The 56,296-nt window shown below is 69.4% G+C and carries 56 protein-coding genes and 1 riboswitch (2 of these 57 only partly in view); of the genes, 27 read left to right on the top strand and 29 right to left on the bottom strand.

Features of this window, described 5'->3' with window-relative positions:
- A protein-coding gene (locus tag AC0685_RS24720) for a VOC family protein (protein WP_126729537.1) crosses the window boundary here: on the bottom strand, window positions 1-359 show its 5' portion. The gene continues 55 nt to the left of window position 1, outside the view; the window shows 359 of its 414 coding nt (coding positions 1-359); the start codon lies at window positions 357-359; its stop codon lies beyond the left edge, outside the window.
- An 83-nt stretch (window positions 360-442) separates the two neighbouring features.
- On the opposite strand from AC0685_RS24720, the gene AC0685_RS24715 reads away from it, so the two are divergent.
- The 10 genes from AC0685_RS24715 (at window position 443) to AC0685_RS24670 (ending at window position 8,513) form a co-directional block, all read left to right on the top strand.
- Window positions 443-1,015 (top strand): TetR/AcrR family transcriptional regulator, encoded by a 573-nt coding sequence (locus tag AC0685_RS24715; RefSeq protein ID WP_125676199.1) that lies wholly within the window; start codon window positions 443-445, stop codon window positions 1,013-1,015.
- Window positions 1,016-1,168: 153 nt separating this feature from the next.
- Window positions 1,169-1,255, top strand: a complete 87-nt coding sequence (locus tag AC0685_RS24710) for a putative leader peptide (protein ID WP_360907593.1) — start codon at window positions 1,169-1,171, stop codon at window positions 1,253-1,255.
- A 36-nt stretch (window positions 1,256-1,291) separates the two neighbouring features.
- Complete coding sequence (locus AC0685_RS24705; protein WP_478227692.1) at window positions 1,292-2,986, top strand: nitrite/sulfite reductase; 1,695 nt, start codon at window positions 1,292-1,294, stop codon at window positions 2,984-2,986.
- Window positions 2,983-3,135, top strand: a complete 153-nt coding sequence (locus AC0685_RS24700) for an eL43 family ribosomal protein (RefSeq protein WP_007034818.1) — start codon at window positions 2,983-2,985, stop codon at window positions 3,133-3,135. Before AC0685_RS24705 ends, AC0685_RS24700 begins: the two co-directional genes overlap by 4 nt.
- Window positions 3,132-3,827: a phosphoadenylyl-sulfate reductase gene (locus AC0685_RS24695; RefSeq protein WP_192745816.1), complete on the top strand. Its 696-nt coding sequence runs from the start codon at window positions 3,132-3,134 to the stop codon at window positions 3,825-3,827. Before AC0685_RS24700 ends, AC0685_RS24695 begins: the two co-directional genes overlap by 4 nt.
- Before the next feature lie 11 nt (window positions 3,828-3,838).
- Complete coding sequence (gene cysD / locus AC0685_RS24690; RefSeq protein WP_478227691.1) at window positions 3,839-4,759, top strand: sulfate adenylyltransferase subunit CysD; 921 nt, start codon at window positions 3,839-3,841, stop codon at window positions 4,757-4,759.
- The gene (locus AC0685_RS24685; protein WP_478227690.1) at window positions 4,759-6,021 is read left to right on the top strand and encodes a sulfate adenylyltransferase subunit 1; all 1,263 of its coding nucleotides are present in this window, start codon (window positions 4,759-4,761) and stop codon (window positions 6,019-6,021) included. The genes cysD and AC0685_RS24685 overlap by 1 nt, the downstream gene beginning before the upstream one ends.
- A gap of 83 nt (window positions 6,022-6,104) precedes the next feature.
- Entirely contained in the window at window positions 6,105-6,842 is a 738-nt protein-coding gene (locus tag AC0685_RS24680) for a sirohydrochlorin chelatase (protein WP_478227689.1), read from the top strand.
- Between the two features lie 194 nt (window positions 6,843-7,036).
- On the top strand, window positions 7,037-7,660 hold the full coding sequence (locus tag AC0685_RS24675) for a cyclase (RefSeq protein ID WP_478227688.1): 624 nt from the start codon (window positions 7,037-7,039) through the stop codon (window positions 7,658-7,660).
- Window positions 7,661-7,739: 79 nt separating this feature from the next.
- Complete coding sequence (locus tag AC0685_RS24670) at window positions 7,740-8,513, top strand: enoyl-CoA hydratase-related protein (RefSeq protein WP_478227687.1); 774 nt, start codon at window positions 7,740-7,742, stop codon at window positions 8,511-8,513.
- On the opposite strand, the gene AC0685_RS24665 is transcribed toward AC0685_RS24670, so the two are convergent.
- The 3 genes from AC0685_RS24665 to AC0685_RS24655 are packed head-to-tail and all read right to left on the bottom strand — an operon-like array spanning window position 8,510 to window position 9,557.
- Entirely contained in the window at window positions 8,510-8,866 is a 357-nt protein-coding gene (locus AC0685_RS24665) for a barstar family protein (protein WP_478227686.1), read from the bottom strand. The two genes, AC0685_RS24670 and AC0685_RS24665, sit on opposite strands and share 4 nt — an antisense overlap.
- A complete protein-coding gene (locus AC0685_RS24660) occupies window positions 8,863-9,342 on the bottom strand; it encodes a guanyl-specific ribonuclease (protein ID WP_478227685.1) in 480 nt (159 codons plus the stop codon). Before AC0685_RS24660 ends, AC0685_RS24665 begins: the two co-directional genes overlap by 4 nt.
- Before the next feature lie 11 nt (window positions 9,343-9,353).
- Window positions 9,354-9,557, bottom strand: coding sequence for a hypothetical protein (locus AC0685_RS24655; RefSeq protein WP_340685474.1), 204 nt, complete (start codon window positions 9,555-9,557; stop codon window positions 9,354-9,356).
- A gap of 59 nt (window positions 9,558-9,616) precedes the next feature.
- Here AC0685_RS24655 and AC0685_RS24650 point away from each other — a divergent pair, with 59 nt between their 5' ends.
- The 3 genes from AC0685_RS24650 (at window position 9,617) to AC0685_RS24640 (ending at window position 13,364) form a co-directional block, all read left to right on the top strand.
- On the top strand, window positions 9,617-10,594 hold the full coding sequence (locus AC0685_RS24650) for a zinc-binding dehydrogenase (protein ID WP_478227684.1): 978 nt from the start codon (window positions 9,617-9,619) through the stop codon (window positions 10,592-10,594).
- Window positions 10,595-10,765: 171 nt separating this feature from the next.
- The gene (locus AC0685_RS24645; RefSeq protein ID WP_478227683.1) at window positions 10,766-11,809 is read left to right on the top strand and encodes an alpha/beta hydrolase; all 1,044 of its coding nucleotides are present in this window, start codon (window positions 10,766-10,768) and stop codon (window positions 11,807-11,809) included.
- 79 nt (window positions 11,810-11,888) lie between these two features.
- A complete protein-coding gene (locus tag AC0685_RS24640; RefSeq protein ID WP_478227682.1) occupies window positions 11,889-13,364 on the top strand; it encodes an amino acid permease in 1,476 nt (491 codons plus the stop codon).
- Here the strand turns inward: AC0685_RS24640 and AC0685_RS24635 are convergent.
- Window positions 13,339-14,388 (bottom strand): NAD(P)H-dependent flavin oxidoreductase, encoded by a 1,050-nt coding sequence (locus tag AC0685_RS24635; RefSeq protein ID WP_478227681.1) that lies wholly within the window; start codon window positions 14,386-14,388, stop codon window positions 13,339-13,341. The two genes, AC0685_RS24640 and AC0685_RS24635, sit on opposite strands and share 26 nt — an antisense overlap.
- Window positions 14,389-14,542: 154 nt before the next feature.
- Between AC0685_RS24635 and AC0685_RS24630 the strand changes: the two genes are divergently transcribed.
- The gene (locus AC0685_RS24630) at window positions 14,543-16,306 is read left to right on the top strand and encodes a family 20 glycosylhydrolase (RefSeq protein WP_478227680.1); all 1,764 of its coding nucleotides are present in this window, start codon (window positions 14,543-14,545) and stop codon (window positions 16,304-16,306) included.
- A 57-nt stretch (window positions 16,307-16,363) separates the two neighbouring features.
- Window positions 16,364-16,810 (top strand): pyridoxamine 5'-phosphate oxidase family protein, encoded by a 447-nt coding sequence (locus AC0685_RS24625; RefSeq protein ID WP_478227679.1) that lies wholly within the window; start codon window positions 16,364-16,366, stop codon window positions 16,808-16,810.
- A 49-nt stretch (window positions 16,811-16,859) separates the two neighbouring features.
- Here the strand turns inward: AC0685_RS24625 and lepA are convergent, their stop codons facing one another.
- Window positions 16,860-18,701 carry a translation elongation factor 4 gene (lepA, locus tag AC0685_RS24620; RefSeq protein WP_034316306.1) on the bottom strand — a complete coding sequence of 614 codons (1,842 nt, stop codon included), beginning with the start codon at window positions 18,699-18,701 and terminating at the stop codon, window positions 16,860-16,862.
- A gap of 113 nt (window positions 18,702-18,814) precedes the next feature.
- Between lepA and AC0685_RS24615 the strand changes: the two genes are divergently transcribed.
- Window positions 18,815-19,402: a class I SAM-dependent methyltransferase gene (locus AC0685_RS24615; RefSeq protein ID WP_478227678.1), complete on the top strand. Its 588-nt coding sequence runs from the start codon at window positions 18,815-18,817 to the stop codon at window positions 19,400-19,402.
- Here AC0685_RS24615 and AC0685_RS24610 read toward each other — a convergent pair.
- Window positions 19,399-19,773, bottom strand: a complete 375-nt coding sequence (locus AC0685_RS24610) for a VOC family protein (protein WP_007034800.1) — start codon at window positions 19,771-19,773, stop codon at window positions 19,399-19,401. The two genes, AC0685_RS24615 and AC0685_RS24610, sit on opposite strands and share 4 nt — an antisense overlap.
- A 23-nt stretch (window positions 19,774-19,796) precedes the next feature.
- A complete protein-coding gene (locus AC0685_RS24605) occupies window positions 19,797-20,675 on the bottom strand; it encodes an EamA family transporter (RefSeq protein ID WP_478227677.1) in 879 nt (292 codons plus the stop codon).
- 359 nt (window positions 20,676-21,034) lie between these two features.
- Between AC0685_RS24605 and rpsT the strand changes: the two genes are divergently transcribed.
- A complete protein-coding gene (gene rpsT, locus AC0685_RS24600; protein WP_007034798.1) occupies window positions 21,035-21,295 on the top strand; it encodes a 30S ribosomal protein S20 in 261 nt (86 codons plus the stop codon).
- Between the two features lie 52 nt (window positions 21,296-21,347).
- Here rpsT and holA read toward each other — a convergent pair whose 3' ends face one another.
- The gene (holA, locus tag AC0685_RS24595) at window positions 21,348-22,331 is read right to left on the bottom strand and encodes a DNA polymerase III subunit delta (protein ID WP_478227676.1); all 984 of its coding nucleotides are present in this window, start codon (window positions 22,329-22,331) and stop codon (window positions 21,348-21,350) included.
- Window positions 22,332-22,466: 135 nt separating this feature from the next.
- A riboswitch (SAM riboswitch) is annotated at window positions 22,467-22,600 on the top strand.
- Between the two features lie 13 nt (window positions 22,601-22,613).
- On the opposite strand from holA, the gene thrC reads away from it, so the two are divergent.
- On the top strand, window positions 22,614-23,879 hold the full coding sequence (gene thrC / locus AC0685_RS24590; protein ID WP_005158594.1) for a threonine synthase: 1,266 nt from the start codon (window positions 22,614-22,616) through the stop codon (window positions 23,877-23,879).
- 17 nt (window positions 23,880-23,896) lie between these two features.
- Here the strand turns inward: thrC and AC0685_RS24585 are convergent, their stop codons facing one another.
- The 7 genes from AC0685_RS24585 to nadD all read right to left on the bottom strand — a co-directional run bounded on the left by AC0685_RS24585 (window position 23,897) and on the right by nadD (window position 30,427).
- Window positions 23,897-26,302: a ComEC/Rec2 family competence protein gene (locus AC0685_RS24585; RefSeq protein WP_478227675.1), complete on the bottom strand. Its 2,406-nt coding sequence runs from the start codon at window positions 26,300-26,302 to the stop codon at window positions 23,897-23,899.
- Window positions 26,299-27,021, bottom strand: a complete 723-nt coding sequence (locus AC0685_RS24580; RefSeq protein ID WP_478227674.1) for a ComEA family DNA-binding protein — start codon at window positions 27,019-27,021, stop codon at window positions 26,299-26,301. Before AC0685_RS24580 ends, AC0685_RS24585 begins: the two co-directional genes overlap by 4 nt.
- Window positions 27,022-27,167: 146 nt before the next feature.
- Complete coding sequence (locus AC0685_RS24575; protein ID WP_478227673.1) at window positions 27,168-28,013, bottom strand: DegV family protein; 846 nt, start codon at window positions 28,011-28,013, stop codon at window positions 27,168-27,170.
- 10 nt (window positions 28,014-28,023) lie between these two features.
- Window positions 28,024-28,752 carry a diglucosylglycerate octanoyltransferase gene (octT, locus tag AC0685_RS24570; protein WP_478227672.1) on the bottom strand — a complete coding sequence of 243 codons (729 nt, stop codon included), beginning with the start codon at window positions 28,750-28,752 and terminating at the stop codon, window positions 28,024-28,026.
- Window positions 28,753-28,756: 4 nt separating this feature from the next.
- Window positions 28,757-29,371: a histidine phosphatase family protein gene (locus AC0685_RS24565; protein WP_340685488.1), complete on the bottom strand. Its 615-nt coding sequence runs from the start codon at window positions 29,369-29,371 to the stop codon at window positions 28,757-28,759.
- The gene (gene rsfS, locus AC0685_RS24560) at window positions 29,368-29,772 is read right to left on the bottom strand and encodes a ribosome silencing factor (protein ID WP_016332398.1); all 405 of its coding nucleotides are present in this window, start codon (window positions 29,770-29,772) and stop codon (window positions 29,368-29,370) included. The genes AC0685_RS24565 and rsfS overlap by 4 nt, the downstream gene beginning before the upstream one ends.
- Before the next feature lie 22 nt (window positions 29,773-29,794).
- Window positions 29,795-30,427 (bottom strand): nicotinate-nucleotide adenylyltransferase, encoded by a 633-nt coding sequence (nadD, locus tag AC0685_RS24555; RefSeq protein ID WP_478227671.1) that lies wholly within the window; start codon window positions 30,425-30,427, stop codon window positions 29,795-29,797.
- A gap of 216 nt (window positions 30,428-30,643) precedes the next feature.
- Between nadD and AC0685_RS24550 the strand changes: the two genes are divergently transcribed.
- The 3 genes from AC0685_RS24550 to argS all read left to right on the top strand — a co-directional run bounded on the left by AC0685_RS24550 (window position 30,644) and on the right by argS (window position 35,925).
- Window positions 30,644-32,749 carry a RecQ family ATP-dependent DNA helicase gene (locus tag AC0685_RS24550; protein WP_478227670.1) on the top strand — a complete coding sequence of 702 codons (2,106 nt, stop codon included), beginning with the start codon at window positions 30,644-30,646 and terminating at the stop codon, window positions 32,747-32,749.
- Window positions 32,750-32,841: 92 nt separating this feature from the next.
- Window positions 32,842-34,128: an MFS transporter gene (locus tag AC0685_RS24545; protein ID WP_478227669.1), complete on the top strand. Its 1,287-nt coding sequence runs from the start codon at window positions 32,842-32,844 to the stop codon at window positions 34,126-34,128.
- A gap of 72 nt (window positions 34,129-34,200) precedes the next feature.
- Window positions 34,201-35,925: an arginine--tRNA ligase gene (gene argS, locus AC0685_RS24540; RefSeq protein ID WP_478227668.1), complete on the top strand. Its 1,725-nt coding sequence runs from the start codon at window positions 34,201-34,203 to the stop codon at window positions 35,923-35,925.
- On the opposite strand, the gene AC0685_RS24535 is transcribed toward argS, so the two are convergent.
- Complete coding sequence (locus tag AC0685_RS24535) at window positions 35,920-36,444, bottom strand: FAD-dependent oxidoreductase (protein WP_478227667.1); 525 nt, start codon at window positions 36,442-36,444, stop codon at window positions 35,920-35,922. The two genes, argS and AC0685_RS24535, sit on opposite strands and share 6 nt — an antisense overlap.
- A gap of 81 nt (window positions 36,445-36,525) precedes the next feature.
- Here AC0685_RS24535 and AC0685_RS24530 point away from each other — a divergent pair, with 81 nt between their 5' ends.
- From AC0685_RS24530 to AC0685_RS24520, 3 genes are all read left to right on the top strand, one after another.
- On the top strand, window positions 36,526-37,053 hold the full coding sequence (locus AC0685_RS24530; protein WP_478227666.1) for a TetR/AcrR family transcriptional regulator: 528 nt from the start codon (window positions 36,526-36,528) through the stop codon (window positions 37,051-37,053).
- 77 nt (window positions 37,054-37,130) lie between these two features.
- Window positions 37,131-37,622: a SigE family RNA polymerase sigma factor gene (locus AC0685_RS24525; protein WP_478227665.1), complete on the top strand. Its 492-nt coding sequence runs from the start codon at window positions 37,131-37,133 to the stop codon at window positions 37,620-37,622.
- A 2-nt stretch (window positions 37,623-37,624) separates the two neighbouring features.
- Window positions 37,625-38,311 (top strand): hypothetical protein, encoded by a 687-nt coding sequence (locus tag AC0685_RS24520; RefSeq protein WP_478227664.1) that lies wholly within the window; start codon window positions 37,625-37,627, stop codon window positions 38,309-38,311.
- On the opposite strand, the gene proB is transcribed toward AC0685_RS24520, so the two are convergent.
- The 5 genes from proB to AC0685_RS24495 form a co-directional block, all read right to left on the bottom strand.
- Complete coding sequence (gene proB, locus AC0685_RS24515; protein ID WP_478227663.1) at window positions 38,308-39,417, bottom strand: glutamate 5-kinase; 1,110 nt, start codon at window positions 39,415-39,417, stop codon at window positions 38,308-38,310. The two genes, AC0685_RS24520 and proB, sit on opposite strands and share 4 nt — an antisense overlap.
- Complete coding sequence (gene obgE, locus AC0685_RS24510) at window positions 39,414-40,877, bottom strand: GTPase ObgE (RefSeq protein ID WP_340685497.1); 1,464 nt, start codon at window positions 40,875-40,877, stop codon at window positions 39,414-39,416. The genes proB and obgE overlap by 4 nt, the downstream gene beginning before the upstream one ends.
- A 111-nt stretch (window positions 40,878-40,988) precedes the next feature.
- Entirely contained in the window at window positions 40,989-41,246 is a 258-nt protein-coding gene (rpmA, locus tag AC0685_RS24505; protein ID WP_007034782.1) for a 50S ribosomal protein L27, read from the bottom strand.
- 38 nt (window positions 41,247-41,284) lie between these two features.
- Entirely contained in the window at window positions 41,285-41,599 is a 315-nt protein-coding gene (rplU, locus tag AC0685_RS24500) for a 50S ribosomal protein L21 (protein WP_005158538.1), read from the bottom strand.
- 170 nt (window positions 41,600-41,769) lie between these two features.
- A complete protein-coding gene (locus AC0685_RS24495) occupies window positions 41,770-44,850 on the bottom strand; it encodes a translation initiation factor IF-2 N-terminal domain-containing protein (RefSeq protein ID WP_478227662.1) in 3,081 nt (1,026 codons plus the stop codon).
- A 535-nt stretch (window positions 44,851-45,385) separates the two neighbouring features.
- Between AC0685_RS24495 and AC0685_RS24490 the strand changes: the two genes are divergently transcribed.
- Window positions 45,386-46,816 carry a S8 family peptidase gene (locus AC0685_RS24490; RefSeq protein WP_478227661.1) on the top strand — a complete coding sequence of 477 codons (1,431 nt, stop codon included), beginning with the start codon at window positions 45,386-45,388 and terminating at the stop codon, window positions 46,814-46,816.
- Window positions 46,817-46,820: 4 nt separating this feature from the next.
- Here the strand turns inward: AC0685_RS24490 and AC0685_RS24485 are convergent, their stop codons facing one another.
- The 3 genes from AC0685_RS24485 to AC0685_RS24475 are packed head-to-tail and all read right to left on the bottom strand — an operon-like array spanning window position 46,821 to window position 49,392.
- A complete protein-coding gene (locus AC0685_RS24485) occupies window positions 46,821-47,663 on the bottom strand; it encodes an ABC transporter permease (RefSeq protein WP_478227660.1) in 843 nt (280 codons plus the stop codon).
- Complete coding sequence (locus AC0685_RS24480) at window positions 47,663-48,478, bottom strand: ABC transporter permease (protein ID WP_478227659.1); 816 nt, start codon at window positions 48,476-48,478, stop codon at window positions 47,663-47,665. The genes AC0685_RS24485 and AC0685_RS24480 overlap by 1 nt, the downstream gene beginning before the upstream one ends.
- On the bottom strand, window positions 48,478-49,392 hold the full coding sequence (locus AC0685_RS24475) for an ABC transporter ATP-binding protein (RefSeq protein ID WP_046199923.1): 915 nt from the start codon (window positions 49,390-49,392) through the stop codon (window positions 48,478-48,480). The genes AC0685_RS24480 and AC0685_RS24475 overlap by 1 nt, the downstream gene beginning before the upstream one ends.
- A 117-nt stretch (window positions 49,393-49,509) precedes the next feature.
- On the opposite strand from AC0685_RS24475, the gene AC0685_RS24470 reads away from it, so the two are divergent.
- Window positions 49,510-50,517 carry a M14 family zinc carboxypeptidase gene (locus AC0685_RS24470; protein WP_478227658.1) on the top strand — a complete coding sequence of 336 codons (1,008 nt, stop codon included), beginning with the start codon at window positions 49,510-49,512 and terminating at the stop codon, window positions 50,515-50,517.
- A gap of 59 nt (window positions 50,518-50,576) precedes the next feature.
- On the opposite strand, the gene AC0685_RS24465 is transcribed toward AC0685_RS24470, so the two are convergent.
- The 4 genes from AC0685_RS24465 to AC0685_RS24450 all read right to left on the bottom strand — a co-directional run bounded on the left by AC0685_RS24465 (window position 50,577) and on the right by AC0685_RS24450 (window position 55,671).
- Window positions 50,577-53,921: a phosphodiester glycosidase family protein gene (locus AC0685_RS24465; protein WP_478227657.1), complete on the bottom strand. Its 3,345-nt coding sequence runs from the start codon at window positions 53,919-53,921 to the stop codon at window positions 50,577-50,579.
- Window positions 53,922-54,048: 127 nt separating this feature from the next.
- A complete protein-coding gene (locus tag AC0685_RS24460) occupies window positions 54,049-54,792 on the bottom strand; it encodes a maleylpyruvate isomerase family mycothiol-dependent enzyme (RefSeq protein WP_478227656.1) in 744 nt (247 codons plus the stop codon).
- A 56-nt stretch (window positions 54,793-54,848) separates the two neighbouring features.
- Window positions 54,849-55,259: a nucleoside-diphosphate kinase gene (gene ndk / locus AC0685_RS24455; RefSeq protein ID WP_005158515.1), complete on the bottom strand. Its 411-nt coding sequence runs from the start codon at window positions 55,257-55,259 to the stop codon at window positions 54,849-54,851.
- 64 nt (window positions 55,260-55,323) lie between these two features.
- Window positions 55,324-55,671 carry a winged helix-turn-helix transcriptional regulator gene (locus tag AC0685_RS24450; protein ID WP_340685504.1) on the bottom strand — a complete coding sequence of 116 codons (348 nt, stop codon included), beginning with the start codon at window positions 55,669-55,671 and terminating at the stop codon, window positions 55,324-55,326.
- 112 nt (window positions 55,672-55,783) lie between these two features.
- Here AC0685_RS24450 and AC0685_RS24445 point away from each other — a divergent pair, with 112 nt between their 5' ends.
- Window positions 55,784-56,296: the 5' portion of an NAD(P)-dependent oxidoreductase gene (locus AC0685_RS24445; protein ID WP_478227655.1), read on the top strand. The gene runs 381 nt beyond the window's last position; 513 of the gene's 894 nt are visible here — the first part of the coding sequence; the start codon lies at window positions 55,784-55,786; the stop codon falls past the right edge of the window.

Here is a 56,296-nt window from a genome sequence, read left to right as displayed (position 1 = left end):
ATGTCGATCAGGAAGCCATTGAGGTCCTCGATGTAGAAGTGCCGCTGGCCGAACTCCTCATCCACGAGCTCGGTGACGATCTTGACTCCCTCCTCGCGCAGCCGCTCGTACTCGGCCGCCGCGTCGTCGACCATGAAACCGACCATGGAGCCGGCCGCTTCCTGCGCTCGCCACGGCTCCGGCGTGGCCTTGTGACCACGCTTGGCGAAGCTCATTTCGTAGCCGGGGACGCCGACGTTGAGGCTGGAGAACCAGTCGAGCTCGATCGTCACCGTCAACTGCATGTGCCGCTTCCACCAGGCGGTGGTCTCGGCGATGTCGTCGACGAGCACACAGGCACCGAAACCGCTGAGTTGCATCTGGTGTTTCCTCCCAGTTCTAAACCACTTGATGCGTAGTACTATAGACATAGTGGTTTGACTGAGGCAAGGAGAATGTCCCGATGCGACAGAACCCGGAGCGCAGGACCGCGCTGACCGACGCCGCCATCACCGTCCTCGCCCGCGAGGGCGCGCGCGGGCTCACCTACCGCGCCGTGGACGTCGAAGCGGACGTCCCGCCAGGAACGACGTCGAACTACTTCCGGAACCGGGATCAACTGCTCGGCGAGGTCGGCGTCCGCGTGCACGAGCGACTGTCGGCACCGGCGGACGTGATGGCGAACCCGCAGGCCGAGTCGCCGTCCCACGACCGGGTCGGCGTCCTGCTCGGCGAGCTCATGGGACGGCTGACCGCCCACCGCGAGCCCTACCTCGCCCTCCTCGAACTCCGGCTCGAAGCCACCCGGCGCCCGGATCTCTCGGCAGAGCTGACCAAGACCATCCGCGAGGGCATCGACATGAGCGTCGACTGGCATATCGCGGCGGGGATGCCGGGCGGGCGCCCCGAGGTCCTGCTGATGTACCTCGCGTTGACCGGGCTCACCGTCGAACGACTGACCCTGCCGGAGGTACTCGCGGACGTCACCGACGAGGAGGTCATCCGGATCATCGTGGACCGCGTTCTCCCGTCGTGAGGAGCGCGCGTTCTGCGTCACAATGCCCGGCCGCGAACCCGGGACTTGACCTTCAAGCAGACCTTTGACCAGCAGAAACAGCTGAATCCGGGCGGTGTTCCCAGCATTCGGACCGGCCTGGACCACATAGTGGGCGCGTGGCACGCTGAATCAATGACCCGCGCCGGAATCACCCTCGTGGCACGCCGCCACGTGGACCTCCGTCGCGTGGCGAGCGCGCTCTGTGCGACGAACCGCTGACTCCCCGCCACCACCACGATCTGCCGGAGGACTCCCATGTCGTCGCCCACGCGCGAGACCCCTGCCCGCACGCCCCGGGTGAAACAGAAACGGGGCGAGGGACAGTGGGCACTGGGGTATCGCGAACCCCTGAACCCCAACGAGCGGTCCAAAAAGGACGACAACCCGCTCAACGTCCGTGCGCGGATCGAGAACATCTACGCCCGCGGCGGCTTCGATTCGATCGACCCGGGTGACCTCCGCGGCCGGTTTCGCTGGTTCGGTCTCTACACCCAGCGCAAGCCGGGGATCGACGGCGGCCGCACCGCGACGCTGGAACCCGAAGAGCTCGACGACCGCTACTTCATGCTGCGGGTGCGGCTCGACGGCGGCGCGCTGACCACCGACCAGCTCGCCGTGCTCGCCGAGATCTCGCAGACCCACGCGCGCGACACCGCCGACATCACCGACCGGCAGAACATCCAGTACCACTGGATCCAGATCGAAGACGTCCCGACGATCTGGGCGAAGCTCGAAAAGGCCGGGATGACCACGCTGGAGGCGTGCGGCGACAGCCCGCGCGTCATCCTCGGCTCCCCCGTCGCGGGCATCGCCGCCGACGAGATCATCGACGGCACCCCCGCGATCGACGAGATCAAACGCCGCTACATCGGCGACCCGCGCTACTCGAACCTGCCGCGCAAGTTCAAGACCGCGGTCTCCGGGCAGCAGGACGTCGCGCACGAGATCAACGACGTCGCCTTCGTCGGCGTGAACCATCCCGAGCACGGCCCCGGCTTCGACGTCTGGGTCGGTGGCGGGCTGTCCACCAACCCGATGATCGGGCAGCGGCTGGGCGCCTGGGTCTCCCTCGACGAGGTCCCCGACGTGTGGGAAGGCGTGATCAGCGTCTTCCGCGACTACGGCTACCGGCGGCTCCGCGCCCGCGCCCGGATCAAGTTCCTGGTGAAGGACTGGGGCGCCGCGAAGTTCCGCCAGGTTCTGGAAGACGAGTACCTCAAGCGCAAGCTGACCGACGGCCCGGCACCCGAGGTGCCCGCCGCCCAGATCGACCACGTCGGCGTGCACCCGCAGATCGACGGGAAGTTCTACGTGGGCGCCGCGCCGGTCGCGGGCCGCGTCTCCGGCGCCACCCTGCTGGCCGTCGCGAAGGCCGCCGAGCGGGCCGGGTCGAACCGCGTCCGCCTGACCCCGCACCAGAAGCTCGTGGTCCTCGACGTCCCCGAGGCCGAGGTGAACGGGCTGAAGAGCGAGCTGGCCGATCTCGGCTTGGAGACCGAGCCTTCGCCGTGGCGCCGCGGGATCATGGCCTGCACCGGCCTGGAATTCTGCAAACTCGCGATCGTCGAGACCAAGGCCCGCGCGATCGAACTGGTCACCGAACTGGAAAAGCGTCTCGCCGACATCCAAGCAGAGATCGAGAACCCGGTGACCGTGCACCTCAACGGCTGCCCCAACTCGTGCGCCCGCGTCCAGACCGCCGACATCGGGCTCAAGGGCCAGATCGTCACCGACGAGGACGGCAAGCAGGTCGAAGGCTTCCAGGTGCACCTCGGCGGTGGGCTCGGCCTCGACGCCGGATTCGGCCGGAAACTGCGCGGGCACAAAGTGACCGCGTCGGAGCTGACCGCGTACGTCGAACGGGTCGTGCGGGCGTACATCGCCGGCCGCGAACCCGGCGAGCGGTTCGCCCAGTGGGTCCTGCGGGCCGACGAGAGCGTCTTGCAATGACCGAGCGCGCGACCCCGTACCACTGCCCTTTCTGTGGCGATGAAGACCTGCGGCCCGAAGAGGGCGGCTCGTGGCTGTGCTCGGGCTGCCGCCGGGTCTTCACCGTGAAGTTCCTCGGACTGTCCTTTCCGGAGGTGTCGCAAGGATGACCGCCACGGCCGACTACAAGACGCTCGCCGAACGGGCTTCGAAGGAGCTCGCGGAGGCGACCGCGACCGAAGCTCTCCGCTGGACCGCGGAGACCTTCGGTGACGACTTCATCGTCGCCTCCAACATGCAGGACGCCGTCCTCATCGATCTGGCCACCCAGGTCAAACCCGACGTCGACGTGCTGTTCCTGCAGACCGGCTACCACTTCCCGGAGACCATCGGCACCCGTGACGCGGTGCAGGCGGTGTACCCGGGCGTGCGGATAGTCAACGCCGAGGCCGAACAGAGCGTCGCCGAACAGGACGCCGAGTACGGCCCGAAGCTGCACGAGCGCGACCCGAACCAGTGCTGTCACCTGCGCAAGGTCGTGCCGCTGCGGAATACGCTCGCGAAGTACTCGGCGTGGGTGACCGGCGTCCGCCGCGTCGACGCGCCGACCCGCGCGAACACCCCCATCGTCACCTGGGACGACCGCAACGGGCTGGTGAAGATCAACCCGATCGCGCCGTGGTCCGACGACGAGTTCAGGGACTACATCGACGAGCACGGGATTCTCGAGAACCCGTTGGTGTCCATCGGTTATCTGTCGATCGGCTGCGCGCCGTGCACCGCCAAGGTCGCCCCGGGCCAGGACCCGCGCAGCGGCCGCTGGGCCGGGCAGGGCAAGACCGAATGCGGCCTCCACGGGTGAGAAGGGACGAAATGACCACGCTCGTACCGGCCACAGATGCGGCGCAGGACAACCTCGCCGCACTGGAATCCGAGGCCATCCACATCTTCCGCGAGGTGGCGGGTGAGTTCGACCGGCCGGTGATCCTGTTCTCCGGCGGCAAGGACTCGACGCTCCTGCTGCACCTGGCGATCAAGGCGTTCTGGCCCGCTCCGGTGCCGTTCCCGTTGCTGCACGTGGACACCGGGCACAACTTCGACGAGGTCATCGACTTCCGCGACCGCGTCGTCGAGCGGCACGGGCTGCGGCTGGTGGTGGCGAAGGTCCAGGACTGGATCGACGACGGCAGGCTCGAAGAGCGCGCCGACGGGATGCGCAACCCGCTGCAGACCACGCCGCTGCTCGACACGATCGCCGAGAACAAGTTCGACGCGGTCTTCGGCGGCGGGCGCCGCGACGAGGAGCGCGCTCGCGCCAAGGAGCGGATCTTCAGTCTGCGCAACGCTTTCGGCCAGTGGGAGCCGCGACGGCAGCGCCCCGAACTGTGGAACCTCTACAACGGCCGTCACCGTCCCGGCGAGCAGGTCCGCGTCTTCCCGCTGTCCAACTGGACCGAGGCGGACGTCTGGAACTACATCGCGCGGGAGAAGGTCGAGCTGCCGTCGATCTACTACGCGCACCGGCGCGAGGTCTATCAGCGCGACGGCATGTGGCTGACCGAAGGCCCATGGGGCGGGCCGCGGCCGGACGAGGTCGTCAAGGAACTGACCGTGCGCTACCGGACCGTCGGCGACGGTTCGTGCACGGGCGCCATCGAATCGACCGCCGCCACGGTGGACGAGGTCATCGCCGAGGTTTCGGCCTCCCGGCTCACCGAGCGCGGCGCCACCCGCGCCGACGACCGGATGTCGGAGGCGGCGATGGAAGACCGCAAGCGGGAAGGGTACTTCTGATGTCCAGCCTCCTCAGGCTCGCGACCGCGGGCAGCGTGGACGACGGGAAGTCGACCCTGGTCGGGCGGCTCCTGTACGACACCAAATCCGTCCTCGCCGACCAGCTGGATGCGGTCACCCGCGCCAGTGTCGACAAAGGACTGTCCACTCCGGACCTCTCCCTGCTCGTGGACGGCCTGCGCTCGGAACGCGAGCAGGGCATCACGATCGACGTGGCGTACCGGTACTTCGCGACGCCCAGGCGCAGTTTCGTGCTCGCGGACACGCCCGGCCACGTGCAGTACACGCGGAACACGGTGACCGGGGCATCGACCGCGCAGCTGGCCGTGCTGCTGGTCGACGCGCGCAAGGGCGTCATCGAGCAGACCCGCCGTCACGCCGCCGTACTCGCCCTGCTCGGCGTCCCGAACCTGGTGCTGGCGGTCAACAAGATCGACCTCGTCGGCTACGACGAAGCGACGTTCACCGTGATCGCCGAGGAGTTCGCCGAGCACGCCGCGTCCCTGGGCTACGAACGGGGCTCCGTGCTCGCGGTGCCGGTTTCGGCGCTGGTGGGCGACAACGTGGCGGAGAAGTCGGACAAGACCCCGTGGTACTCCGGCCCGACCCTGCTGGAGCACCTGGAAACCGTGCCGGTGGCGCCGGATCCGCACGATTCGGCGTTCCGCTTCCCGGTGCAGTACGTGATCCGGCCGCGCACTGCCGACCACCCCGACTACCGCGGGTACGCGGGGCAGATCGCGGCGGGCACAGTCCGGCCCGGTGACGAGATCGTCGTGCTCCCGCAGGGAATCCGCAGCCGGGTGGAGGGCATCGACACCGCCGACGGGCCGCTCGCCGAAGCCGGCGCCGGTACCTCGGTGACCCTGTTGCTCACCGACGATGTCGACATCTCGCGAGGCGACCTGATCGCCGCCGCCGACCGGCAGCCGACGGTGACCGACGAGATCACCGCGACGTTGTGCTGGCTCTCGGCCAAGGCGCTGAAACCGGGCGCGCGGGTGCTGGTGAAGCACGGGACGCGGACGGTGCAGGCCCTCGTCGGCGAGCTCCACGCACGGTTCGACGAGCAGACCTTGTCCAGTGTGGACGACCCGGGCACGTTGGAACTCAACGACATCGGCCGGGTCACGCTCCGGCTGGCGGAGGAGATCGGCGTCGACGACTACGGCGTCAGCCCGCGGACGGGCGCTTTCCTGGTCATCGACCCGAAGGACGGCGATACACTGGCGGCCGGACTCGTCGGCGAAAGGTTCGCATGACCCCACCCCTCCTCGCCGTCGCCCACGGCAGCCGCGACCCGCGGTCCGCCGCGACCATCCGCACTCGTCGGCGAAAGGTTCGCATGACCCCACCCCTCCTCGCCGTCGCCCACGGCAGCCGCGACCCGCGGTCCGCCGCGACCATCCGCGCCCTGCTCGGCGTCTCCCGTGGGCTGGCGCCGGGCCTCGATATCCGCGAGTCCTTTTTGGATCTCTCGGAGCCGTTGCTCACCGACGCCCTGCGCGGCCTCTACGCCGAGGGACACCGCGAGGTCGTCGTGGTGCCCCTGCTGCTCGGCGTCGCGTACCACGCCCGGGTCGACCTGCCCGCGCTCGTCGCCGAGGTGACCGCGGACTGCCCGGGCCTCGACGTGCGGGTTTCCGGGGTGCTGGGGATCGATCCGCTCATCGAGACGGTCGCGCTGGACCGGCTCACCGAGGCGGGCGCCGAGCTCGACGACCCCGGGCTGGGTGTCCTGCTGGCGGGCGTCGGCTCGTCGAACGTCGCGGCGAACGACGCGGTCGCCGGGATCACCACCCGCTGGCACCTGCGCCGCGGATTGCTCGCGACGCCCGCCTTCGCCAGCGCCGCGCAGCCGGACGTGCCGGCCGCCATCGCACGGCTGCGCCTCAACGGCGCACAGCGGCTCGCGGTCGCGGGCTGGTTCCTCGCGCCAGGGCTGCTGCCGGACCGGATCGCGCGGCTGGCCCGCGAAGCCGACCCGTCGGTGATCGTCGCCGGGCCGCTGGGGCCGGATCCGCGGATCGCCAGGCTCGTCCTGGACCGCTACGACGTCGCCGCCTCCCGGCTCGCCGCCTGATCATTCATCGGCGCAGTAGAGCGGCGCGTCCCGTTCGGATGCTTGATACCGATTTTCGGTGGGTTCCGTTCCCAGTTCCGTGACACCCCGCGTATGGGAACGGAGATTTCTTGACGAGTTACTTAACTTGCCGGTAACTCTCTAAACGCTGCGCAGCTCCCTCTCTCCCCATCGAACCCCCAGGTAGGTGGAACATGAAGGCTGCCATCCGTGCCCTGGTCTGCGCCTCGGCCGCGCTCGTCCCGCTCGTCGGGCTCGCCGCACCGGCTTCCGCGGCGACCACCGTCGTCTTCGACTGCGAGGCGAAGCCGCCGCTCGTCGGCAACAAGTACCTCAAGCTGAACCAGGACGCCGACGTCACCGCTCCGGCCACGGTCGCCCCCGGCGCCGCGCTCGACGTCGTCATCGATCCGGCGCCGAACACGGTCCCGGCCGAAGTCAGCGGCTACCAGGTCAAGAACATCAAGGACTTCTCACTGAAGATCCCGATCCCGGCGAACTCGACCTGGGTGGGCGCCGACCTCGCCGGCGGCTCCGGCATCGGCTCGACCCCGCCGAAGATCACCGTCTCCGGCAGCGTCGCGACGCTGAGCTTCCCCGGCCCGATCGCGGGCGGCTCGACGTTCGAACTGCCGACCGTGACCGCGCACCTCACCGCGGGCTCGTCCGGCACCATCGAGACGAAACTGGGCGGGACCAGCTACAGCGACCCGGGCCTGACGTTCACCGCCGTGGTCAGCGCCGGTTTCGACGTCTCCGCCCCGACCGCCTGTTTCCCGAATCCGAGCCCGACCTTCACCACGACGACGATCGGCTGACCAGTGCCTGCGCCACCGTCGGTGGAGATGGTGGCGCAGGCCACTGCCCTGCCTGTCTTCGCCCATGCGAAGGTGAGGCATGGCTGACGAACTGGTGCACTACGACGTGGTGGGCGGCACCGCCACGATCACCTTGGACTCCCCGCACAACCGCAACGCGCTCTCCGCCCAGCTGCGGCGTGAACTGAGCGAATCGCTGGACAAGGCACGGGCGGACGACGCGGTGCGGGTCATCGTGCTCACCCACACCGGTCCGGTGTTCTGCGCGGGAATGGATCTCAAAGAGGCCCGCGGCGCCGGTGCGGGCGCCCAGGGCGTCAACGAGTTCCCGAAGATCCTCGAGCAGCTGTGGACCAGCCCCAAACCTGTCGTGGCCAAGCTGGCGGGCCCCGCGCGGGCGGGCGGTATCGGCATGGTGGCCGCGACCGACATCGCCGTGGCCGTCCACGAAGCGACCTTCGCCTTTTCCGAGGTGCGGATCGGCGTCGTGCCCGCCGTCATCTCGCTCACCGTGCTGCCGCGGCTCAACGCCCGCGCCGCGCACGAGCTCTTCTTGACCGGTGACACCTTCGACGCGAATCGCGCCGTCGAGATCGGCCTGTTGAACTCCGCCGTCCCCGCCGACGAACTCGACGGCGAGGTCGCCCGCTACGTCAAGGCACTCGCCCTCGGCGGGCCGAAGGCGCTCGCGGCCACGAAGGAACTGCTCAGCAAGCCTCGCCCGGCGACACCGTCCGAAGGCTTCGAGGCCATGAACAAGCTGTCCGCCGGGTTCTTCGCGAGCGAAGAAGGCCAGGAGGGCATCACGGCCTTCGCGCAGAAGCGCAAGCCGAACTGGGTCCCGGAGGCCTAATCCGGCAAGACGACAGTGAGGCGCCGGGAGTCCTTCCGGGCACCGGAGGGCCCCAGCGCCCGCTGCGCGTCGGAAAGCACGCTGCGGACGGCCAGGTACGCCTTGGGATCGCGCTCCCTGAGGCCCGAGGAACCGGACCAGATCAGCACGTGCTCGCCGACCGGGAGCCACGACAGGTCGGTGAGGCAGTCGTAGAGCGCGTCGAGATTCTTCCCGAAGTAATCAGGGAACGACAGCGCCTCCGCGATCGCGTCGAGCGTCGTGTCCTTGTCGACCGTCCGCGCGCCGTCGATCAGATGCGGATACGCGCCGCGGGCGAACGCCTTGTCCGCCGCTTCCTTGCCCGCGCTCATCGGCTGGGATCCACTACGACGAAGGACTTGTAGTGGTCGTCGGTGTAGTACAGCTCCTTGCCGCTACCGGTCACCAGCCGCCTGGCCCCGCGATCGGGGCTGCCCGGCGTCTTGACCGTGTACTCCCGGTAGTAGCCGGACCCCTTGGCGGGCAGGACCTTCTCCCGGTTCTGGAAGGTGACGTCGTCGTTGCGCGGATACGGGTACGGCCCACCCGCCTGGATGAGCTTCCAGGTGTCGGACGCCTGCGGGGGAAGTCCGGTGAGCGGTTTGACCGGGAGACCCGACTCCGCGCCCGCGACCTCGCCCTTCGCCTGGCTCGCCGCGGCGTCGCCCGAAGGCGCGGCCGAAGCGGACGAGCTCGCCGGAGCGCTCTTCGTGTCGTCACCACTGATGCCGTCCTTGACGAACCAGCCTGCGAGCACCAGCACGATCAGGCCGATCAGGGCGGCGGTGATCCGCCTACGGTTGAACATGGTGTGCCAGCTTAGGACGGCCGGTCGGGGTCGTTCGCATCGCGGGCCGTGCCGAAGAGCCGGGCGACCTTTCCGAACACCGAGTCGAGCACCCAGGCCGCGACCAGGCACAGCGGCACGACGACCGCCATGACCAGTACGAACTGCACGGGAAACGGGGCCTGCGCGAGCCACAGCTCGACGCCGTCCCACCAGTCTGCGAGCCCGTTGAACACGATGTGAGCCTACGCTCGCACCCACTGCCACCGCCGGTCAGGCCATGTAGGTTGCTGACATGTTCGCCGTCTACGCATCCGAACCCAACGCCGAAAAGCCGCTGGACTCGCTGGTGATCGGCGAGCGACCCGAGCCCGACGTGCCCGAAGGCTGGGTGCGGGTCAACGTCAAGGCAGCCAGCCTCAACATGCACGACCTGTGGACGTTGCGCGGCGTCGGCATCAAACCAGAGCAGTTCCCGATGATCCTGGGTTGCGACGGCGCGGGCACCCTCGACGACGGCACCGAGGTCGTCGTCCACTCGGTGATCAACGCCCCGGGCTGGCAGGGCGACGACACTCTCGACCCGAAGCGCACCCTGCTCACCGAGAAGTACCAAGGCACTTTCGCCGAGCAGGTCGTGGTTCCGGCCCGCAACGTCGTGCCGAAGCCGTCGAGCCTGACCTTCGCGGAAGCCGCGACCATGGGCACGGCGTGGCTGACCGCGTATCGGATGCTGTTCGTGAAGTCCGGGCTGCGACCGGGGCAGACGATGCTCGTGCAAGGCGCCTCCGGCGGCGTCTCGACCGCCCTCGTCCAACTCGGGCGCGCGGCCGGGTTCCGGGTCTGGGTGACCGGGCGTAGCGAGGAAAAGCGTGCGCTGGCCGAGAATCTGGGCGCACATCAGACCTTTGAGTCCGGCGCGCGACTGCCGGAGCGGGTCGACGCCGTCTTCGAAACCGTCGGGAAGGCGACCTGGTCGCATTCGGTGAAGTCGCTCAAACCGGGCGGGATCATCGTCGTTTCCGGCTCGACCAGCGGACCGGATGCTCACGCGGAGTTGCAACGCGTGTTCTTTCTGCAACTGCGTATCGCGGGTTCGACCATGGGGACCAGGGACGAACTGAACGATCTTCTCGCTTACCTGGAACTCACGGGGGTGCGTCCGCGGATCGGCGCCGAACTGCCGTTCGCGGAGGCCGAAACCGGGTTTAAGAACATGCTCGACGGGGAAACCTCCGGCAAGGTGGTCTTCACGCATTCATCGGAGGGGTGAGCCCTCCTCCGCGCCACGATGGAACGCGCACACAGGCGCACGTCCGCGTGTTCCGCGCAGGTCAAACAGTCATTTCGCAGTCTTGTCAAGTGTCAAGAACGTTATGACTCGGGGAGCTTTTCACGACCAAAGTTCGACCAAAATCCGACCTCTCGCGGTTAGCCTTGAAGGATGACCGCATCGCAGCGGCCCGAACCGGCGGACCCGGGGGGCCGGACCACCACCGACACCGACCCGATCCGCGTCTCGTTCCGGCGCTACGCCGGTGTCCGCACCAGAGTGCTCGAAGTCGGGCCGCAGCCGGTGGAGTCCACCGACCGCGCCCCACGGCGGGTGCTCGGTAAGCGGGCCACCGCGCGCGGACAGGTCAAGCCGACGGCGCCGAGGCTGGTGCTGCTGCACGGCTATTGCGACAGCGCCGACACCTGGCGCCCGGTTCTGGAGCTGCTCGCGGCCGCCGGTGTTCCGGCGGTCGCGGTCGATCTGCCCGGATTCGGTGACGCTCAGCCACTGCGGCCGGGCCCGATGCTCCCGCAGCTGGACGCGTTCACCGCGGCCGTGGTCAAGGAGCAGGCGGTACTCGGCACGGTGGCGCTCGCCGGCAACTCGCTCGGCGGCACGATGAGCCTCCGGGCCGCCGAGAACCATCGCCTGCCGGTCGCGGGCGTGGTCTCGATCGCCGCACCCGGTTTCGTGGACAGCTGGCTCATCCGCACCGTGGCCCGATACCCGCTGCCGCTCCGGATGTACTCGGCCCTGCCGCTGCCGATTCCCGGTTTCCTCGTGCGCGCCGTCGCCGAGCAGGTCGTCCCCCGGCTGCTGTACGCCGACTCCTCCGTCGCGGACGCCGCTCAGGTCCGCCGGTTCACCTCGCTGTTCCCGGACTACCGGTCCACCACCACCCGGCTCGAACAGGCGAGGCAACTCGTCGAAGAGCTGGCGAACGCGTACCGGCTCGAGGAAATCCGGGTCCCGCTCCTGGTGGTCGTCTGCGGCAAGGACAAGCTGGTCAGCGCAGCCTCCGGGCGCCAGCTGCATGCGCTGGTCCCGCACAGCAGGCTGATGGTGCGCGGGGACTGGGGCCACTGCCCCCAGCTGGACGACCCCGTCGAGATCTCCGAGCTGCTGACCTACTTCTCCGCCGGCGCGTCCAGGCCGTCGAAGATCGCCGCTCGCGTGGCCGCCGAAGTGAGCGAGGACACCGTCGCCGGATAGGTGCGATGTCCCGACTCCCGCTACGGTGCCCTTCGGACTGTGACCCAGTCCGAAGGGCACAACCTGTTGGGAGACGACGATGTCCGCACCGCGCAGCCTGGGCTCGGGATCCGGGATTTTCCGCCGTAAACCGATCGATCAGATCCAAGAACTCAGCGGGGGCGGAGGGCTCCAGCGCACGCTCGGCCTGCGACAGCTCACCGCGATCGGCGTCGGCGGCATCATCGGTGCGGGGATCTTCTCCCTGGCCGGCGCGGTCGCGAACAAGACGGCCGGACCCGCCGTGCTCATCTCGTTCCTCATCGCGGGTATCGCCAGCGCCGCGGCCGCGTTCTCCTACGCCGAGTTCGCCGGGCTGATCCCCCGCGCCGGGTCGGCCTACACCTACGGCTACACCGTGCTGGGCGAGATCGTCGGCTGGTTCATCGGCTGGGATCTGCTGCTGGAGTACACCGCGATCGTGGCGGTGGTCGCGATCGGCATCTCCGGCTACTTCAACGAACTGCTGGGCTACCTCAACATCGAGCTCCCGACGTGGATGCTGGGCGCTCCGGGCACCGAAACGGGCGATGTCGCACCGGGGTCCTACAAGATCAACCTGTTCGCCGTGCTGCTGTGCCTGCTGATCGCCTTCATCCTCAACCAGGGCATGAAGAACGCGGCCCGGTTCGAAACGCTGCTGGTCTACCTGAAGGTCGGCCTGGTCCTGCTGGTCATCGTCGTCGGCGTCTTCCACATCAACACCGAGAACTACTCGAACTTCTTCCCGTTCGGCCTCAGTGGCGCGTTCACCGGCGCGGCGACCGTGTTCTTCGCGGTCTTCGGTTACGACGCCATGTCCACCGCGGCCGAGGAGTCGACCGACTCCCAGAAGCACATGCCGAAGGCGATCATCTACTCGCTCGCCATCTCGATGGTGCTCTATGTGCTCGCCTGCCTGGTCCTGACCGGGATGGTCAACTACAAGGACATCGACAGCGAGGCCGCCTTCTCCAGCGCCTTCGCCGGCCTCGGCATGAAGTGGCTCGGCCTGATCATCGCCGTCGGCGCGATCATCGGTATCACCACGGTGCTGTTCACCTTCCTCATGGGCGCGAGCCGGGTCGGCTACTCGATGAGCCGCGACGGCCTGCTGCCCAAGTGGTTCAGCAAGACCCACCCGGTCCGCAAGGTGCCGAGCCGGATGACCTGGGTGCTCGGCATCGCGTCGGCGATCATCGCCGGGCTGCTGCCCATCGGCGAGGCCGCGGAACTGACGAACATCGGCATCCTGCTCGCCTTCGTCGTCGTCTGCATCGCGGTGATCGTCCTGCGCTACAAACAGCCCGACCTGCCCCGCACGTTCAAGACGCCGGGCATGCCGATCGTGCCGATCATCGGCGTCGTCTTCTCGATCTGGCTGATCACGTTCCTGAACCCGGAGACCTGGCTGCGGTTCGCCGCCTGGTTCGGCATCGGCCTGATCATCTACTTCGCCTACAGCCGCCGCCACTCCGCGATGAACGCGGACAACGGCGACGCGAAGCATGTCAGCGGAGACGACTCAAACGCGTAGCGGCTTCGCGGGCTTCGGTCTGGAGGCGTTCGACGATCGACGCCACCGGGCCGGAGCCCGCGAGTTCGTAGGTCTGCCCCGCGTAGAGGGACATGATCTCGGGGTCGCCCGCCTTGCCCGCCGCCGCGCGAATCGGTTTGGTCAGGTTGTTGACCTCCGGATACGCCGACGGCGCCGTGGCCGAGAAGTCCGCGACCACGCGGTTGACCAGTGACCGGGCGGGACGCCCGCTGAACGCCCTGGTGAACGCCGTCGGCCTTCCTCCGTCCGCGAGCGCCTGCCGGTGCGCGGGCTGCGTCCCGGCCTCGTCCGCCCGCAGGAAAGCGGTGCCCAGCTGTGCCGCGACGGCCCCCGCCACCAGCACCGCCGCGATATCGCCGCCGTGCACCAGCCCGCCCGTCGCGATGAGCGGCAAATCCGTTCGTGCCGAGACGAGGCGGAGCAGGCTGAGGACGCCGTACTGCGCGCCCCCGCCTTCGGCACCGGGCTCGTCAGCGAAAAGCCCTCGATGCGCTCCGGCCTCGAATCCCTGGACCACGAGGGCGTCCGCGCCGACAGCCACGGCCTGATCGGCCTCCGCCGGACTGGTGACAGTGACAGCCACCCTGCTCCCGTTGGCGTGCAAGCGTTCGACATCCTCGGGCGAAGGTGCGCCGAAGGTGAACGAGACGACCGGCACCTTCCGCTCAAGGACGACCTCGAGCTTCGCGGCGTAGGCATCGTCGTCCCAGCGCGGCTCGCCGGGTTCGACACCGTGACGTTCGGCCTCCGCGCGCCAGCGCTCGACATGCGCGCCGAGATCCGCCTCAGCGGCGCCACCTGAGACGAAGAGGTTCACGCCGAACGGCTCGCCGGTCAGCGCGGCCGTCTTCGCGATCCGGTCCGAGAGGGCGTCGGCGCTCAGATAGCCCCCGGCCAGGAAGCCGAATCCTCCCGCCGCGGTCACCGCGGCCACGAGCTCGGGAGTGGTCGGCCCGCCCGCCATCGGGGCCGCGATCACGGGAAAACGCAGATCTTCGAACACGTTTCCGACGATAGACCCCTCGTGGCGACACGGAATGTGACGTTCGAGTCACTCCGAGATTCCCTCTTGGTGGTCTAGACCTTTGACGCCGAGAATGCGACGATCGAGCCAGCGCGTGACGTGCGTCACGCCCCCTGTCCCCTGGAGGCACCCGGTGAAGACCTTGAAAGCGCGGCTGGGCCGCGCCTTCGTCGGGGTGGCGCTGCTCGCCGGCGCCACCACCGCAGCCGCCCCCGTCGCCGACGCGGCCACTCCGCCACTGCAGGCGATTGTCCCGGTCCCGGTCTCGGTCCGTGCGGTCACCAGCTCCGACCACACCTTGACCACGAACACCAAGATCTACACCCAGGCCGGTTCGGCACAGGCCAAGGCCGTCGGCGACTACCTCGCCGGGATCCTCCGCACGTCCACCGGCTTCCCCCTGCCTGTCTCCGACGCGCCGTCGGGCACACCAGCCGACGGCATCTCGCTACTCCTGTCCGGCGCCGACTCTCGTGTCGGCGACCAGGGCTACCAGCTCAACTCGACGTCCGCTTCGGTCGTCCTGCGCGCTACGACACCGCAAGGTCTCTTCGGTGGCATACAGACACTGCGGCAGCTGCTGCCGGGCAAAATCGAAAGCTCCACGGTCCAGCAGGGGCCCTGGACGGTCCCGGGTGCCGACATCCTGGACTACCCGCGATTCGGCTACCGAGGCGCGATGCTCGACGTCGCCCGGCACTTCCATCCGGTCGCCACGGTCAAGCGGTACATCGACCAGCTGGCGCAGTACAAGATCAACAACCTGCACCTGCACCTCGCCGACGACCAGGGCTGGCGCATCCAGATCGACAGCTGGCCGCGGCTGACCACCTACGGCGGCAGCACCCAGGTCGGTGGTGGCGCCGGCGGCTACTACACCAAGGCGCAGTACACGGAGATCGTGAACTACGCGGCCTCGCGGTTCATCACGGTCATCCCGGAGATCGACATGCCCGGGCACACCAACGCCGCCCTGGCCTCGTACGCCGAGTTGAACTGCAACAACACCGCTCCCCCGCTGCGCACCGACACCGCCGTCGGCTACAGCTCGCTCTGCATCTCGAAAGAGATCACCTACACCTTCGTCAACGACGTCATCCGCGAGGTCGCCGCGCTGACGCCCGGGCCGTACTTCCACCTCGGCGGCGACGAGGCCCAGGCCACCAGCGACGCGGACTACCGCACGTTCATGAACCGGGTGCTGCCGATGGTGGCCGCCGCGGGCAAGCAGGTCGTCGGCTGGCACGAGATCGGCAAGGCCACCCTGCCCGCCACGGCGACTCCGCAGTTCTGGGGCACGACGACGTCCAGCACGGAGGTCACGAACGCCGTCGCCCGCGGCAGCAAGGTGATCCTGTCGCCGGCGAACAAGGCCTACCTGGACATGAAGTACAACTCCAGTACCCCGATCGGGCTCTCGTGGGTCGGCTACATCGAGGTCCAGGACGCCTACAGCTGGAATCCGGGCGCCTACCTCTCCGGCGTGCCCGAATCCGCCGTTCGCGGCGTCGAATCGCCGCTGTGGACCGAAACCGTGGTCACTCCGGCGAACATCGACTACCTCGCCTTCCCCCGGCTCCCCGCGCACGCCGAGCTCGGCTGGTCACCGTGGTCGACCCACGATTGGAACACCTTCCGGGTACGCCTCGGCGCTCAAGCCCCGCGGTGGCAGGCCCAGGGCCTCGACTACTACAAGTCGAGCCAGGTGCCCTGGGAAACCGGATCCGGAAACCCGGGCAACTGCTCACTCCCCGCCTGGGACCGTACTTCGGTCTACACCGGCGGAGCGACCGTCTCCCACAACGGGCACAAGTGGACGGCGCAGTGGTGGACGCAAGGCGAGGAACCCGGCGCAGGCGGCCAATGGGGTGTCTGGCGCGACAACGGCACCTGCTGATCCTTCCGTTGGTCCGCTCGGCCCTCTTCCCCTGGCCGGGCGGGCTACGGTGGCCCCATGGCCGCAGACCTCGAACTCGTCCGCACCCTTTCCTTGCGCGAAAACGGACTCGCGACCGTCTCGACGGTCCGCGCGGACGGCACCGTCCACTCCTCGGTGGTCAACGCCGGCGTCTTCGAAGACCCGGTCACCAAGACACCGGGAGTCGCCTTCGTGGCGATGGGCGGGGTGAAGAAACTCGACCTGTTCCGCCGGGCCGGCCACGCCACGGTCACCTTCCGGCGCGGCTGGGAGTGGGCGGCGGTCCAGGGAAGCACGCACCTGATCGGACCGGACGACCCGGACCCGGACTTCGACCCGGCAGGCCTCCCCCGGTTGCTGCGCGAGGTCTTCATCGCGGCGACGGGGACCCACGACGACTGGGACGAGTACGACCGCGTGATGGCCGCCGAACGCCGGGTCGCCGTCTTCGTCACGGCGAACCGCATCAGCGGGAATCGCTGACGCGCAAAAGGCCGCCCGGATCATGATCCGGGCGGCCTTTTGCCTGCCGTTACTGCTTCTTCTTGCCTGAGTCCTCTGTGGACAGCGCGGCGACGAAGGCTTCCTGCGGGACCTCGACCCGGCCGACGGTCTTCATCCGCTTCTTGCCTTCCTTCTGCTTTTCCAGCAGCTTGCGCTTACGCGAGATGTCACCGCCGTAGCACTTCGCGAGCACGTCCTTGCGAATCGCGCGAATGGTCTCGCGGGCGATGATGCGGGCGCCGATGGCGGCCTGGATCGGCACCTCGAAGTTCTGCCGCGGGATCAGCTCGCGAAGCCGGTTCACCATGCGGTTGCCGTAGTTGTAGGCGTCGTCCTTGTGCACGATCGCGGAGAACGCGTCGACGCCCTCGCCCTGAAGCAGGATGTCCACCTTGACCAGGTCCGCCGCCTGCGCGCCAGCCTCTTCATAGTCCAGCGACGCGTAACCGCGCGTCCGTGACTTCAGCGTGTCGAAGAAGTCGAAGATGATCTCGCCCAGCGGCAGGTTGTACCGCAGTTCGACCCGGTCCTCGGACAGGTAGTCCATGCCGAGCAGCGTGCCGCGCTTGTTCTGGCACAGCTCCATGATCGTGCCGATGAACTCCGACGGCGCCAGGATGCTCACCTTACTGACCGGTTCGAGCACCTTGTCGATCTTGTTACCGGTCGGCCAGTCCGACGGGTTGGTGACGTGGATCTCCTTGCCGTCGTCCAGCACCACGTCGTAGACGACGTTCGGCGCCGTGGAGATCAGATCGAGGCCGAACTCGCGCTCCAGCCGGTCGCGGGTGATCTCCAGGTGCAGCAGGCCCAGGAAGCCGCAGCGGAAGCCGAAGCCGAGCGCCACCGACGTCTCGGGCTCGTAGTCCAGCGCGGCGTCGTTGAGCTGGAGCTTGTCCAGGGCCTCGCGCAGGTCCGGGTAGTCCGAACCGTCCACCGGGTACAGGCCGGAGTAGACCATCGGCTTCGGCTCGCGGTAACCGGCGAGCGGCTCCTTCGCGCCCTGGCGTTCGGAGGTGACGGTGTCACCGACCTTCGACTGCCGGACGTCCTTCACCCCGGTGATGAGGTAACCCACCTCACCGACGCCCAGCCCTTTGCTCGCCTTGGGCTCCGGCGAGATGATCCCGACCTCGAGGAGTTCGTGGGTGGCGCCGGTGGACATCATCTTGATCCGCTCGCGCGGCGTGATCTTGCCGTCGACGACCCTGATGTAGGTCACGACGCCCCGGTAGGTGTCGTACACCGAGTCGAAGATCATCGCCCGTGCCGGGGCGTCGGCGTCACCCTGCGGCGCGGGCACCTGCTTCACCACCGCGTCGAGCAGGTCACCGACACCGACACCGGTCTTGGCGGACACGCGCAGCACGTCCGAGGGCTCGCAGCCGATGATGTGCGCGATCTCGGCGGCGTACTTGTCCGGATCCGCCGACGGCAGGTCGATCTTGTTGAGCACCGGGATGATCTGGAGGTTGTTCTCCAGCGCGAGGTACAGGTTGGCGAGCGTCTGCGCCTCGATCCCCTGCGCGGCGTCGACCAGCAGGACGGCGCCTTCACACGCCTCGAGCGCGCGAGAGACCTCGTAGGTGAAGTCGACGTGGCCCGGGGTGTCGATCATGTGCAGGACGTGGTCCTGCCCGTCGACCTTCCAGGGCAAGCGCACGTTCTGCGCCTTGATGGTGATGCCGCGTTCCCGCTCGATGTCCATTCGATCGAGGTACTGAGCCCGCATGGCCCGTTCCTCGACCACGCCGGTGAGCTGCAGCATCCGGTCGGCCAGGGTCGACTTGCCGTGGTCGATGTGCGCGATGATGCAGAAGTTCCGGATGAGCTCCGGGGGCGTGAAGGTCGTGTCGGCGAACGTCGTCAACGGGTTTCCTCGCGAAGGTCGGGGTGTGCCACCTCTATGGTCCCATGCCGCTCCGGGTGCGAGTGGGGGTCATCCCCGATGCGGCCCGTGATGAGCTGTGGTGCCCTCGAAGTATGAGTACTTCACTCTCCCAGATACTCGACCGGACGTTCGGCCATCCCCGGGGACTGCTCGGCCGGTTCGGCGGCCGAGCGATGGAGCACGGCAACGCCGCCACCGAACTTCGCGTCGTCGAGCTGGCGTCGATCGAGTCGGGCGAAACCGCCCTGGTCGTGGGCCCTGGCCCGGGCGTCGGGCTTGAGGCCACGGCCGAACGCGCGGGCCGCGCCATCGGCGTCGACCCCTCTCCGGAGATGCTCGCCCGCTCGCGCCGCCGCTGCGGCGACGAGGTGGAGCTACGGCACGGCACCGCGGACTCCACAGGCCAGCCGGACGAGAGCGTCGACGTGGTCCTGAGCGTCAACAACGTGCAGTTGTGGAGGGACCGGGCGGCCGGGTTCGCCGAACTGTTCCGCGTCTTGCGGCCCGGCGGGCGGCTGCTGCTGTCGGCGCACGAGAAGTGGCTGCCGGTGTCCCGGCACGAGCTGGCCGACGAAGTGACCGCCGCCGGCTTCACCGACCTGCAGACCTGGACCTGGGAACCGCCGGGCTTCGGTGCCTCGCTCGCCGCTCAGCTGCGCGCGATCAAGCCGCCGGCCTAGCGCGGATCAGTGCGCAACGGGTGCTCACGCGGCACCTCGACCAGCACGATCCTGGTGCCGTCCGGATCGGCGATCCACGCTTCGTCCAGACCCCAGGGTTCACGCCGCGCCCCGCGGACAGGCTCCAAACCCTTCTCCGCGAGTTCCTCGAGCGCCGCGGGCAGATCCCGCACTTGGAGCCACAACGCGACGTCCGGGGTCGGGCCGGTTTTCCCGGTACCGACGATCTCGATCGACCCGTTCCCGGCGAAGAACACCGTCCCGCCGGGGAACTCCTTGTCGATGGCCAGGCCCAGGGTGTCCCGATAGAACGCCGTCGACACGTCGAGGTCCTTCGGGTGGATCAGCACCCTGCTGCTCAGCACGTCCATGGCTCAATCCCTACCGGATGGGTTCAGGCCATCGCAATCGCGGTGATCCCCGCCAGCACCACCACCGACCCGGCCAGTCTGCGGACGGCGTTCGCCTCCCCCAGGACCAGCCAGGCGGCGAGGCCGCCCAGGACGATGCTCAGCTCCCTCGCCGGTGCGACGAGGCTCACCGGAGCGATCTGGAGGGCGTAGAGCACCAGCAGGTAGGCGGCCGGCGAGAGCACACCGACGACGAACACCTCACGCTTGTGTTCGCGCCAGAGCCACGAGATCTCTTCGCGGTCCTTCAGCGCGTACGGCGTCATGAGGAGGCTCTGCACGATCGCGCCGGTTCCGAAGTAGACGATCGGCGGGACCGCGAGGCCCGTGACCGAATGGGCGTCCCAAAGTGTGTAGGCGGCGATCGTGAGCCCGGTCAGCATTCCGTAGACCAGGCCTTTGCGGCGAGCGACACGATCGGCGGCGTCGGCATGCGCCGACGCCCGGCCGGTCCCGATCACCAGCACTCCGGCGACCACGAGGAACGCGCCCACCAGGCCGAGCACCCCCGGCCGCTCGCCGAGCAGTACGACGGCCGCGAGCACCGAGATCAGCGGCCCGGTACCGCGGGCGACGGGATAGACGACGGAAAGGTCGCCGACGGCGTAGCCCCGCTGGAGGACGATCCCGTAGGTGACGTGGAACACCGCCGTGACCACCGCGGCGAGCAGCCAGGTCCACTGTGGACGTTGCGGCTCCACGGCCAGCGAGACGGCCATGACGGGGACGAGCAGGATCGCGGAGAGGCTGTAGTAAGCCCAGACGAACCGGGCTCCGCCACGACGGATCCGCTTGGCCGCGAGGTTCCAGCCCGCGTGGATGACGGCGGCGATGACGACGAAAAACAGGGCGGTGGCGTTCACGACGGACCTTTCACGTTTTCCGCGCACGCGGAAAACACCGGTCCTCCAGGCTTTTGTCCCGTCAGATGAACGGCGGCGCTTCCGGCCCCGCCGATGGTGCCGCTCGGACCTGTCCCATCTGCCCTGATTGTGTGTTTCGCTGAACGGGCAGGCGGCGGAACCCTAGGCACTACGCTCCGCACCGTACCTCAAGCACCCGTCCCGAGGTGGCCGCGAGCCACCCCTGGACGGCTGTTAAGCTTGCCTTTCACCGTCGTGTGGCATTCCGTCATGGAGGAAACCCGCGCGCTCCCACGAGCACGCAGGGCCGGTCACAGCGCGGCGGTGAAACCACCGAGAGATTCAAGAGGAGCGCCCCCGTGGCCAACATCAAGTCGCAGATCAAGCGCATCACCACCAACGAGAAGGCGCGTCAGCGCAACCAGGCGATCCGGTCCTCGGTGAAGACCGCGATCCGCAAGTTCCGCGAGGCCGCCGACGCCGGCGACAAGGCCAAGGCCCTGGAGCTGCAGAAGGACGCGGCCAAGAAGCTGGACAAGGCCGTGACCAAGGGCGTTCTCCACGCCAACCAGGCCGCCAACAAGAAGTCCGCGCTGGCGAAGCGCGCGAACTCTCTCTGATCGGCTTTCGAAGGGCCCCGGCGACGCGCGTCGCCGGGGCCCTTCGCCGTGTTCAGCGGCTTGCGCCGTGGGCGGCGACGACCTCCAGGACGGCGCGCTCCAGCGCGTACTCCGGGTTGGCCGCGACCCCTTTGACCTCGGCGTTGAGCCGGGCGACCACCCGCATCGCGGTGGCGAGCCCGTCCTGGCCCCAGCCGCGGGCCTGCCCCTGGGCCTTGCGCACCTTCCACGGCGGCATCCCCAGCTCACCCGCCATCTGGTTCGGGTTCCCGCGACCGGCACCGGACACCCGCGCGATCGTCCGGACGGCGTCGGCGAGGGCGTCCGCGACCAGCACGTGCGGTACGCCCAGCTGCATCGCCCAGCGCAGCGACTCCAGCGCCGCCGCCTTGTCCCCGGCGACGGCCTTCTCCGCGACGGCGAACCCGTTCACGTCCGCACGGCCCCGGTGGTAGCGCCGGACCGCCTGCTCGTCGACCGTTCCGCCGGCGTCCGCGACCAGCTGGGTCGCCGCCGACGACAGTTCACGCAGATCCGAACCGACCGCGTCGATCAGCGCGAGCACGGCCGCACCGTCGATCTTCCCGCCGACCCGGCGGACCTCGTTGCGGACAAAGGATTCCCGCTCCGCGGGCTTGGTCAGTTTCGGGCACTCGACAACCTCCGCACCGGCCTTCTTCAAGGCAGCGGGAAGCCCCTTCGCGGCCTTGCTCCGGCCGCCTCCGCTGTGCACGACGACGAGCACGATGCCGTCGGCGGGGGCCTTGACGTAGGCCATCACCCCGTCGGCTAGCTCCTGCGAGATGTCGTGCGCGGACTCGAGGACGATCACCCGGCCTTCGGCGAACAGGGAGGGGCTGACCATCTCCGCGAGGGCTGGGACTGTGAGGTCCGACACCCGGATCCGGGTGAGATCCGCCGTCGGGTCGGCCGCCTTGGCCGCGTCCGAGGCGCTGCGGACCGCGCGTTCGATCAGCAGCTCTTCCTCACCGAGAACCAGGACCAGCGGCGATGGGGCGGAAGCTTGCGTCGTCACGGTGACGATCCTGCCACTCCTCCTCTCGTGTGCTTTGTCCGGTGATGTGTTGCGGGCACTGTGGCCCCACCTGAGCCTCATGTCGTACGGTGTTGGCGAGGCGACGCGATCATGCGCGTGCCGACAATCGAATACCGCTCATCCAGAGGGGCAGAGGGAACGGCCCGATGAAGCCCCGGCAACCGGCGTCAGCCTGTCATCCCGCGATCGCGGGGTAGCTGACGAACACGGTGCCAATTCCGGCCCGCCCACGGCGGGGCAGATGAGGAAAGGAACCTCGCGATGACCGCAACCCTCGGCACGACCTCCACCACCAAGACCCCGGATCTCGGACCGGCCGTCGAACTGGTGTCGAAGGAAGAGGGACACCGGCAGCCGCTCGCTCCCGAATTCGTTTCCGCCGAGGATTTCTCGCCGCTCGAAGTCGCCTACGACTTCGGCCGCGTGCGCCGCGAGGACATCGAAGCCGGACCGAAGAACATCTGGCGCTACAAGAAACTCCTTCCCGTTCCCTCGAATGTCGAAGAGATCCCCAACACCGAACCCGGCGCCACCCGGCTCATCCAGGCCGACAGGCTCGCGAAAGCCTTGGGTGTCAAGAAGGTCTGGGTCAAGGACGACACCGGCAACCCCACCCACTCCTTCAAGGACCGCGTGGTCGCCGTCGCTTTGGCGGCCGCGCGCGAGTTCGGGTTCGATGTGCTCGCCTGTCCCTCGACCGGCAACCTGGCCAACGCCGTCGCCGCCGCGGCGGCCCGTGCCGGCTGGCGGTCGGTCGTGCTGATCCCGAAGACCCTGGAACGCGCCAAGATCCTCACCACCGCCGTGTACGACGGTGACCTGATCGCGGTCGACGGCAACTACGACGACGTGAACCGGCTCGCCACCCAGCTCGCCGCCGAGCAGGAGAGCTGGGCGTTCGTCAACGTGAACGTCCGGCCCTACTACTCGGAAGGCTCCAAGACGCTGGCCTTCGAGGTCGCCGAACAGCTCGGCTGGCGACTTCCCTCCCAGATCGTGGTGCCGATCGCCTCCGGTTCCCAGCTCACCAAGGTGGACAAGGGTTTCCGCGAGTTCGGGCAGCTCGGCCTCGTCGACGAGACGCCGTACAAGGTGTTCGGCGCGCAGGCCACCGGCTGCTCCCCCGTCTCGGCGGCCTTCCGCGCGGGGCACGACGTCGTCCAACCGGTCAAGCCGGACACGATCGCCCGGTCGCTGGCGATCGGGAATCCGGCCGACGGCCCCTACGTCCTCGATGTGGTCAACCGCACCGGTGGCGCGATCGAAGACGTCACCGACGAAGAGGTCGTCGAGGGCATCCGGCTGCTCGCCCGCACCGAAGGCATCTTCACCGAGACCGCCGGCGGCGTCACCGTGGCGACGGCCAAGAAGCTCATCGAGACCGGCAAGCTCAACCCGGACGAGGAGATCGTCCTGCTGATCACCGGTGACGGCCTCAAGACCCTCGACGCCGTCGAGGACAAGATCGGCCCCAAGGCCACCGTCAGCGCCTCGGCCGACGCGGTGCGCGAGGCTCTGGGCATCTGAGTTCCCGTCGGCCCGCCTCAAGTACGAGGCGGGCCGCGGGGCTCACCCCGGCGTACCAGGGCGAGGCCTCGCGCGTCGGCGAGGACCGCGGTGTCGCCGTCCGTGTCCGTCCTGGCGACCGACGCGCCGACGGCGGCCAGATTGTCCAAAGTGGACTTGTTCGGATGCCCGTACGTGTTTCCGGCGCCGACGCTCACCAACGCCGCCCGCGGCGCGACGGCGTTGAGGAAATCCGGTGCCGTGTAACGGCTTCCGTGGTGCGGGACCTTCAGGATATCGGCACGCAGTTCTGCCCCCTCGGCCATCAGGTCGGCCTGCGCGGCGAGTTCGATGTCGCCCGTCAGGAGTACCCGGCCCGCCGGGGTCCCGGCGCGCAGGACGACGGAACCGTTGTTGATCACCGTGCCGTCCTGTTCGCGGACCGATCGACCGGTGACATACCGCGGCCCCAGTACATCCAGTGACAACCCCGGCCAGTCCAGCCGTTGCCCGATCTCCAGCTCCAGCAAGGGAATCCCGCGGCGCGCGGTCTCGTCCGCGACCTGCTGCCACGCCCAGGCGGGAGCCCGGCCGGGGCCGACGGCGACCGCCCCGACCGACCTGCCCTCGAAGACGGATTCGAGGCCGCCGATGTGGTCGGCGTGCAGATGACTCAGCACGATCAGCGGAACCCGGTCGACGCCGAGCCTGCTCAGGCATTCGTCGACCGGCCCCGGTTCCGGCCCGGTGTCGACCAGGACCGCCCGCCCTTGCTCGCCGGTGGCGAGGACGACGGCATCGCCCTGCCCGACGTCGCAGGCGACGGCACTCCACGATGCCGGCGGCCACGCCGGAGCCAGCACTCGCACCGGTACGAAGACGAGCAACCCGGCGGCCAGCGCGACCGCCAGGAGGATCCTGGCGTGCCGCAGCCGGATGGCGACGAGCAGGACGACAAGCAGTCCGGCCGCCAGAAGCCCGCCCCACCAGCCGTCCGGCCAGTCCAGGACCGCTCCCGGTGCGCGGGCGCCGTGGCGGGCCACGGTGATGAGCCAGCTCGCCTCGGGTTCGGTCAGGCGGACCAACAGCCTTCCCGCCGACGGCCACCACGGGCCGACGACGGTGGCGAGCACGCCGAACACGGTGGCCGGGGCGACCACCGGCGCGGCGAGCACGTTGGTCACCACCGAGACGAGACTGACCGATCCCACCATGCCCGCGATGACCGGCGTCGTCACCACGAACGCGGCCAGCGGGATGGTCAGCCCCTCGGCGTAGCCTGCCGGGACACCGCGTCCGACCAGCCATTCCGCCCACCTCGGCGCCAGCAGCACCAGGCCGGCCGTGGCCAGCACCGAAAGCGCGAACCCGAAGTCGGCGGCCATCGCGGGGTCGGCCACTACGAGCCCGGCCACCGCGAACGCCAGCGCGGGCAACGCCGAACCCCGGCGCCCCAGTGCCAGCGCCAGCAGCCCGACCGCCCCCATCACCCCGGCGCGGAGCACGCTGGGCGCGGGCCCGGCGAGGACCACGAACCCGGCGAGCCCCGCGGCGGCCGCGGCGGCGGAGGTCCGCGGCCCGACCCGGAGCACCCTCAGCAGGAGAAGGATCGAGCCGCAGACGATCGCCACGTTCCCACCGCTCACGGCCATCAGGTGGGACATGCCGGAGTCCGTGAACTCGCGTTCGACCCTCGGGGACAGTGTGCTCGTGTCCCCCACGACCAGCCCGGGCACGAGACCGGCCTGCTCCTCCGGGAGGACGGCGCACAGCTCCCGGAGCCCGGCGCGCAGCGATTCCGCGGCTCGCTGCCACCAAGGCGCCGGCCCGAGGGCCGACGGCGGGCCTCGCACCGAAAGGACCGCGACCGTCAGTTCAGCCCCCTTCGACGGCGCGAGCCGCCCTGAGGCGGTGACCTGCTGCCCGGGCAACAGGGCCGTCCACCCCTCGGCGGGAGCGAGCAGGAGGATCCGGCCGGCCGAATCCACCACGCGCTCACCCGTCACCGCGGTGTCCACCGTCGCGGCGATGACCACCAGGCGGGTGCCTGCCCGGCGATCGGCGTATCCGGCACCGCGGACCGGACGTGGCCGCTCGGTGACCACCACCCTCGTGGTGACGTCACTCCCCCGTGCGGCGGCGGCACGGAGGTCGTCGTGCTCGGCGGCCCGGATCCGCAGCGCCACCGGGCCGGCGGTGAGCACGCCGAGGACCGCCAGGGCACCCAGGCCCGCCACCCACCGGGACGCCGTCCGGCGGGCACGGACACCGGCGGCGATCGCGAGCACCACGGCGGCCGCACCGCAGAGCATCGTGATCCACCAGCCGCCCAACAGCCCGGAAAGAGTGCCGAGCCAGGCAGTCATCGCGGCCGGTATCAACCGCAAGTCCTGTCCTCGCCACGACGCGGTGTCCACTTCGGACGGATCGGCGGACGGGTTCATCCGACGGACACCACTTCCCGGAGCTTTCGATATTTGGATTCGCCGATCCCTTCTACGTCACGGAGTTGCTCGACGCTGGTGAACCCGCCGTGCCCGGACCGCCAGTCGACGATGCGTTTCGCCATCACCTCGCCGACCCCGGGCAGGGTGTCGAGTTGCTCGGCCGTGGCCGAGTTCAGGTCGAGCTTCCCCGGCGGTGCCGCCGTTCCGGCCGCGGCCGGAACGGGGACGCCGACGCCCACCTGCTCGCCGTCGGTCAGCCGCCGGGCCAGATTCACTCCGGTCAGATCCGTTCCGGGCTGTGCCCCACCGGCCGCCGTGAGGGCATCGGCGACCCGTGCGCCCGGAGGGACCGTGACCAGGCCGGGTTTGAGGACCCGGCCGACGACGCTGACCACCAGAGGCGCCTTCCCCGCCGCGGCGGGGACGTCTCCGGCGGCCTTCGCCGACGGCAGGGGAGGAGGGGTCTCCGCCCCCGGCCGGTGTCCGAACAAGGCGATCGCGCCGGTCACGATCACGGCCACCGCGATCAGCACGGCCACCACGACGAACCACCGCCGGCTCACCGGGATCCCGTCCGCCGTGAACCGGGTGGGCACCCAGCGGCGTACGAGCCTGCCCGCGGGCGGGCCCTGGGTGGGCGACGACAGCTGCGCTGCCAGCCACGCCAGCCTGGCGTTGACGGAGGGTCCCGATGGACGGGCGGTTTGGTCGAACACGTGACCGACGCTACGGAGCGGGAGCGGCGGGCGGCAGTGGTGAATCCCGAGGCTGTGGACAAGTGGGGTGTTGTGGACAACCAGGGCACGGCCGAGACCGGATCACCGGTTTCCGTCGGGGTCGTATGCGACGCTAGACGGTTTCCTCAGCCCGCTCGCTGGATCACGACGCCGAGCACGCCGGGGCCGGTGTGGGCCCCGATGACGGCGCCGATCTCCGAGACCACGCACCCGTCCGGGCAGTTGATGGATTCCTCGAGCCGGTTGGCCAGTTCGACGGCGCGCTCGGGCGAAGCGAGATGGTGGACGGCGATGTCGGCGAGCCCGCCTTCGGCCGCTTTCACGGCGAGTTCGACCAGCCGCGCCACCGCGCGATTCATCGTCCGCACCTTCTCCAACGGCTGGATCCGGCCGTCGGACATGTGGAGCACCGGTTTCACCGCGAGCGCCGTGCCGAGCAGGGCGGCCGCCGGACCGATCCGCCCGCCGCGACGCAGGTATTCGAGGGTTTCGACGGCGAACAGGGTCTCCGAGCGGCCCACCGCGTCGACCGCGGCGGCCTCCACCTCGGCGGGGTCGGCCCCGTCCGCGGCGGCACTCGCCGCGCACAGGGCGGCGAAGCCGAGTCCCATCGCGGTGCTGCGCGAATCGACCACGCGCACCTTGTCCGGCCCGACCTCCTGGGCCGCGAGCACCGCGGCCTCCCAGGTCCCGGACAACTCCCTGGACAGATGCACCGACACGACGGCGTCCGCACCCTCGGCCAGCGCCGCCCGGAACTCCTTGACGAATTCGGTGGGCGTCGGCCGGGACGTCGTCACCAGGCTGCGTTTGCCGAGTGCCTCGGCCAGAGCGGCGGGGCCCATTTCGACGCCGTCGAGGAAAACGACACCGTCCACGAGGACGTGCAGCGGGACCACCCGGATCCCGTTCCGTTCGGCGAAGCCTTCCGGCAGGTGGGCGGTGGAATCCGTGACTACGGCGACCGACACGGCAGTCAGCCTACGTTGCCGCGGAGCGGAGCACCGGGGCCATCAGGCGGGCCATTTCCGCGCCGACGGCGGCATGTCCCTCCCACCCCCAGTGCATCCCGTCCGGATTGCCCCGCCCGCTCAGCACGTGGTCGCCGACGACGGCTCCGAGATCCAGCAGCGGGACGTCCGCGCGCCGGCCCCAGTCGGCGATGGCCGCGGCGGCACCGGCGCGGGCGGTGTGGACGCGGCCGTACGAGTCGGATCGATGCACGGAGGGCAGCATGCCGAAGACCGGCAGCTCCGGTCGCAGCGTGCGCAAAGCTCCGACAGCGGTGTCGAGATACTGGACGGTGAGCTTCGACGGCAGGACCACCGGACGTCCTCGGAGGGCGATCGCGAGCCGCGGCTGAGCGGCCAGATACGCCTTGCGTACCACGCGCCGCAGCGGGTCGGGCCGAAGGTAGCGGAGGCCGGTGCGAAGGTAGGTGGGAAGCGGCGAGGGCAGGGTGTCCATGCTCCCGACGGCCAGTACGACGGCGTCGGCGTGATGGAGATCGGCCCAGACACGCGGATCACCGATCAACGACCACCAGGCGTCACGGGCGGTCCAGCCGAACCCGGCGACGAGGTCCACGCCACCGCCCCCGAGCGCGTCGGCGGCGATATTCGGCCACAGGCGCGCGTCGTCGGCGGCGAGCGGGCCGTCGGGGCCGTGGAAACTGAGGGAATCGCCGAACACCAGCAGGCGCGGGGCCATGGGATCAGCCGGTGATGCCCGCGTTGTAGGCGGCCAGCCGCCAGTTGCCGTCGCGTCTGGTCAGCTCGACCCAGTGACAGTTCGCGATCCCGCCCAGCGACGGCCAGGAGGCGACCGGCAGGCCGAGCAGTTTCGCGGTCAGCGCGATGATCAGACCGCCGTGCGTGGCCAGCAGTACCGCGTCGCCCGCGCCGGAATTGGGCTGGTCCAGGTCCGCGACGACCTCCAACGCCCGTTCGGCGACGTCGACCCGCGACTCACCACCGGGCGGCGCCCAGGTCGCGTCGACGCGCCAGCGTGCGCGTTCCCCGGGGTACGTCTCGTCGACCTGCTGGCCGGTGAAGCCCTGCCATTCACCCAGATGGGTTTCCCGGAGACGCTTGTCGATCCGCAGCGGGACGCCGATGGCCTCCGTGAGCACGGTGGCCGTGTCGGTGGCGCGGCGCAGATCCGAGGCGATCACCAGATCCGGAGAGAACCGGGCGAGCGCGGGCACGGCGAACCTGGCCTGGTTCCAGCCGACCGGGGTCAACGCGGAGTCCAGATGCCCCTGCATCCGGCCCGCCGCGTTGTAGTCGGTCTCGCCGTGGCGCCAGAGCACCAGCCGCCGCGGGCTCACGAGGCGCCTTGCGCGTCGGCGGGGTCCTCCTCGGCGGGTGTCTCCAGACCGGCGACCTCGATCCGCGGGCAGTCCTTCCAGAGCCGCTCGAGACCGTAGAAGGAGCGTTCCTCCTGGTGCTGGACGTGGATGACGACGTCGACGTAGTCCAGCAGGACCCAGCGGCCCTCACGGGCGCCCTCACGGCGGACGGGCTTGTGCCCGCCGAGCCGGAGCTGCTCCTCGACGTTGTCGACGATGGCGCCGACCTGGCGCTCGTTGGGCGCGGAGGCGATGACGAAGGCGTCGGTGATCACCAGCTGGTCGGACACGTCCAGCACGACCACGTCGCTCGCCTTCTTGTCCGCCGCCGCATGGGCGGCCGCTACGGCCAGCTCTCGTGCCTCGGACGTGGCTGTCACAGTTCTCCTCAAACAGATGGTTTTACTCGCGGGTGCGCCCGACGAGGGTACCCGGTGGGGAACCCCGGTCTTTGCGATAGAGGTCCTTTTTGGCGATGTAGCGCACCACACCGTCGGGGACGAGGTACCAGACGGGCTCCCCGCCTTCGACGCGCTCGCGGCACGCGGTGGACGAGATCGCCATCGCGGTCACCTCGACCAGGCTCACCTTCCCGCTCGGCAGATGCTGCGAATTGAGGCGGTAGCCGGGCCTGGTGACGCCGATGAAATGCGCCAGGTCGAACAGCTCGTCGGCGTTGCGCCAGGTGAGGATCTGTTCGAGCGCGTCCGCGCCGGTGATGAAGAACAGCTGGTCGTCCGGGTATTCGGCACGCAGGTCGCGCAGGGTGTCGACGGTGTAGGTCTGCCCGACGCGGTCGATGTCGACGCGGCTGACCGAGAACACGGGGTTGGACGCCGTCGCGATCACCGTCATCAGATAGCGGTCCTCGGCGCGGGTGACCACCCTGTCGGACTTCTGCCACGGCTGGCCGGTGGGCACGAAGATGACTTCGTCGAGCGCGAACCGCGCCTGGACCTCACTGGCCGCGACGAGGTGCCCGTGGTGAATGGGGTCGAACGTGCCGCCCATGACCCCGATCCTGCGTGGTGACATGGGTCGTGAGCCTATACAGCGCTCGAGGCTCCACGCTCGGGTCGCCGGACCCACCGACCGGCGGTGATCTGGATCACATTACAGTCCGTTCCATGGATGAACGGTCCGTTTCGAAGCCAAGTTGGGCGCGAAGCGCCTCCGTTGAGGGTGGCGGCGGGGGCATGGATGGACATGCCGATCGCGACTTCGTCGGTGGCATGGGGTAGAGGTGGGGACGTGGACACATCGACTCTCCGGGATCGCGCCGAGACCCTCCTCCAGTCGTTGGCGGGCGAGGGCGCCCGCCTGCGTGACGACCAGTGGACGGCCATCGAGGCGCTGGTCGCGCACCGCCGTCGCGCGCTCGTCGTGCAGCGCACCGGCTGGGGGAAGTCCGCGGTGTACTTCCTGGCCACCGCGTTGCTGCGGGAGCGCGGCAACGGCCCGACGGTGATCATCTCGCCGTTGCTCGCGCTGATGCGCAACCAGATCTCCGCGGCGGCGAGGGCGGGTATCCACGCGGCGACGATGAACTCCGCGAACCCGCAGGAGTGGGATCAGGTCCAGGCGGCGATCGCGGCAGGCGAGGTCGACGTCCTCCTGGTCAGCCCGGAGCGGCTCAACAACCCAGACTTCCGCGACACCGTCCTGCCGAAGCTGACCGCGACCGCCGGCCTGCTCGTGGTCGACGAGGCGCACTGCATCTCGGATTGGGGCCACGACTTCCGTCCGGACTACCGGCGGCTGCGGACACTGCTGAAGGACCTGCCCGAAGGTGTCCCGGTGCTCGCCACCACCGCGACCGCGAACGACCGCGTGGCGACCGACGTCGCCGAGCAGCTCGGCATCGGCAACGGGGGCGACACCCTCGTCCTGCGCGGCAGCTTGGACCGCGAAAGCCTGCATCTGTCGGTGGCCAAGCTGCCGACGTCGCAGGCCCGGCTCGCCTGGCTGGCCGAGCACCTGGCGGAGTTGCCGGGCTCCGGCATCATCTACACGCTCACCGTCGCCGCCGCGCACGACGTCGCGGGATTGCTGACCGAGCGCGGCTACCCGGTCGCCGCCTACACCGGGAAGACCGATCCGGCGGACCGGCAGGCAGCCGAAGACGATCTGCTGAACAACAACGTCAAGGCCTTGGTGGCCACTTCGGCACTGGGCATGGGGTTCGACAAGCCGGACCTGGGCTTCGTGGTCCATCTCGGCGCCCCGTCCTCGCCGATCGCGTACTACCAGCAGGTCGGCCGTGCCGGGCGTGGCGTCGACCGCGCCGAAGTGATCCTGCTGCCTGGCCACGAGGACAAGGACATCTGGGCGTACTTCGGTTCGCTGGCGTTTCCGGACGAACTCCGGGTGACCCAGGTGCTGAACGCGCTGGCGTACGCGGACCGTCCACTGTCGACACCGGCACTCGAACCGTTCGTGGAGCTCTCCCGTTCCCGGCTGGAGATGGTCCTGAAGGTGCTGGACGTCGACGGCGCCGTCCGCCGGGTGAAAGGCGGCTGGGAAGGCACCGGCGAAGACTGGCGCTACGACAAGGAACGCTACGCGCGAGTAAGCGCGGCGCGGACCAACGAGCAGAACGCCATGCTGGCGTACCTGGAGACCACCGGCTGCCGGATGGAGTTCCTCCGGAAGCAGCTCGACGATCCCGAAGCGACACCCTGCGGGCGCTGTGACAACTGCACCGGAAAGCATTGGGACACCACGATTTCCGACGACGTCGTCGACGCCACCCGGCAACGGCTGCGCCGTCCCGGGGTCGAGGTCGCGCCGCGGAAGATGTGGCCGACCGGGATGGCCGGGCTGGACGTTCCGCTTTCCGGGCGGCTGCCGGCGGGCGAGCAGGCCGAAACCGGCCAGGTCGTCGGCCGGGTGACCGACGTAGGCTGGGGCACGCGGCTGCGCGAACTCGTCGGCCCGGCCGCGGTGGACACCGAACTCCCCGACCCGGTCTTCCAAGCCTGTATCGAAGTGCTCAAGGGCTGGCAGTGGCCGGAGCGCCCGGTGGCAGTGGTGGAAGTGCCTTCCGCCACGCGACCTGAGCTGGTCCACAGCCTGGCGACGAAGCTGGCCTCGATCGGACGCCTGGAGTACCTGGGCGCCGTCGCCTCGGCGGGGCCGCCCCCGCGTCAGGCGAACAGCGCGCAACGGCTGGCCGATCTGTGGAAACGCCTCAGCCTCCCCGAGGACCTGTCGGTGCGAGTGGCCGCGACCGACGGCCCGATCCTGCTGGTCGACGACCTCATCGACACCGGATGGACGATGACGCTGTCCGCGCGCCTGCTCCGCCAGGCCGGAGCCCGTGCGGTGCTGCCGTTCGCTCTCGCCAGCACCTCGTAACCGAAGAGCCCCGATCCCGACATTCGACAAGTTCTTTCCCGCGCGGGGACTTTCTGGCAAGGTTCCGTCCACGCGCGAGTACGGAGGTGCCGATGGCGGACTCAACGACGGAGCGGCTGGGGCATCGGCTCCCGGTGAAGAAGTTGTTCGCCGCCAGTGTCGGCAACGCGCTGGAATGGTTCGACTGGACCATCTACGCGACCTTCAGCATCTACTTCGCCAGTGAGTTCTTCCCGAAGGGCAACGAAGCCCTGGCGTTGATCAACACCTTCGCCACCTACGCGTTGGCGTTCTTCTTCCGCCCGCTCGGCGGGATGTTGCTCGGCCGGTTCGCCGACGTCAGGGGCCGGAAGCCGGCGATGATCCTGACCATCGTGCTGATGGCGGGCGGCTCGGTGGCCATCGGTCTCCTGCCGACGTTCGACCAGGTCGGCTGGCTGGCCCCGATCCTGTTGCTGCTGGCCAGGGTGGCGCAAGGACTGTCGCTCGGCGGTGAGGTCTCCAACGCTTCGGCCTACCTCGGTGAGATCGCGCCGCCCGCCCGCCGCGGCCGGTACTCCGCCTTCTTCTACATCTCGACCGGTTCCGCCGTCCTGCTCGCCTCGATCCTCGGATTCGTGCTCGCGCGGACGATGTCCAAGGCGGACCTGACCGCGTACGGCTGGCGGATCCCGTTCCTGCTCGGCGGTGTTCTCGGCATCATCGGCCTGTGGCTCCGGCGCAGCCTCGCCGAGACCGAGATCTTCGAGGAGAAGAAGTCGACCGCGCGCCGGGTCGAGCGTCCGCTGCGCACCACCCTCCGCGAGCACCCGCGGGCCGTCGTGCAGCTCGTGGGCTTCTCGATGCTGTCGACCCTTTGCTACTACACGTTCTTCAGCGCCCTGACTTCCTTCGCGGTCAAGACCCGCAAGGCCGACGACGTCGACGTGTTCCTCGCGTTGTCGATCGCGACGGCTTTGTTCGTCGCGCTTCAATACCCGATGGGCGCCTTGTCGGATCGCTTCGGCCGCAAGCCACAGCTACTCGTCTGGGCGGCGGCGACCGCGATCCTCATCGTCCCGCTGTCCACTTTGGTCAGGCCGGGGCTGCCGGGCCTGCTGGTCGTGTTCTGCGTCGGGCTCTGCCTGTACTCGGCGATGACGTCGATCGCGCCCGCGATCATGAGCGAGCTGTTCCCCACCGAACTGCGCGGTCTTGGCATCGGCGCCTGGTACAACCTGACCGTCGCGTTGTTCGGCGGGACTGCTCCCCTGGTGCTCACCGCGCTGTCCGACGCGGGGTTGTCCACGCTGTTCTTCTGGTACGTGGCCGCCGGAGCGGTGATCGCGTTCTTCGTCATTCGCACCTTGCCGGAGACCAAGGGCAGCGACCTGCGCTGAAAACTCCGTCGCCGATGACGTGACGAGGTGGCTACCCTCGCGCTCCTACGACGAGCGCGAAGGAGGGACACCGTGTTGTTCGGCGATGTAAGCGAGGAATTGGCGCGACGCGTGGTGGATGCCCTTCGTCACGTCACCGACATCGAACCTCCGTCCGCACTGGTGCGGGTCTCCGCGCGGGACGGGATCGACTATCAGTGCGATCTCGCGATGAGCTTGGGCAAGCGACTCGGCAAGCCACCGAGGGAGATCGCCGCCGACATCGTGTCGCGGCTCGACGTCGCCGACCTCGCCGAACCACCCGAGGTCGCGGGGCCGGGCTTCCTGAACTTCACGCTGCGCTCGTCCTGGCTGGCGGAGCGGACGACCGCGCTCAACGGTGACCCACGGCTGGGCGTCGCGGTGACGCCGCGTCCACGGCGGATCGCCATCGACTACAGCAGTCCGAACGTGGCGAAGGAAATGCACGCCGGACACCTCCGGTCGACCGTCATCGGTGACGCGATCACGCGGCTGGCGCGGTTCGCCGGGCATGAGGTCATCCCGCACAACCACCTCGGCGACTGGGGTACGCCGTTCGGCATGCTGATCGAGCATCTGCTCGACGAGCGCCCGTCTGGTCCTTACACGATCGGCGATCTCAACGGCTTTTACCGGGCCGCCCGGACGAAGTTCGAAAGCGGCGACGACTTCGCGGCCCGGTCTCGGAATCGTGTGGTGCTCCTGCAAAGCGGTGACGATGAGACTTTGTCGCTGTGGCGGCGTCTGGTCGACGAGTCGACACGGCATTTCACTCAGGTCTACGAACTCCTCGGCATCGACCTGACCGATGAGGACATCTACGGCGAGAGCTTCTACAACCCGTTTCTCGCCGCCGTCGTGGACGACCTGACCGCCGCCGGGCTGACCGAGATCAGCGATGGCGCGGTCTGCGTCTTTCCCGACGGTTTCCGTAACCGGGAAGGCGATCCGCTGCCGCTCATCGTGCGGAAGCGGGACGGTGGATACGGCTACGCGGCCACCGATCTCGCGACCTTGCGGTACTGGACGGAACAACGTGGGGTGACCGACCTGCTCTACGTCGTCGGAGCGCCGCAAGCGCAGCACTTCGCGATGGTGTTCGCCGTGTGCCGGGCCGCCGGCTGGCTCCGTGACGACCATCGGGCCGAGCACATCGGGTTCGGTTCGGTGCTCGGTGAAGACGGGCGTGCCATGAAGACCCGGGCGGGCGAGTCGGTCCGTCTTTCCGACCTGCTCACCGAGGCGGTCTCCCACGCCGCCGAAGTGATCGATGGCCGGGGCGACCTCTCCCCCGGCGTGCGGGAAGAGGTCGCCGAGGCGATCGGGATCGGCGCGCTCAAGTACGCCGATCTTTCCGGCGATCGCGAGCGTGACTACGTCTTCTCCTGGGACCGGATGCTCTCCCATGACGGAAACACGTCGGTCTACCTGCAGTACGCCAACGCACGGATCCGTTCCGTGCTGGCGAAGGCGGGCCAGGACCTCACCGGCGCGCGGATCCTGCTCGGCCATCCCGCGGAACGAGCGCTGGCACTCGCGCTGGCCCGCTTTCCCGAGGCGGTCGGCGCGGCGACCGCCGGGCATCTCCCCCACAAGCTGTGCACCTACCTGTACGAAACCGCGGTCGTTTTCTCGCGGTTCTACGTACAGTGCCCGGTACTGGACGCGGAAGGTCCCGGCGTCCGCGACTCGCGTCTACTGCTGGCCGAGCTCACTTCGAAGACGCTGACACTGGGTTTGTCCCTGCTCGGCATCTCGACCCCTGCCCGGCTATGAGTCGCCGTGGTCGCTGAAGACCTTGCGCTTCAACGGAGGGACCGCCTGGAAGAAGCGGAACATTCCTCGCGCCATAGTGCGGCCCGCCCGGTTCTCCGACACGAACTGGCGGGCGCTGCGTTCCGAGTCGCGCACCGCCGCGAAACCGTAGTCCCGCATCCGCTGCTCGTAGTCGGCGACCGCGGAGCGCACCGCGCCGGTCTTCCGTGCTTCGACGAGATTGCGGCACAACAGCTGCGCGTCCCGGAGGGCGGTGTTCGCCCCGATGCCGCGGAACGGGGTCATGCTGTGGATCGCGTCGCCGATCAGGGTGACGTTGCTCGTCGGCCACGGATCGACGGGTTTCGAAGTGAAGATCGGCAGCCGGGACACCGACCCCTCGGGCGAGCCGGCGACCAGCTCCTTGAACGCGGGGGCCCAGTCGTCGATCAGGTCCAGCACCAGGGACCGCAGAGCGGACCCGGACAATGACGACAGGCCGTCCGGATAGCGTCGGCGGTCCGCGGCGAACGCCCACATGACGTAACTCGAGGTGTTGTCGAACAGGACGGGGTCGTACTCGGCAGTCTCGTCGTCGACAGACAGGGCGCCGCTCAGCTCGTGCGGCGCGCTGAACAGCCCCGCGTCAGCGAGATCGCCGTGAAAGCGGGCGTGAACAAGCAGCTGATCTCGTACTACTTCGGCGGCAAGGAAGGGCTGTACAACGCGCTGACCGCGACGATGTACGACGACTACGTCGCGGCCGCCGACCACGAGAAACCGTTCGCGGAGGTCGTCCGGTTCTTCGCCCAGTCGGGAGTCCGGGATCACGACCTCGCCAAGCTGTTCCTCTGGGAGAACCTGACCGACGGCGCCCCCGACGCGGTCGGCGTCGAGGGCCAGCGCGGGTTCCTCCAGCGGCAGGTGGAGTACGTACGGGCCCGGCAGGCCGCGGGCGACTTCCCTGCCGACCTCGACCCCGGCTTCCTGCTGGTGATCTTCATGGCCGCGTCCAGTGCCGCGCTGGCGCTGCCTCGCGTCGTACGCGCGGTCTCCGGGCAGGACCCCGCGTCGGCCGAGTTCGCCGAGGCCTACGGCGAACAGCTGGCGCGCCTCGTCGGCCACCTCGCCGATCAGGGGAAGCGGTAGCAAAGGTCCCCCGCTGTCGCTTGAACCTTTCGGGCCCCCGCCGGACTAGAGAGGGCACGAAGAAGAGGGGGTGGCCGGTGGGACAAGCGAGAGACGCCGACTTCAGCGAGTACTTCGCGGCCCGCGTGCAGCGGTTCCGGCGGCTGGCGTTCGGCATGTGCGGCGACTGGCACGGCGCCGAGGACCTGGTGCAGGCCACGTTCGTCCAGTTGTACCGGCGATGGCGGCGGGTGCGACCGGACACCGTCGACGCCTACGCGCGCCGGATCCTGCTCAACCTCTTCCTCGGCCGGAAGCGAAAACACGGCCGGGAACTGGTGACCTCGACGCCTCCGGACCGGGCCGCCCCCTCGGGCTACGACAGCCACGATCGGATCGATCTCGAGCGGGTGCTCAGCGGCCTGACGCCGCGCCAGCGCGCGATGGTCGTTCTCCGCTTCCTCGAGGACCTCTCGGTCGCCGAAGTGGCTTCGCTGCTCGGTGTCGCCGAAGGCACGGTAAAGAGCCAGACCGCCCGTGGGATCGAAGCACTGCGCGCCGTCCTGCCCTCCCCGACGAGCAAGGAGTAGTCATGGAAGACCAGGACGTCCGCTCCGCGCTGAAGGAGTACGTGACCGAGGCCGAGCCGCCCGTCGGGCTCACCGGCGACGGCGTGCTCGCCGCGGGCCGCCGGTCACGACGGCGCCGTCTGACGACAGTGGTCGCGTCAGTCGCCTTGGCCGCGGCGGGATTTCCGGCTGGAACCGCGATCATCGCGCTTCCCGACCGGAACGAGCCGGCCGCGGCTTCACCCTGCGGCTCGAAGTCGACTGAGGAAACGACCGAAGCGGCGAAGGCCCGGCTTTCCTGCGTGCTCGAAGCGACGGTCCGGGCCCGGGTCACTCTCGGCTCGGACACCCCGTTCGACCTGAAGGCCATCCCGATCGGCAAGGGGAACGGCTACCGCCTGGTGTATCCGGTTCGCGACGGCTCGCTGTCCGTGACCGTGCTGCCCAACAACGGAACGCTGCTCTCCACGGGGGTGGCCTGTCGCAGACTGGATCCAGTCCCGGCCACCTGCTCGGCGAGCCTGATCGACGGCGGGACCCTGATCGAGACGACGACCGGAGAGAAGGACGGTCACCTCTCCTACGGGGCGGCCTATCAAACCGAGACGGCGATCGTGGAGGTCTCCACCGACGGCGGCGACAACGCGCGGCCGCCGCTGAGCGAGGCGCAGGTTCGCGAAATCGCCCTGACCCCGGGCCTGGTGCCCTAACGGCGCAGCGGGACGAGGTCGTCCGCGTGGACGACCTCACGGCGCTGTTCCGCGGGGAGGTCGTGGCTGGAGCGGCCGATGAGGTCGGGCAGTTCGCCCGCGTCGAAGGCCACGACCCCGCGCGCCACGGTCCGCTGTCGAAGATCGACCAGGTCGACGACGTCGCCGGCTTGGAAGTCCCCGTCGACGCCGGTGATCCCGGCGGCCAGCAACGAGCGGCGGCGGCGGACGACGGCCGCGACCGCGCCGTCGTCGAGGTGCAGTTTCCCGGACGCGCCCGCGGCGTAGCCCAGCCAGAACCGGCGGGCCGACAGCCGGGAGTCCGCGGCGGCGAAAGCCGTGCCGACCTCGGCGGTGGTCAGGGCGCGCGCTGCCTCGGAAGCGGCGGCGAGCAGGACTGGGATTCCAGCGCCGGCGGCGGTACGAGCGGCTGCGAGCTTCGAGACCATGCCGCCGGTGCCGAGCCCGGAGCTCGATATGCCGACGGTGATTCCGTCCACATCGGACTCCCCTGCGACCTCGGCGATCTTGCGGGTCGCTCCGTCACGGGGATCCCCGTCGTACAGACCGTCCACATCGGACAGCAGGACGAGCGCGTCGGCGCCGATCAGGTGAGCCACCAGCGCGGCCAGCCGGTCGTTGTCGCCGAAGCGGATCTCTTCGGTGGCCACGGTGTCGTTCTCGTTGACCACGGGAACCGCGCCGAGGGCCAGCAGCCGGGTGAACGTGTTCTGCGCGTTGCGGTAGTGCGCACGGCGAACAACGTCGTCCGAAGTCAGCAGAACCTGGCCCACGGTCAGGGAAAAGCGGCCGAACGACTCGGCGTAGGCGTGCGCCAGCGCGAGCTGCCCGACACTGGCCGCGGCCTGCTGGGTGGCGAGGTCACGCGGCCGTTTGCCGAGCGAGAGCGGCGCGAGTCCCGCGCCGATCGCGCCCGAGGACACCAGCACGATCTGCGTGCCGCGGGAGACCCGGTCGGCGATCGCGTCCACCAGAGCGTCCAGCCTGGTCACGTCGAGACCGTCGCCGGCGGTGGTCAGCGCTGAGGAACCGACCTTGACGACCACCCGCTTCGCGTCGGCGATCGCCACCCGGGTTGAGCTCACTCGTCGTCCATCTCGTCTTCGTCTTCGATGCCGTCCGGACCGTCACGACGGATCCGGCGGGCTTCCTTGCGCTCGGCGGCACCGATCCGGCTGGTGTTCTCCAGCCGCACGTCCGTACCCCGGCCCGACAGGTGCACCGCGACCCCGGCCGGGGTCGACGGCTCCCACTCGAACTGGACGTCGCCGATGGTGACGGGGCTGCCGGGTACGGCGCCCTTGCGTGCCAGCACTTCCTCGACACCCAGCCGGTTGAGCCGGTCCGCGAGGTACCCCACGGCTTCGTCGTTGCCGAAGTTGGTCTGCCGGATCCACCGTTCCGGTCGGGAGCCGCGGATGATGAACGCGCCTTCCTCCTCCGGGTCGAGCTCGACGGTGAAGCCGGCGTCGTCGACGGCCATCGGCCGGAGCACGACCTTCGCCGGCTCGGGGGCGGGCTGGTCGGCGCGGTACTTCTCGACGACGGCGGCGAGCGCGTAGGTCAGTTCCTTCAGGCCCTGCCGCGACGCAGTGGAGATCTCGAACACGCTGAGCCCGCGGGCTTCCAGTTCCGGGCGCACGAACTCGGCGAGTTCGGCGGCGTCCGGGATGTCGATCTTGTTCAGCACCACCACACGCGGCCGGTCGGCGAGGTCGCCGCCGAGGCTCGGGGTATAGCGGGCGAGCTCCTCTTCGAGGGCGTCGATGTCGGACAGCGGGTCGCGCCCAGGCTCGAAGGTCGCACAGTCGACGACGTGCACCAGCACCGCGCAGCGTTCGATGTGGCGCAGGAAGTCGAGGCCGAGGCCCTTGCCCTCGCTCGCGCCGGGGATCAGCCCAGGGACGTCGGCCATGGTGAACACGGTCGAGCCGGCGGTGATCACGCCGAGGTTCGGCACCAGCGTGGTGAACGGGTAGTCGGCGATCTTCGGCTTGGCGGCCGACAGCACCGAGATCAGCGACGACTTGCCCGCGGACGGGAAGCCGAGGAGACCGACGTCGGCGACGGAGCGCAGCTCCAGAACGAGGTCGCGGGACTCTCCCGGCTCGCCCAGCAGCGCGAATCCGGGTGCCCGGCGGGCCTTGGAGGCCAGCGCGGCGTTGCCGAGACCGCCACGGCCGCCCTGCGCGGCGACGAAGGTGGTGCCGGGGCCGACCAGGTCGGCCAGGATCTCGCCGTCCTCGGTCATCACGACGGTGCCGGACGGGACGCGCATCTCCAGCGTCTCCCCCGCCGCACCGGCGCGGTTGCCGCCCTGGCCCAGCTTGCCGTTGCCGGCTCGGGCGTGCGGGCGGAAATGGAAGTCGAGCAGCGTGTGGACGTTCGGGTCGACGACCAGCAGCACGTCGCCGCCGTTGCCGCCGTTGCCGCCGTCCGGGCCGCCGAGGGGCTTGAACTTCTCGCGGTGCACCGAGGCGCAGCCGTTCCCACCGTCGCCGGCGGCCAGATGGATCACCGCTCGGTCCACGAACCGGGACGCCATGACTTGCCTCTATTCACTCTCGAGAAAAAGGGGGATACATAAAACAAACGAGGGGTGGGCCCGGATATTCCGGCCCACCCCTCGTCAGAGGTTCTAACTCGAAGCCGGAACTCAGGCTTCGGTCGGCACGATGTTGACCGTCTTGCGGCCACGCTTCTCGCCGAACTGGACCGCACCGGCGGCCAGCGCGAACAGCGTGTCGTCGCCGCCACGGCCGACGTTCACGCCGGGGTGGAACTTGGTGCCACGCTGGCGGATCAAGATCTCGCCCGCGTTGACTTCCTGACCGCCGTAACGCTTGACGCCCAGTCGCTGCGCGTTCGAATCGCGACCGTTGCGGGAGCTGGACGCACCCTTCTTGTGAGCCATGGCTCAATCCTCTTTCTGACGAAGATCCGGAGAAAGTCCTACTTGGAGATGCCGGTGACCTCGACGCGGGTCAGCTTCTGCCGGTGACCCTGGCGCTTGTGGTAGCCGGTCTTGTTCTTGAACTTGTGGATCCGGATCTTCGGACCCTTGGTCTGCTCGACGACCTTGCCGGTGACCGAGACCTTCGCCAGCGCGTCGGCGTCCGTGGTGACGTCGCCACCGTCCACAAAAAGGACTGCGGGGAAGGTGTGCTCGGTACCCGGCTCGCCTTCGAGCTTCTCGACCTCGACGACGTCGCCGACGGCCACCTTGTACTGCTTGCCGCCAGTCTTGACGATCGCGTACGCCGACACGGAAGTCTCCTGCTTACTCGACAACGGGTGGGGGCTTGCGTGACCCGGCCCAACAAGAAATTCTCGGTGGGCAGATTCTGCGCAAGGTGCCCGCCGCTAAGTGGCGGGCCGCTCTATAGGTTACGTGGGGCTCCCCGGTGCGATCACACCGGGGTGCCCCTAGGTGTTCACTAGCTCTTTTCCGACGCCTTGACCGGCGGACCGGCCGGTCGTGAGGCCGCCCGTCGCGGACGACGGCGGGTCGTGGAGCGCACGGCCGGGGCCGGGACGTCCACCTCGGGCTCGGTCTCCTCCTGGGCCACCGGGGTCTCGGACGCGGAAACCTCTTCCGTCACAACGGTCTCAGCAGTCACCGGAATCTCGGGTGCTTCGGGCTCCGGGCCGGATTCCGCGACGACGGCGATCTCTTCTTCACGCACGGCCGGAGCCTCGTCGTCCGAAGTCGTCACCGGCTCACCGGCGAGTTCGGACGCGGGCGCCTCGGCGACCGGCTCCGGCACCGGCTCGGAAGCCGCCTCGGCCGCCTGTTCGACGGTCGCGTCGGCAACGGGCTCCGAATCCGCCGCCACCGGCTCAGCGGGCCGCTCAGCCACCTGAGGGGCGTGGCCGTTGAGCGCGGCGCCCTCGACGTTCTCGGTGGCCTCGTGCGAGTGCTCGCCCTTGGCCGCCTTGGTGGCGTTGGCCACGGCTTGGACCGCCGAAACCACCGACTCGCGCTGAGCAGGCGCCGTCGGCGCCTCGGTCTTGGCCGCGGCGGGCTCGTTCTGGCCCTGATCCTCGCCCTTGCCCCGGCCGCGGGACCGGCGTGAGCCCTGCTCCTTGCCGCCACCGCCACCACCGCCGCCGTGGTTGTGGCCGTTTCCGCCACCACCGGTGCGCTGCGGCTCGGTCGAGACGACCACGCCGCGGCCCTTGCAGTGCTCACACGGCGTCGAGAACGCTTCGAGCAGCCCGGTGCCGATCTTCTTGCGGGTCATCTGCACCAGGCCGAGCGAGGTGACCTCGGCGACCTGGTGACGCGTGCGGTCGCGGCCGAGGCATTCGGTCAGCCGTCGCAGCACGAGCTCGCGGTTGGATTCGAGCACCATGTCGATGAAGTCGATGACGATGATGCCGCCGATGTCCCGGAGCCGGAGCTGGCGGACGATCTCCTCCGCCGACTCCAGGTTGTTCCTGGTCACCGTCTCTTCGAGGTTGCCACCCGATCCGGTGAACTTGCCGGTGTTGACGTCGATGACCGTCATCGCTTCGGTGCGGTCGATGACGAGGTAACCACCCGAGGGCAGCCAGACCTTGCGGTCCAGCGCCTTGGTGATCTGCTCGTCGATCCGGTGGTCGGCGAAGGCCGAACCGGTGCCCGTGTACCGCTTGACGCGATCCGCCAGGTCCGGCGCCACGTGCTGCACGTAGTTGTAGATGGTGTCCCAGGCCTTGTCGCCCTGGATCTCCAGCTTGGCGAAGTCCTCGGTGAACAGATCGCGCACGACCTTGACCAGCAGGTCCGGCTCTTCGTAGAGCATGACCGGGGCGCTGTTCTTCTTGCCGCCGTTGCCTGCTTCGGCCTTCTCCTTGATGACGTCCCATTGCGCCTTGAGGCGGCGGACGTCGCGGTCCAGCTCCTCCTCGCTGATGCCTTCGGACGCGGTGCGGATGATCACACCGGCGTCCTCGGGGACGATGCGTTTGAGGATGTCCTTCAGGCGACGGCGCTCGTTCTCCGGGAGCTTCCGGGAGATGCCGGTGGCGCCGCCCGCGGGCACGTAGACCAGGAAGCGGCCCGGCAGCGAGATCTGCGTGGTCAGGCGGGCGCCCTTGTGCCCGACCGGGTCCTTGGTGACCTGGACCAGCACGGAGTCGCCGGTGGAGAGCGCCTGCTCGATCTTGCGGGCCTTGCCCTCGAGACCGGCGGCGTCCCAGTCGACCTCACCGGCGTAGAGCACGGCGTTGCGGCCGCGGCCGATGTCGATGAAGGCGGCCTCCATCGACGGCAGCACGTTCTGCACGCGGCCGAGGTACACGTTGCCGACGATCGAGCCGGTGCCCGACGAGGTCACGAAGTGCTCGCACAGGACACCGTCCTCGAGCACGCCGATCTGCGTGGAGTCGCCCTTCTCGGCGACGACCATGGTGCGCTCGACCGACTCGCGGCGGGCGAGGAACTCGGCCTCGGACAGGATCGGCGCACGACGACGGCCCGCCTCGCGGCCGTCCCGGCGGCGCTGGCGCTTGGCCTCGAGCCGGGTCGACCCGCGCACGCTGCGGACCTCGTCCCTGGCGGGACGCTCGGTCTCGGCGGCCTTGGCCTGGCGCACGTGGACGACCGTGTTGGGCGGGTCGTCGCTGGTGGCCTCGGCGTTGTCGTCGTCCCCGCCCTTGCGACGGCGGCGGCGACGGCGGCGCTTGCTGCCACCATCCGAATCGCCCTCGGTTTCCGAATCGGCCTCGGCGGACACCTCTTCGGCGGTCTCGGCGCCGGCCTCTTCGGCCTCGGCGTCCTTGTCCTTCGCGCGCTGCTGACGGTTACGCGGGGCTTCGGGCTGCTCGTCTTCGTTCTCGGACTCGGCCGAGCTCTCGTCGCCGCCCTTGCCCCGGCCGCGACCACGACGCCCGCGACGACGGCGGCGACGGCCGTTGGCGTCGTCACCGTCCTCGTCGGTGCCGTGGCCTTCGGCCTGCTCGGTCTGCGTCTCGTCCTCGTCGGAGGCGGTTTCCTCGGTCGGGGCGAAGGCGGGCTCCGGCTTGCGGACGGGCTTCGCCGCGACGGGCTCCGGCGGCAGGAACACCGGCGACGGCGCGGCGAACACCGGGACGTGCACGGCCGCCTTCGCGGGCCTGGTCGTCGGCTGCGGCGGCTCCGGCGTCACCGGGGCGGCGAGCGCGGGCGGAACACGCCGCGAAGGGGCCTCCACCTGGGAGGCGGGCTCCGGCTCGGCCTCGGGCTTGGTCTCGGGAACCGCCGGGGTCTCGGCGACGGGAGCTTCGGCGGCAGGGGCCGCCTCGGCGGTTTCGGGCTCGTCTCCGCCGGCGAGGGCTTCGGCGAGCTTGTGCGCCACCTCACGGGTGACGCTGGACTGCGCGCTCCGGACGGTTTCGCCGAGCTCACCGAGCTTGGCCATCAGTTCACGGCTGTTGGATCCCAGCAGCTTCGCCAGCGCGTGCACCCGGATCCGGGGAGGCAGTTCGCCCAGCTGGCCTGCGATGGGTGTGGCGGTATTCCCGCCGGTGACGGCGGGTGTGTCCGCGTTCGACATATATCTCCTCCGCCCCCGGGCGCGTCGGCTGGCTCACACCGGCTCGACGCGGCCGCGCAGGGGCCCCTTTCTGTTCGTTCCGCCGTGGTGGTCACCAGCAGCGGGAATCCTTGCCCGGCACCGCGACGGCGCCGGGGTTGTCCGGGCGCCGCGTACGGCTGAAGGTCTGCTCGGCGGAGCGCTGGCCACGTTCGCGACATCGGGCCGCCCGCCACGTCGTCGAGCCTCATACAGCGGCGACGCGTGTGGAGGATGTGCAGCACACCACCGGGCCACGAGACCGCGAGCGCCACCTCTCACGTGTGCCCGTCGGCCAGCGGCCACCGCGAGTATCCCACACCCCGGCCCCACTCCGGTGTACTCGGTGCCACAGAGCCTGCTCCCGGGCGCGCCGCGGCCACCGGCCGAGCGAACTTCGCGGAAGAGCTTGTCGACCCGGCCGAGGGTGGCTAGCGTGCCGCTCGGGGGTACCGACGTCCAGCCCAGCCCAGGCCGCGGTGCCCTCGTTGTCCGATGTTCTCCGGTGGGAGGTCCGGTGTCCCTGCTGGGGCGGTCCCTGCGAGCGGCCGTGTGCGCCTTGGTGGTGCTCTGCGGCTCGGTCGCCGCTGTGGCGACGGCCGAGGCCGCGCCATCGTGTCATCCCCAGGGACGAGCGCTGCGTTACGTCGTCGCCTTCGACAAGGGCACTTCCGAGGCCGAGGCCAGGGCCGCCATCGACGGAGGCTGTGGCAGCACGACGACCTACTATCCGCAGATCGCGGTGGCCGTGGCGACCTCGGCCGACCGTGCGTTCGCCGAACTGGTCCGGCCCGCCGCCGCGTTCAGCGCGCAGGCGGAACGGCTGGCGGTGCAGCGGGCCAACGGCTCGTCACCGGCCAGATCCGCGCCCGCTCGCGCCGAACTCCAGCCGACGGATCCGGCGAAGGTCCCTTCCACCGACCGCACCGGCGAACAGTGGGACATGCGCGCGATCGGCGCCGACAAGGCCCGCGTGATCGAGCCGGGCGACCGGGACGTCGTCGTCGGCGTCCTCGACTCCGGCGTCGACCCCGCCCATCCCGAACTGGCGAGCGCCCTCGACCCCGAGAAGTCCGCGGGCTGCCTGACCGGCGTGCCCGACCGCAATTGGGCCGCGACGACGTCGGTGCACGGCACCCACGTCGCGGGGATCATCGCCGCGGCCGACGACGGCAAAGGCGTCACCGGGGTGGCGCCCGGCGTCCGGATCGCCTCGGTGAAGGTGATCGACGATCGCGGGTACGCCGACCCCGAAGCCGCCGTCTGCGGGCTGATGTGGGCCGCCTCACAGGGCATGGCGGTGACGAACAGCAGCTACTTCGTCGACCCGTGGTCGCTCTCGTGCGCCCACAACGACGAACGGGGCGTGGTGAACGAGGTCATGGCCCGTGCCGTCGAGTACGCGACCTCGGCGGGCACCCTCACCATCGCGGCGGCGACCAACGAGGCCTCCGAGCTGGTGCCGTCGCCGCGCTCGGGTGCCCGGTCCGGCTCCGAAGGCTGCCAGGCGCTGCCCGCGGGCCTGCGTGACGTCGTCGCAGTGTCGTCCGTGAGCGAGGAGCGGGTCAAGGCCGGCTACAGCTCGTACGGACTGGGCGTGATCGACGTGGCCGCTCCCGGCGGCGAGGCCGGGCGATGCGTGCTTTCGACCGTTCCCGGCGGATACGCACCGCTGTGCGGGACGTCGATGGCGGCGCCGCACGTCGCCGGGGTCGCGGCGTTGCTCGCGTCGAAGCATCCCGGCTACGGCGCCCGCCAGCTGAGGCGGACGCTGGACGCCCAGGCCACCCCGATCGCGTGTCCCGCCGACTACGACCTGACCGGTGACGGCTCGCAGGACGCGTACTGCACCGGATACGCGGGATTCAACGGCTTCTACGGGCATGGGATGGTCGACGCGCTGGCCGCGGTGGCGCCCCGGCGGACCGGCGCGAACCCGGCCCGGTGACGGGTCAGCGCAGCAGGAGCTTGCCGAACCGCTTCGAGGACGCGTAGATCCCGACCGCCGCCAGCGCCACCAGGTACGCCACGTTCCCGATCATGCCCCACGACAGGACGCCCACCGAGAGCCCGCGCATCAGCTCGATGCCGTGGTACAGCGGGAAGACCTGCACGATCCACTGGATCCCCGCCGGGTACACCGAAAGCGGGTAGAACGTCGTGGAGAACAGGAACAGCGGCATCAGCACGAGGTTGATGTAGTCGAACTGCGACACCGACCGCAGGAAGGTCACCAGCACGATGCCGATGGCCGAGAACGCCATCGCGATCAGCAGCGCCGCCGGGATCATCAGCAGGGCCCACCACGAGCCGGGCAGCCCCATCACGGTCATCACACCGAGGAACGTCGCCGAGTAGATCCCGCCGCGCAGCACCGACCAGCCGACTTCGCCGAGCGCGATGTCCAGCGGCCCGATCGGGGTGGCGAGCATGGCGTCGTACAGCTTGGCGTACTTCAGCTTGAAGAACAGGTTGTACGTCGAGTCGAGGATCGCGCCGTTCATCGCCGACGCCGCGAGCAGGCCGGGCGCGACGAAGGCGACGTAGCTCATCGCCTGCCCGCCGGGCCCCACGACCTCGCCGACGAGCTTGCCAAAGCCGAGCTGGAAGGCCATCAGGTAGAACAGCGGCTCGAAGACGCCGGACACGAACAGCATCCAGGCGTGCGAGTACGTCAGGAAGGTGCGCTCCAGCACCGCCGTCGACCGGCCGCTGTACAGCGCGGACGGCAGGATGCGCAGCAGCACCCCACGCCTCGGCTTTCCACGTCGCAGCGCTTCGGTGAGGACTGCCATCAGACCACCAGCCGTCGGTAGAAGTACTTGTGCGCCAGCGCCCAGCCCACCCCGGCCAGCACGACCAGGAAGGCGAGGTGGCCCAGCGTGGCGAGCGGGCCGACGGTGCCGAGACTGACCGCCCTCGCCGCCTCGTTGCCGTGCCACAGCGGGGAGATCCAGGCGATCCACATCAGCGGGGCGGGCAGTTCGGTGATGGGGAAGAACGTGCCGGAGAACAACGTCATCGGGATCAGGACGAACCGGAACACCAGGCCGAACCGGGTGCCCTCGTCGTAGGTGGTCGCGGCCAGCGCCATCACCGGGGTGCCGCACGCGATACCGGTGAGCGTCCCGATCAGGATGACGGCGAGCACGCCGAAGCTCGTCCAGGATCCGAAGAGCGCCGCGATGACGGCGTAGATCGTGCCGGCCAGGGTCAGCCGCAGGCTCACCCACATGATCTGGCTGCCGAGTACCTGCCCCGGCGTGATCGGGGTGGCGGTGACGGCGATGTAGTCCTGCTGCCACTTGAACCCCGAAAGCACCGGGTAGCTCGACTCCCCCACCGCCAGCTGCGCGGCACCCGCCACGAGCAGCGCGGGGGCGACGTACTCCAGGTACGAAAACCCGCCCGTCGCCGCTCCTGCCTGGACCTGTGAACCGAATCCGAGCCCCATCGCGGCCAGGAAGAGCACCGGTTGCAAGCCCGTCGAGTACAAAGTGGACACCCAATACCGGCGGTACCACATCCAATGGCCCTCGACCCGCAGCCAGGCTCCCGCCCAGCGCGAGACCACGCGGCCCGTCGACGCCTTCGTCTGCGCGGTGGTCATCAGTCCACCAGCGTCCGGCCGGTGAGGCGGAGGAAGACGTCCTCCAGCGAACTGCGGCGGACCAGGCTCGACAGGGGACGCAGCCCGCGCGCGTGCGCCTGCTCGAGGGTGGCCTCGCCGGTCATCGTGTAGAGCAGGACACGGTCCGGCAGTACCTCGACGCGTTCGGCGAGGCCCTCGATCCGCTTCGCGGCCGCCTCCTGCTCGCCGTTCGGGAAGCGCAGCTCCACGACCTCGCGGGTGGAGTACCGGCTGATCAGGTCCGCGGGCGAGCCTTCGGCGGCGATCCGGCCGTTGTCCATCACGACCAGCCTGTCGCAGAGCTGCTCCGCCTCGTCCATGTAGTGCGTGGTGATGATGAGCGTGGTCCCGCCCGCTTTGAGCCGGAACAGCCTGTCCCACAACAGGTGGCGGGCCTGCGGGTCGAGCCCCGTCGTCGGCTCGTCGAGCAGGAGCAGCTCCGGGTCGTTGACCAGGGACCGCGCGATGGTCAGCCGCCGCTTCATCCCGCCGGAGAGCGAATCGACCTCCGCGTTCGCCCGGTCGGTGAGCTGGGCGAACTCCATCAGCTCCTCGGCCTTGCTCCGCACGTGCGACCGGGAAAGCCCGAAGTAGCGGCCGTAGATCTGCAGGTTCTGCCGGACGGTGAGCTCGGTGTCCAGGTTGTCCTGCTGCGGCACCACCCCGAGCCGGGCGCGGATCTTCGGCCCCTCGACGTCCGGATCCATGCCGAGGACCCGCAGGTCGCCGTCGGTGCGCGGGGAGACGCTCGCGATCATCCGCATGGTGGAGGACTTGCCCGCGCCGTTGGGCCCGAGGAAGCCGAACGCTTCCCCCGGGCGGACCTCGACGTCGATCCCGCGTACGGCCTCGAAATCGCCGAACCGCTTGACCAACGCCTTCGCCTGCACCATCGCCGGTTCGTGCTCTGAGTCACCCACGGTAGGCACCCTAGGACCTGCCACCGACAAAACTCGACCGGTTTATCCAGCCCTTGTTGGACGGTGGCCGCTCGTCGATACTCACCGACCATGAGCCTCAAGCCCAAAATCGCCCTGTTGTCCGTTTTTGTCAGCGCCGGGCTCCTGGTGGCGCCCGCCGCGCGGGCCGAGACCACCGCGGCCACTGTGGACCCGCGGCCGTCCACCGCCAAACTGGCCTTCGAACTGCACAAGCTGGCGGTGCTCAGCCACGGCAAGATCCGGGTGGACAGGATCGGCCGCAGCAACGAGGGCCGACCGGTGTGGGCGGCGAGGGTCGGCCACGGCAAGACGCGGATCCAGTACGTCACCCAGCAGCACGGCGACGAGCCGCTCGGCACCCCCGCCGCGCTCGAGTTCCTGCGCAAGGTCGGGGTCGAACACAGCCCGTGGGCGCGGAAGCTGCTGGCGAAGGTGACCGTCGACATCGTCGTGCGCGCCAACCCCGACGGGCACGAGCGCGACTGGCGCTACAACTACGCCCCGGACGCCACTCCCGAATACGGTGAGAAGGGCAAGGGGTACGACATCAACCGCTACCACGACCCGGCCGTGGCGCCGAAGGACAATCCTGCCACCGAAGCGGGCCTGATCCAGCGGCGGAACGCGTCGTTCAAGCCGGACATCATGGTCGACTACCACATGCAGGGCCGTTACCGGGACGGAGGAGGCAAGGAGATCACGGCTTCCACGATGTGGCCCACGCATCCGGGCGTGAAACAGTCCGATGTGGACTTCGCGAAGCAGATCGCGGTCGTGGTGCGGCGGTCGATCGACGCGAACGGCGGCCATGTCTCGCAGTATCCCGGCGGTTCGTACCAGGGCATCGCGCGCAACGGGTACGGGCTGCTCGGCAACGGCAGCGTGCTGATCGAACTGAGCCTCATCCCGGAGCGGGAGCAGCAGCAGATCCAGGACGCGCTGGCCTCGATGGTCGCGATCGCGCAGTCCGCGGCCGACGGTTCGGTGCGGAAGGTGGACCCGGCCGACGCCGAATCGATCCCGCCGCGGGGTCCGGCGCTGCCGGGCACGGTCGAAGAGGCGCACGAAGCCGCCTGACGCGTGCAATGAAAGGTCCTTTCCTTGCGAATTTCGCAAGGAAAGGACCTTTCGTAGCGCTAGCGGACGGTGACCGACAGGCTCTTCGTGACCCCGTTGACGATGACCGAAAGGCTCGCCGTCCCGGGCCGCAGCGCGGTCAGCACCCCGGTCGCCGGGTCGAACGACGCGACGTCCCACGGCATCGCGGGCAGGAACCCGCCGGCGACATGCGTGCCCCAGCCGCCCTTCCAGTCCGCGCTGACCGGGTACGAAACCGGAACCTGACGGGCTCCCTGCGTCACCACCGCCCGGATGTCCGTCTTCTCCCCGCGCGCCAGTGACGAGGGCCCGGACAGCGTCAGCGCGTCGACGTTCGGCCGGGTCTCGAACCGCACCGGCTGCGCCTTGTCCCCCGGCTCGAACCGGACCATCGTCCAGCCGACGAACCCGCCGTCACCCGGCGCCGCGGCGGGCGACTTCCCGGAGTTGCCGTTCACCAGATACGGCACGCCGTCGACGCGCGAAAGGTTGAAGACGCCCGCGTGCGAAGCGATCGCGGCCGCCTGCTTCCCGGATTCGCGTTCGAAGGCGATCAGCCAGCCGGTCAGCATGGCGGCCTCCTTGCGGTCGGCCAGCTGCGAATTCCCGGCGGGGCTCGGATCCTTGACCGGATGGTGCATCGCGACGACCACGCCGCGGATCCGCCGGTCCGCCTTCGCCCCGTCCAGCGCCTCGCGCAGCATCCGGATCTGGTCGAACCCGCCCGCGCGCAGCGAACCGCGCGAGGAATCCATCAGCACCAGCCGGATCCCGGCGACGTCGGCGACGCGATGGGTCGCCCCGAACGCCGCCTGGAACTCCGCGAGCCCGTGCCCGCCGTCGGCTTCGTGGTTGCCCGGCACGTAGTACCACGGCGCCTTGCCGACGAGTTCCTCGTCGATGACCGACTTCGCCAGCACGAAATCGGCGGCCGTACCGCGGTCGACGAAGTCGCCGTTGATCAGCACGAGATCCGGTTTCGCCGCCACGGCCTCGCGCAGCGCGCGCCGGGCCTGGGCGACCAGCGGGCCGTCGGGCTGGTCGGCGGTGAACTGCGCGTCGCTGACCACGGCGATCCGCAGGCCACCGGTCGCCGCGCCGTCGGTGATCAGCGCCGGGTCACGCGGCGCCGGATCGGCGGGGACGGCGGCCTCGGGCGCGACCTCGAAGGTGAGGTCGTCGAAGACCAGCCGTCCTTCGTACTGCTGGGCAGGGACGTTCTCGACGGCGTAGAACTTCGTCAGCCGCTGCCCGTCGGGAAGGCCTGCCGGGATGGCTGCGCGCACGTAGCGCCAGCCCGTCCAGTCGACGCTCAGCGACAGGTCCACGACGGACGGGACGTTGGCGGCGTCACGGAGTTCCGCCCGCAGCCAAGCGCCCTTCGCGTCGCCGTTGACCCATAGGCCGACACGCTGGGTGCCGGGCGGCAACGCGATCGGCGCCGCCGAGTTGACGTAGGCCGCGCGCGTGGCGTTGGTCCCGTTCAGCCGGTAGTCCAGCGCGAGACCGCGTCCGCCGTCACGGCCGGGTGCCTCGGAAAGCGCTGCGCCGACGACGGCCGGGAACACGCTGGCGGTCCAGCCCGCCGGGCCGTCCAGCGGCGCGGCCACCCGGGATTCCGTGCCGACGGACGCCGCCAGATGCGTCACCTTCCCGCCTGCGGTGGCGGTGATCGCCGAAGCGCCCGAGGCCTTCAACGCGGTGACCGCGAACCCGTCGCCGGACGGTTCGATCTTCACCACCGCGGGGTCGTAATCGAGTTTGACGTCGTCGGGCTCGATCCACGTGCCGTAACCGTCGGCGTCGTAGCCGAACACCTTGAACGTGCTCTTGGCGCCTTCGCCGGACAACGCGACCTGTTCGGTGCTCGTGCCAAGGCGTACCGGTGAACCGAGGACGTTCAGCGTGGTCTTGCCCCTGACGCCGCCGCGTTTCGCGTAGACGTCGACGTCCGCGGGCGCGTCCGGCCGGAGCCGGTCGGCGTGCGCGGTGAACACGCCGTCGGTCACGGTGCCGCGGAAGGGATTCGTACTGAGCCACTGGACGTGGGCGTCGACGGCGGCGCCGGTCTCGTCGTGACCGCCGGCGGCGAGTTTCCGCGTCAGCCCGGAAAGCACACGCGTCGCGTCGGCGGTGTCCTGCGCGGGACGGGACGCGAATCCGGTCAGGCGTCCGCTTCCCGGCGTGGTCGCGACGCCGATCCCGTTGGGCACCAGGCGTTCCCCGCCGTCCGACGGCGAGTTGCGGATCAGCGGTGCCTTCTCGCCCTCCTCGCGGGCGAGCATGGTCGACGAGCCGCCGCCGTCGAGGTTGAGGGCGTCGTCCGCGCCGAGCGACTTCATGTGCCGGGCGAGTTCCAGTTCGGTCATGCCGCGGCTGTCCGCCTGGCGGCCGTCGACCGTCGCCAGCCACATCTTCGTGCCGTCGGCGGAGAACCCGACCGCCGTCCGGGGGTGCATGGCGACGTTGTCGACCGGCTGGACCGCGCCGTCACGCAGCAAGACCTTGTTCCCGCCGACCGAGACGGACAGCTTGCCCGCGTCGCTCTTCGGCGCGTACGCGACGCCCACCTTTTCACCGGGCTTCAAGCCGGACAACGTGTCCACGCCACCGTCACGGGCGAGCAGGACCGTCGCACCGGCCGCGATCGGGCCGTCCGCGGGCAGCGGCCGCACCTGCGTGACGACGCCGTCCGAGATCTCGACCTCGACGACGCGCTGGGCCCCCGCGACCGAGGTCCGCCGCGAGGCCGCGCCCCACAACGGCGTATAGACGCCGATCGCGTCACCGCTCAGCACGGGGCTGTTGAAGTTCGACGCGGGCACGACCTTGCCGTCGGGCAGGGTGATCGACGCGTCGAGGAACACCTCCGCGAGCCGTGCCTTGCCTTCCTCGGTGATCGACGCGGTCAGGTTGTGGCCGCGCGCGGGCGCCGTCTGGAGTTTCCCGGCGTCGATGCCGACGCCGATGGGCGCGCCGGAAGCGTTGATGTCGAAGAAGTCCCCGTTGACCCCGGCGACCGCGCCTGCCCTGGCGACCTGCTGCGAGAGCGGCGTCCGCGCGGAAACCGTGCCGGGGCTGAGGTAGGTCGGCTTGAGGGTCTTGCTGGTGAGATCGACGGCGAGGGTGTCGCCGCGGATCCAGCCCGCCGGGTCGTACCGGTCGAACTCGGTGAGACTCAGGCCCGGTGCCACGCGCGAAGTCGCGCTGGTGGTGACGAGACCGTCGTCGGGCGCGGCCACGGCGTACGCGGACGGCCCCTCCTTCGCCGAGGACGCCGCCGGGGCGGCTTCGATGGGCGCCGGACCGAGCGGAGCGGCCAAGGGATCGGCGTGCGCCGGTGCGGCGACGAACAATCCGGGCAGCAGGGCAGCGAGCAACAATAAGCGTGAATTTCTCACGAGATACCCCACGATCGAGTGACAGGCAGCACCGCTCAGCACAGCGGACGCGGACCGCCAGGAGAAGACCCCGGGGTGAACGTGAACCGAACGGCGTAGGGCGCGAAGGTCAGGGCGTGACCGGCCCGGCGAGGAAGGTCTTCGCCGCCGCGGCGTCACCGGTGATTTCGATGCCCGCCCCGTCGAACTCGATCCGTTGCCATAGCAGCAAATCCAGCCCTTCCGCGGTCCCTTCGACGACGGCACCCGCCGCTTCGGCGGGGTCTGCCCACCGAGAGCCGGGAACGTCGGTTTCACCCGGCGGTGTGATCAACCAGGCGTGTCCGGTATCGGAGGTCTTCAGCAGCAACGGGACGGTGACCGCCGGCGGGGTGTGCCAGCGTTTCACCTTCGGCAGCATGCCGAGGAGGACCTCGTCCACGCCGTCGGCGGCGAGGGACGGGTCCAGGGTGTATTCGGTCCCTGCCGCGCGGTGCGCGTCGAGCAGGTGCACCGCGGTCTCGTGGACCTGGCGGCGGAACCAGAAGGCCTTGGTCTTGGCGGCCGCGGTGAAGTTCCAGGCGCCGTCTTCGGGAGATGCCTCGCGCAGTGCCCCGATGAGGTCTGCCGCGCTTTCGCGGTACCAGGCGGCGAGGTCCGTGCCGGGTTCGTCCTCGAAGCTCTGCGGGCCGAGTTCGCCGGTGCGCACGATCCCGGCCGCCCAGCGGTGCACGTTGCCGAGGTGCACGACCAGGTCACGCAGGCGCCAATCACCGCAACACGGCACGGGCGCGGCTTGGTCCCCGGTGCTCGCGACCCGCGCGAAACCGGCGGTGAGTTCCCGCAGGCGCTCCAGGTACTCGTCCGGTGTCATCGGCAAACCCCCAGGCCGTGGACGGCGCGGCGGTTCCCGCGCCGTCCACGAGTGTGTCAGACCTCGGGGAACCAGAGCTTGAGCTCGCGCTCGGCCGACTCCGGGGAGTCCGAACCGTGCACCAGGTTGTACTGGGTCTCCAGCGCGAAGTCGCCGCGCAGGGTGCCGGGGGTGGCCTTCTCGACCGGGTCGGTGCCACCGGCGAGCTGACGGAAGGCGGCGATGGCGCGCGGGCCCTCGACGGCGATCGCGACCAGCGGGCCCGAGGTGATGAACTCGAGGAGGTCGCCGAAGAACGGGCGCTCCTTGTGCTCGGCGTAGTGCTCCTCGGCGACCGACCGCTCGACGGTGCGCAGTTCGAGGGCGGCGAGCTTCAGGCCCTTGCGCTCGATGCGAGCGATGACCTCGCCGACGAGGCCGCGCGCGACGCCATCGGGCTTGACGAGGACCAGCGTGCGTTCAGTCACGGCGGTATTTCTCCTTGGGTGGGATTCGTGCTATTCGCCCGGAGCCTACTGGGTGCTTCGCCGCTCACTTCACGTCGGACCAGGGAATGGCCTCGATGCGTTCGAGGTGCTCCTCGCCCCACTCCCCGAGTGCGGCCATAGCACTGTTGAGGGAATCCCCGAATCCGGTCAGCGAGTACTCCACCTTCGGCGGAACCTGGTGGTACACCTCGCGATGCAGCAGTCCGGTGGTCTCCATCTCGCGCAGTTGCAGGATCAGGACCCGCTCGCTGATGCCGGGCACCGCGCGCCTCAGCTCGCCGAAGCGCAGCGGCCCGTCCTGGAGCGCGAACAGGATGAGACCTTTCCATTTGCCGCCCATGACGGCGATCGCGGCGTCGAGGCCGCAGGTGAACGTCCGGTTCTTGGTCATCGCTTCACATACCTTTTTGTCAGTACCCGGCAAAATAGTAGGTACTTGATCTAATGTACGCGACCGCCCAGCATGGAGCCATCCCGAAGATTTCCTTTGACTGGAGCGAAAAATGCCGAAGACGCCGGTGACCGTCGTGGGCCTCGGTTCGATGGGCTCGGCCCTGGCGGACGCCTTCCTCGCGGCCGGGCATCCGACCACCGTGTGGAACAGGACTGCCTCGAAGGCCGATCCCCTTGTCGCACGGGGAGCGACCCTGGCCGCGACGGCCGGGGACGCGGTGCGGGCGAGCCCGTTGACCATCGCCTGCCTGACGACCTACGAAGACACGCGCGCGGCCTTGGAGCCCGCTTCCCTGACCGGACGCGCCTTGGTGACTTTGAACAGCGGCTCACCGGCGGGAGCGCGCCGGATGGCCGAATGGGCGAAGGAGCACGGCGCGCGATACCTCGACGGCGCGATCAAGAACGTGCCGTCTGCCGTCGGAGCGCCGGACACGCTGCTGTACTACGGCGGCGACAAGACCGTCTTCGACGAACACCTGGACACGTTGCGGGTGCTGGGCGGCGACACCGTCCACCTCGGCGAAGAGACCGACCTCGCGGCGCTGTACGAAACGGCCGTC

The sequence above is a fragment of the Amycolatopsis sp. NPDC043889 genome, from assembly GCF_056435645.1.
This window is presented reverse-complemented; position numbering and strand designations above follow the sequence as displayed.

Bases quoted from the DNA above. Each gene is read 5' to 3' on its own strand.
- AC0685_RS24660 (WP_478227685.1), bottom strand. From the start codon at position 9,342: ATGTTCAACCGTAGGCGGATCACCGCCGCCCTGATCGGCCTGATCGTG.
- AC0685_RS24470 (WP_478227658.1), top strand. From the start codon at position 49,510: ATGAGCCTCAAGCCCAAAATCGCCCTGTTGTCCGTTTTTGTCAGCGCC.
- AC0685_RS24535 (WP_478227667.1), bottom strand. From the start codon at position 36,444: ATGTGGGCGTTCGCCGCGGACCGCCGACGCTATCCGGACGGCCTGTCG.
- AC0685_RS24480 (WP_478227659.1), bottom strand. From the start codon at position 48,478: ATGACCACCGCGCAGACGAAGGCGTCGACGGGCCGCGTGGTCTCGCGC.
- AC0685_RS24685 (WP_478227690.1), top strand. From the start codon at position 4,759: ATGTCCAGCCTCCTCAGGCTCGCGACCGCGGGCAGCGTGGACGACGGG.
- AC0685_RS24475 (WP_046199923.1), bottom strand. From the start codon at position 49,392: ATGGTGCAGGCGAAGGCGTTGGTCAAGCGGTTCGGCGATTTCGAGGCC.
- cysD (WP_478227691.1), top strand. From the start codon at position 3,839: ATGACCACGCTCGTACCGGCCACAGATGCGGCGCAGGACAACCTCGCC.
- AC0685_RS24675 (WP_478227688.1), top strand. From the start codon at position 7,037: ATGAAGGCTGCCATCCGTGCCCTGGTCTGCGCCTCGGCCGCGCTCGTC.
- rpmA (WP_007034782.1), bottom strand. From the start codon at position 41,246: ATGGCTCACAAGAAGGGTGCGTCCAGCTCCCGCAACGGTCGCGATTCG.
- thrC (WP_005158594.1), top strand. From the start codon at position 22,614: ATGACCGCAACCCTCGGCACGACCTCCACCACCAAGACCCCGGATCTC.
- obgE (WP_340685497.1), bottom strand. From the start codon at position 40,877: ATGGCGTCCCGGTTCGTGGACCGAGCGGTGATCCATCTGGCCGCCGGC.
- AC0685_RS24520 (WP_478227664.1), top strand. From the start codon at position 37,625: ATGGAAGACCAGGACGTCCGCTCCGCGCTGAAGGAGTACGTGACCGAG.
- AC0685_RS24640 (WP_478227682.1), top strand. From the start codon at position 11,889: ATGTCCGCACCGCGCAGCCTGGGCTCGGGATCCGGGATTTTCCGCCGT.
- AC0685_RS24495 (WP_478227662.1), bottom strand. From the start codon at position 44,850: ATGTCGAACGCGGACACACCCGCCGTCACCGGCGGGAATACCGCCACA.
- AC0685_RS24665 (WP_478227686.1), bottom strand. From the start codon at position 8,866: ATGAGCGCGGGCAAGGAAGCGGCGGACAAGGCGTTCGCCCGCGGCGCG.
- AC0685_RS24700 (WP_007034818.1), top strand. From the start codon at position 2,983: ATGACCGAGCGCGCGACCCCGTACCACTGCCCTTTCTGTGGCGATGAA.
- AC0685_RS24450 (WP_340685504.1), bottom strand. From the start codon at position 55,671: ATGACCAAGAACCGGACGTTCACCTGCGGCCTCGACGCCGCGATCGCC.
- AC0685_RS24615 (WP_478227678.1), top strand. From the start codon at position 18,815: ATGAGTACTTCACTCTCCCAGATACTCGACCGGACGTTCGGCCATCCC.
- AC0685_RS24485 (WP_478227660.1), bottom strand. From the start codon at position 47,663: ATGGCAGTCCTCACCGAAGCGCTGCGACGTGGAAAGCCGAGGCGTGGG.
- AC0685_RS24715 (WP_125676199.1), top strand. From the start codon at position 443: ATGCGACAGAACCCGGAGCGCAGGACCGCGCTGACCGACGCCGCCATC.
- AC0685_RS24645 (WP_478227683.1), top strand. From the start codon at position 10,766: ATGACCGCATCGCAGCGGCCCGAACCGGCGGACCCGGGGGGCCGGACC.
- AC0685_RS24585 (WP_478227675.1), bottom strand. From the start codon at position 26,302: ATGAACCCGTCCGCCGATCCGTCCGAAGTGGACACCGCGTCGTGGCGA.
- AC0685_RS24680 (WP_478227689.1), top strand. From the start codon at position 6,105: ATGACCCCACCCCTCCTCGCCGTCGCCCACGGCAGCCGCGACCCGCGG.
- AC0685_RS24650 (WP_478227684.1), top strand. From the start codon at position 9,617: ATGTTCGCCGTCTACGCATCCGAACCCAACGCCGAAAAGCCGCTGGAC.
- AC0685_RS24710 (WP_360907593.1), top strand. From the start codon at position 1,169: ATGACCCGCGCCGGAATCACCCTCGTGGCACGCCGCCACGTGGACCTC.
- octT (WP_478227672.1), bottom strand. From the start codon at position 28,752: ATGGCCCCGCGCCTGCTGGTGTTCGGCGATTCCCTCAGTTTCCACGGC.
- AC0685_RS24625 (WP_478227679.1), top strand. From the start codon at position 16,364: ATGGCCGCAGACCTCGAACTCGTCCGCACCCTTTCCTTGCGCGAAAAC.
- AC0685_RS24695 (WP_192745816.1), top strand. From the start codon at position 3,132: ATGACCGCCACGGCCGACTACAAGACGCTCGCCGAACGGGCTTCGAAG.
- AC0685_RS24670 (WP_478227687.1), top strand. From the start codon at position 7,740: ATGGCTGACGAACTGGTGCACTACGACGTGGTGGGCGGCACCGCCACG.
- nadD (WP_478227671.1), bottom strand. From the start codon at position 30,427: ATGTCACCACGCAGGATCGGGGTCATGGGCGGCACGTTCGACCCCATT.
- AC0685_RS24705 (WP_478227692.1), top strand. From the start codon at position 1,292: ATGTCGTCGCCCACGCGCGAGACCCCTGCCCGCACGCCCCGGGTGAAA.
- AC0685_RS24610 (WP_007034800.1), bottom strand. From the start codon at position 19,773: ATGGACGTGCTGAGCAGCAGGGTGCTGATCCACCCGAAGGACCTCGAC.
- AC0685_RS24460 (WP_478227656.1), bottom strand. From the start codon at position 54,792: ATGACACCGGACGAGTACCTGGAGCGCCTGCGGGAACTCACCGCCGGT.
- AC0685_RS24545 (WP_478227669.1), top strand. From the start codon at position 32,842: ATGGCGGACTCAACGACGGAGCGGCTGGGGCATCGGCTCCCGGTGAAG.